The organism is Shinella sp. GW821-FHT10F02, assembly GCF_058809275.1.
Genome location: NZ_JBXASL010000001.1, coordinates 958,875 through 1,015,171, shown reverse-complemented (window position 1 = coordinate 1,015,171; position 56,297 = coordinate 958,875). Strand labels below are relative to the sequence as shown.

50 protein-coding genes (2 of these 50 cut by a window edge) are annotated in these 56,297 nt (G+C 64.0%); 24 read left to right on the top strand and 26 right to left on the bottom strand.

The features are described from left to right. Positions 1-407, bottom strand: partial view of a LysR family transcriptional regulator gene (locus tag AC1RWL_RS04695; protein WP_493093023.1) — the 5' portion only. Its footprint begins 499 nt before the window's first position; only the first 407 of its 906 coding nucleotides appear in the window; it begins with the start codon at positions 405-407; the stop codon falls past the left edge of the window. A 111-nt stretch (positions 408-518) separates the two neighbouring features. Between AC1RWL_RS04695 and AC1RWL_RS04690 the strand changes: the two genes are divergently transcribed. Further along, entirely contained in the window at positions 519-1,268 is a 750-nt protein-coding gene (locus tag AC1RWL_RS04690) for an SDR family oxidoreductase (RefSeq protein ID WP_493093024.1), read from the top strand. Position 1,269: 1 nt separating this feature from the next. On the opposite strand, the gene AC1RWL_RS04685 is transcribed toward AC1RWL_RS04690, so the two are convergent. Genes AC1RWL_RS04685 through AC1RWL_RS04675 form a run of 3 tightly spaced genes read right to left on the bottom strand, consistent with a single transcriptional unit; the run spans position 1,270 to position 6,128 of the window. Then, entirely contained in the window at positions 1,270-2,811 is a 1,542-nt protein-coding gene (locus tag AC1RWL_RS04685; protein ID WP_492647460.1) for a SpoVR family protein, read from the bottom strand. An 11-nt stretch (positions 2,812-2,822) separates the two neighbouring features. Then, positions 2,823-4,142 (bottom strand): YeaH/YhbH family protein, encoded by a 1,320-nt coding sequence (locus tag AC1RWL_RS04680; protein ID WP_493093025.1) that lies wholly within the window; start codon positions 4,140-4,142, stop codon positions 2,823-2,825. 36 nt (positions 4,143-4,178) lie between these two features. After that, complete coding sequence (locus AC1RWL_RS04675) at positions 4,179-6,128, bottom strand: PrkA family serine protein kinase (RefSeq protein ID WP_256114704.1); 1,950 nt, start codon at positions 6,126-6,128, stop codon at positions 4,179-4,181. A 496-nt stretch (positions 6,129-6,624) separates the two neighbouring features. Here AC1RWL_RS04675 and AC1RWL_RS04670 point away from each other — a divergent pair, with 496 nt between their 5' ends. Then, positions 6,625-8,385, top strand: coding sequence for a peptidoglycan D,D-transpeptidase FtsI family protein (locus tag AC1RWL_RS04670; RefSeq protein ID WP_493093026.1), 1,761 nt, complete (start codon positions 6,625-6,627; stop codon positions 8,383-8,385). A gap of 112 nt (positions 8,386-8,497) precedes the next feature. Next, entirely contained in the window at positions 8,498-8,875 is a 378-nt protein-coding gene (locus AC1RWL_RS04665) for a VOC family protein (protein ID WP_493093027.1), read from the top strand. Here AC1RWL_RS04665 and AC1RWL_RS04660 read toward each other — a convergent pair. The 4 genes from AC1RWL_RS04660 to capB all read right to left on the bottom strand — a co-directional run bounded on the left by AC1RWL_RS04660 (position 8,872) and on the right by capB (position 15,577). Beyond that, complete coding sequence (locus AC1RWL_RS04660; protein ID WP_493093028.1) at positions 8,872-10,233, bottom strand: amidase; 1,362 nt, start codon at positions 10,231-10,233, stop codon at positions 8,872-8,874. The genes AC1RWL_RS04665 and AC1RWL_RS04660 overlap by 4 nt on opposite strands. A gap of 101 nt (positions 10,234-10,334) precedes the next feature. Then, positions 10,335-11,690: a purine-cytosine permease family protein gene (locus AC1RWL_RS04655; RefSeq protein ID WP_493093029.1), complete on the bottom strand. Its 1,356-nt coding sequence runs from the start codon at positions 11,688-11,690 to the stop codon at positions 10,335-10,337. 32 nt (positions 11,691-11,722) lie between these two features. Next, on the bottom strand, positions 11,723-13,804 hold the full coding sequence (capA, locus tag AC1RWL_RS04650; protein WP_493093030.1) for a caprolactamase subunit alpha: 2,082 nt from the start codon (positions 13,802-13,804) through the stop codon (positions 11,723-11,725). Between the two features lie 12 nt (positions 13,805-13,816). Beyond that, positions 13,817-15,577 carry a caprolactamase subunit beta gene (gene capB / locus AC1RWL_RS04645; RefSeq protein WP_435264794.1) on the bottom strand — a complete coding sequence of 587 codons (1,761 nt, stop codon included), beginning with the start codon at positions 15,575-15,577 and terminating at the stop codon, positions 13,817-13,819. A gap of 241 nt (positions 15,578-15,818) precedes the next feature. Here capB and AC1RWL_RS04640 point away from each other — a divergent pair, with 241 nt between their 5' ends. Continuing rightward, positions 15,819-16,775 carry an AraC family transcriptional regulator gene (locus AC1RWL_RS04640; RefSeq protein ID WP_319313054.1) on the top strand — a complete coding sequence of 319 codons (957 nt, stop codon included), beginning with the start codon at positions 15,819-15,821 and terminating at the stop codon, positions 16,773-16,775. 27 nt (positions 16,776-16,802) lie between these two features. On the opposite strand, the gene AC1RWL_RS04635 is transcribed toward AC1RWL_RS04640, so the two are convergent. Continuing rightward, complete coding sequence (locus tag AC1RWL_RS04635; RefSeq protein WP_493093031.1) at positions 16,803-18,224, bottom strand: RtcB family protein; 1,422 nt, start codon at positions 18,222-18,224, stop codon at positions 16,803-16,805. Positions 18,225-18,611: 387 nt separating this feature from the next. Further along, positions 18,612-20,168, bottom strand: a complete 1,557-nt coding sequence (locus AC1RWL_RS04630; RefSeq protein ID WP_493093032.1) for an RNA-binding protein — start codon at positions 20,166-20,168, stop codon at positions 18,612-18,614. 210 nt (positions 20,169-20,378) lie between these two features. Here AC1RWL_RS04630 and rtcR point away from each other — a divergent pair, with 210 nt between their 5' ends. Further along, positions 20,379-21,986: an RNA repair transcriptional activator RtcR gene (gene rtcR, locus AC1RWL_RS04625; protein ID WP_493093033.1), complete on the top strand. Its 1,608-nt coding sequence runs from the start codon at positions 20,379-20,381 to the stop codon at positions 21,984-21,986. 49 nt (positions 21,987-22,035) lie between these two features. Here rtcR and AC1RWL_RS04620 read toward each other — a convergent pair whose 3' ends face one another. The 3 genes from AC1RWL_RS04620 to AC1RWL_RS04610 form a co-directional block, all read right to left on the bottom strand. Continuing rightward, positions 22,036-23,043, bottom strand: coding sequence for an iron ABC transporter substrate-binding protein (locus tag AC1RWL_RS04620; RefSeq protein ID WP_493093034.1), 1,008 nt, complete (start codon positions 23,041-23,043; stop codon positions 22,036-22,038). Between the two features lie 104 nt (positions 23,044-23,147). Further along, on the bottom strand, positions 23,148-23,810 hold the full coding sequence (locus AC1RWL_RS04615) for a response regulator (protein ID WP_493158236.1): 663 nt from the start codon (positions 23,808-23,810) through the stop codon (positions 23,148-23,150). After that, on the bottom strand, positions 23,791-25,179 hold the full coding sequence (locus AC1RWL_RS04610) for a sensor histidine kinase (RefSeq protein ID WP_493093036.1): 1,389 nt from the start codon (positions 25,177-25,179) through the stop codon (positions 23,791-23,793). Before AC1RWL_RS04610 ends, AC1RWL_RS04615 begins: the two co-directional genes overlap by 20 nt. Positions 25,180-25,298: 119 nt before the next feature. Here AC1RWL_RS04610 and AC1RWL_RS04605 point away from each other — a divergent pair, with 119 nt between their 5' ends. Both AC1RWL_RS04605 and AC1RWL_RS04600 read left to right on the top strand, forming a co-directional pair. Next, positions 25,299-26,894, top strand: coding sequence for an ABC transporter permease (locus AC1RWL_RS04605; RefSeq protein ID WP_493093037.1), 1,596 nt, complete (start codon positions 25,299-25,301; stop codon positions 26,892-26,894). Then, on the top strand, positions 26,891-27,925 hold the full coding sequence (locus tag AC1RWL_RS04600) for an ABC transporter ATP-binding protein (protein ID WP_493093038.1): 1,035 nt from the start codon (positions 26,891-26,893) through the stop codon (positions 27,923-27,925). Before AC1RWL_RS04605 ends, AC1RWL_RS04600 begins: the two co-directional genes overlap by 4 nt. Here AC1RWL_RS04600 and AC1RWL_RS04595 read toward each other — a convergent pair. Next, positions 27,922-28,806: a LysR substrate-binding domain-containing protein gene (locus AC1RWL_RS04595; protein WP_493093039.1), complete on the bottom strand. Its 885-nt coding sequence runs from the start codon at positions 28,804-28,806 to the stop codon at positions 27,922-27,924. The two genes, AC1RWL_RS04600 and AC1RWL_RS04595, sit on opposite strands and share 4 nt — an antisense overlap. A gap of 96 nt (positions 28,807-28,902) precedes the next feature. Between AC1RWL_RS04595 and AC1RWL_RS04590 the strand changes: the two genes are divergently transcribed. The 6 genes from AC1RWL_RS04590 (at position 28,903) to AC1RWL_RS04565 (ending at position 34,499) form a co-directional block, all read left to right on the top strand. Continuing rightward, on the top strand, positions 28,903-29,925 hold the full coding sequence (locus AC1RWL_RS04590) for an agmatine deiminase family protein (protein WP_493093040.1): 1,023 nt from the start codon (positions 28,903-28,905) through the stop codon (positions 29,923-29,925). An 89-nt stretch (positions 29,926-30,014) separates the two neighbouring features. Next, complete coding sequence (locus tag AC1RWL_RS04585) at positions 30,015-31,013, top strand: agmatine deiminase family protein (RefSeq protein ID WP_492647475.1); 999 nt, start codon at positions 30,015-30,017, stop codon at positions 31,011-31,013. A 9-nt stretch (positions 31,014-31,022) separates the two neighbouring features. Beyond that, positions 31,023-31,913 (top strand): N-carbamoylputrescine amidase, encoded by an 891-nt coding sequence (gene aguB / locus AC1RWL_RS04580; protein WP_493093041.1) that lies wholly within the window; start codon positions 31,023-31,025, stop codon positions 31,911-31,913. Positions 31,914-31,953: 40 nt separating this feature from the next. After that, entirely contained in the window at positions 31,954-33,036 is a 1,083-nt protein-coding gene (locus AC1RWL_RS04575) for an extracellular solute-binding protein (protein ID WP_493093042.1), read from the top strand. Between the two features lie 169 nt (positions 33,037-33,205). Beyond that, on the top strand, positions 33,206-34,111 hold the full coding sequence (yghU, locus tag AC1RWL_RS04570; protein ID WP_493093043.1) for a glutathione-dependent disulfide-bond oxidoreductase: 906 nt from the start codon (positions 33,206-33,208) through the stop codon (positions 34,109-34,111). A 10-nt stretch (positions 34,112-34,121) separates the two neighbouring features. Further along, a complete protein-coding gene (locus AC1RWL_RS04565) occupies positions 34,122-34,499 on the top strand; it encodes a hypothetical protein (RefSeq protein ID WP_256114725.1) in 378 nt (125 codons plus the stop codon). Between the two features lie 20 nt (positions 34,500-34,519). On the opposite strand, the gene AC1RWL_RS04560 is transcribed toward AC1RWL_RS04565, so the two are convergent. After that, complete coding sequence (locus tag AC1RWL_RS04560) at positions 34,520-34,957, bottom strand: Lrp/AsnC family transcriptional regulator (protein ID WP_256114726.1); 438 nt, start codon at positions 34,955-34,957, stop codon at positions 34,520-34,522. Positions 34,958-35,084: 127 nt separating this feature from the next. On the opposite strand from AC1RWL_RS04560, the gene ocd reads away from it, so the two are divergent. Together ocd and ctlX are read left to right on the top strand one after the other, a co-directional pair. Beyond that, complete coding sequence (ocd, locus tag AC1RWL_RS04555) at positions 35,085-36,134, top strand: ornithine cyclodeaminase (protein ID WP_493093044.1); 1,050 nt, start codon at positions 35,085-35,087, stop codon at positions 36,132-36,134. Positions 36,135-36,145: 11 nt separating this feature from the next. Continuing rightward, the gene (ctlX, locus tag AC1RWL_RS04550; RefSeq protein ID WP_493093045.1) at positions 36,146-37,075 is read left to right on the top strand and encodes a citrulline utilization hydrolase CtlX; all 930 of its coding nucleotides are present in this window, start codon (positions 36,146-36,148) and stop codon (positions 37,073-37,075) included. A gap of 6 nt (positions 37,076-37,081) precedes the next feature. Here ctlX and AC1RWL_RS04545 read toward each other — a convergent pair whose 3' ends face one another. The 3 genes from AC1RWL_RS04545 to AC1RWL_RS04535 all read right to left on the bottom strand — a co-directional run bounded on the left by AC1RWL_RS04545 (position 37,082) and on the right by AC1RWL_RS04535 (position 39,526). Further along, complete coding sequence (locus AC1RWL_RS04545; RefSeq protein ID WP_492647482.1) at positions 37,082-37,555, bottom strand: VOC family protein; 474 nt, start codon at positions 37,553-37,555, stop codon at positions 37,082-37,084. Positions 37,556-37,642: 87 nt separating this feature from the next. Beyond that, a complete protein-coding gene (locus AC1RWL_RS04540; protein ID WP_493093046.1) occupies positions 37,643-38,551 on the bottom strand; it encodes a DMT family transporter in 909 nt (302 codons plus the stop codon). Between the two features lie 84 nt (positions 38,552-38,635). Next, positions 38,636-39,526 carry a dihydrodipicolinate synthase family protein gene (locus tag AC1RWL_RS04535; protein ID WP_493093047.1) on the bottom strand — a complete coding sequence of 297 codons (891 nt, stop codon included), beginning with the start codon at positions 39,524-39,526 and terminating at the stop codon, positions 38,636-38,638. 247 nt (positions 39,527-39,773) lie between these two features. Here AC1RWL_RS04535 and ligD point away from each other — a divergent pair, with 247 nt between their 5' ends. Both ligD and AC1RWL_RS04525 read left to right on the top strand, forming a co-directional pair. Continuing rightward, on the top strand, positions 39,774-40,832 hold the full coding sequence (gene ligD / locus AC1RWL_RS04530; protein ID WP_493093048.1) for a non-homologous end-joining DNA ligase: 1,059 nt from the start codon (positions 39,774-39,776) through the stop codon (positions 40,830-40,832). Between the two features lie 288 nt (positions 40,833-41,120). After that, positions 41,121-41,321, top strand: a complete 201-nt coding sequence (locus AC1RWL_RS04525; protein ID WP_256114733.1) for a cold-shock protein — start codon at positions 41,121-41,123, stop codon at positions 41,319-41,321. A gap of 116 nt (positions 41,322-41,437) precedes the next feature. Here AC1RWL_RS04525 and AC1RWL_RS04520 read toward each other — a convergent pair whose 3' ends face one another. Then, positions 41,438-42,136 (bottom strand): class I SAM-dependent methyltransferase, encoded by a 699-nt coding sequence (locus tag AC1RWL_RS04520; RefSeq protein WP_493093049.1) that lies wholly within the window; start codon positions 42,134-42,136, stop codon positions 41,438-41,440. 172 nt (positions 42,137-42,308) lie between these two features. Here AC1RWL_RS04520 and AC1RWL_RS04515 point away from each other — a divergent pair, with 172 nt between their 5' ends. The 6 genes from AC1RWL_RS04515 (at position 42,309) to AC1RWL_RS04490 (ending at position 47,808) form a co-directional block, all read left to right on the top strand. Further along, entirely contained in the window at positions 42,309-43,355 is a 1,047-nt protein-coding gene (locus tag AC1RWL_RS04515; RefSeq protein ID WP_493093050.1) for a helix-turn-helix domain-containing protein, read from the top strand. A 46-nt stretch (positions 43,356-43,401) separates the two neighbouring features. Continuing rightward, positions 43,402-44,502: an efflux RND transporter periplasmic adaptor subunit gene (locus tag AC1RWL_RS04510; RefSeq protein WP_493093051.1), complete on the top strand. Its 1,101-nt coding sequence runs from the start codon at positions 43,402-43,404 to the stop codon at positions 44,500-44,502. Then, positions 44,499-45,200 (top strand): ABC transporter ATP-binding protein, encoded by a 702-nt coding sequence (locus tag AC1RWL_RS04505; RefSeq protein ID WP_493093052.1) that lies wholly within the window; start codon positions 44,499-44,501, stop codon positions 45,198-45,200. Before AC1RWL_RS04510 ends, AC1RWL_RS04505 begins: the two co-directional genes overlap by 4 nt. Next, positions 45,200-46,342, top strand: a complete 1,143-nt coding sequence (locus tag AC1RWL_RS04500) for an ABC transporter permease (RefSeq protein WP_493093053.1) — start codon at positions 45,200-45,202, stop codon at positions 46,340-46,342. Before AC1RWL_RS04505 ends, AC1RWL_RS04500 begins: the two co-directional genes overlap by 1 nt. Positions 46,343-46,346: 4 nt before the next feature. Beyond that, the gene (locus AC1RWL_RS04495; protein WP_493093054.1) at positions 46,347-47,528 is read left to right on the top strand and encodes an ABC transporter permease; all 1,182 of its coding nucleotides are present in this window, start codon (positions 46,347-46,349) and stop codon (positions 47,526-47,528) included. Positions 47,529-47,589: 61 nt separating this feature from the next. Then, positions 47,590-47,808 (top strand): hypothetical protein, encoded by a 219-nt coding sequence (locus AC1RWL_RS04490; protein ID WP_439615322.1) that lies wholly within the window; start codon positions 47,590-47,592, stop codon positions 47,806-47,808. Here the strand turns inward: AC1RWL_RS04490 and AC1RWL_RS04485 are convergent. Beyond that, the gene (locus AC1RWL_RS04485; protein ID WP_493093055.1) at positions 47,780-49,453 is read right to left on the bottom strand and encodes a GMC family oxidoreductase; all 1,674 of its coding nucleotides are present in this window, start codon (positions 49,451-49,453) and stop codon (positions 47,780-47,782) included. The two genes, AC1RWL_RS04490 and AC1RWL_RS04485, sit on opposite strands and share 29 nt — an antisense overlap. A gap of 143 nt (positions 49,454-49,596) precedes the next feature. Between AC1RWL_RS04485 and AC1RWL_RS04480 the strand changes: the two genes are divergently transcribed. After that, positions 49,597-50,523 carry a LysR family transcriptional regulator gene (locus tag AC1RWL_RS04480; RefSeq protein ID WP_493093056.1) on the top strand — a complete coding sequence of 309 codons (927 nt, stop codon included), beginning with the start codon at positions 49,597-49,599 and terminating at the stop codon, positions 50,521-50,523. On the opposite strand, the gene AC1RWL_RS04475 is transcribed toward AC1RWL_RS04480, so the two are convergent. The 6 genes from AC1RWL_RS04475 to AC1RWL_RS04450 all read right to left on the bottom strand — a co-directional run. Further along, positions 50,524-51,522, bottom strand: a complete 999-nt coding sequence (locus AC1RWL_RS04475; RefSeq protein WP_493093057.1) for a zinc-binding dehydrogenase — start codon at positions 51,520-51,522, stop codon at positions 50,524-50,526. It abuts the gene before it with no gap. A 17-nt stretch (positions 51,523-51,539) separates the two neighbouring features. Next, complete coding sequence (locus tag AC1RWL_RS04470; protein ID WP_493093058.1) at positions 51,540-52,619, bottom strand: ABC transporter ATP-binding protein; 1,080 nt, start codon at positions 52,617-52,619, stop codon at positions 51,540-51,542. Between the two features lie 51 nt (positions 52,620-52,670). Continuing rightward, complete coding sequence (locus AC1RWL_RS04465) at positions 52,671-53,495, bottom strand: carbohydrate ABC transporter permease (protein ID WP_493093059.1); 825 nt, start codon at positions 53,493-53,495, stop codon at positions 52,671-52,673. 11 nt (positions 53,496-53,506) lie between these two features. Next, positions 53,507-54,394 (bottom strand): carbohydrate ABC transporter permease, encoded by an 888-nt coding sequence (locus tag AC1RWL_RS04460; protein WP_256114751.1) that lies wholly within the window; start codon positions 54,392-54,394, stop codon positions 53,507-53,509. Positions 54,395-54,460: 66 nt separating this feature from the next. After that, a complete protein-coding gene (locus AC1RWL_RS04455) occupies positions 54,461-55,873 on the bottom strand; it encodes an ABC transporter substrate-binding protein (RefSeq protein WP_493093060.1) in 1,413 nt (470 codons plus the stop codon). Between the two features lie 127 nt (positions 55,874-56,000). Further along, positions 56,001-56,297, bottom strand: the 3' portion of a protein-coding gene (locus AC1RWL_RS04450; RefSeq protein ID WP_493093061.1) for a VOC family protein. 219 nt of this gene lie beyond the right edge of the window; the window shows 297 of its 516 coding nt (coding positions 220-516); its start codon lies off the right edge, out of view; it ends in the stop codon at positions 56,001-56,003.

Below are 56,297 nucleotides of genomic sequence, written 5' to 3'. Positions count from 1 at the left end.
CCCGAAGCGATGTCGACGCGGCGGTCGTCGAGGTCGAGCGACATTTCGATTTTCGGATTGGCCGCCAGGAACGGAAAGAGCGCCGGCCCGAGATGCAGCCGGCCGAAGGTGACGGGCGCCGAAATGCGCATCGGACCGGCAAGCGTGCCGCGACGTTCGGCAAGATCGGTCGCCGCTTCCGACACTTCCCTGAGGATGCGCGTGGCGCGTTCGAGGAAGGCGGCGCCATCCTCAGTGACCGACATCCGCCGCGTGGTGCGGTGGAGCAGCGTTGCGCCAAGGCTGCGCTCCAGCTCCGCCAGCCTTTCGCTGACCACCGATTTGGAAAGCCGCAGCGTGCGCGCCGCCTCGCTGATCGAGCCCGCTTCGGCGACCGCCACGAAACTTGTTATGCCGTCGAGCTTCATCGTTCGGTTTTTCCGGAAAATAGATCTGCCTTCGGCATTGTAGTGCGAACGCGCGGCCTGCGCCATATTCGCCTTCAGCAAACAGCAACATTCCTCGAAGGAACAACGATCATGGACAGGCTCAACGGCAAACGCGCTCTCATCACCGGCGGCACCAGCGGCATCGGGCTGGAAACGGCACGTCAATTCCTGGCGGAAGGCGCGCGCGTCGCCGTCACCGGCACCAATCCGGAAACGCTGGAGGCCGCACGCAAGGAACTCGGCGACGGCGCTCTGGTGATCCGGGCGGACGCCGCCGATGTCGACGGCCAGAAGCAGGTTGCGGCAACCATCAAGGAGGCCTTCGGCGGCCTCGACATCCTCTTCGTCAATGCCGGCGTCGCGCTGCTGAAGCCCGTCGGCGCCTGGGACGAGGCCGCTTTCGACCGCGTCTTCGACATCAATGTCAAAGGCCCGTATTTCCTGGTGCAGGCGCTGCTGCCGATCCTCGCCAATCCGGCTTCGATCGTGCTCAACACCTCGGTCAACGCCCATATCGGCATGCCGAATTCCAGCGTCTACGCCGCCTCGAAGGCTGCGCTGCAATCACTGATCCGCACGCTGTCCGGCGAGTTGATCGGCCGCGGCATCCGCGTCAACGCCGTCAGCCCCGGCCCCATCTCGACGCCGCTCTACGGCAAGCTCGGCTTCAACGAGGCCGACCTCAAGAATGTCGCCGAGAGCATCAAGGGCCTGGTCCCGGCCGGCCGCTTCGGCACGCCCTCGGAGATCGCCAAGGCCGTGGTCTTCCTCGCCTCTGATGAAGCCGCTTACACCATTGGCAGCGAGATCATGATCGACGGCGGCATGGGAACGCTGTGAGTCACGATACCTTCGAGGAGCACTCGTAGACGACCCGGTCGGTAGCATCGTCGACGCCGGCGAGGCTGACGTCATAGCCCCAGAGCCGGCGGATATGGGTCAGCGTCGCGTCGCGCCGGCCTTCGTCGAGCAGAATGCCGTTCTTGATGCGATGGCGCAGGCGAAGCTGCCGGTCGCCGAGCAGGTCGACATCGATGACCTGGATGTCCGGGCGGTTCGCGCCCGGATCATAGTTGCGCGCAAGGCCGGCGCGCACGGCGGAATAGCCCCGTTCGTCGTGGATGGAGGCGACTTCGCAAAACGTGTCGGCCGAGCGGTCGGAGAGCTGGAACAGGCGGAATTTCCGGATCAGCGCCGGGCTAAGATATTGCAGGATGAAGGATTCGTCACGGTGGTTCTCCCAGGCGTCCTTCAGCGTGCCCATGCAGTCGCCATTGCCGGCGATGTTGGGAAACCAGTCGCGATCCTCCGCCGTCGGCGCCGTGCAGATGCGCTCGATATCCTGCATCATGGCAAAACCCAGCGCATAGGGATTGATGCCGGAAAAGCGGGGATCGTCGAAGTTCGGCTGGAAGACGACATTGGCGTGACTTGCCAGCAGTTCCAGCATGGCACCCTCGCTCATCCGGCCCTGATCGAACAGCCGGTTGATGATGGTATAGTGCACATAGGTCGCGCACCCTTCGTTCATCACCTTGGTCTGGCCCTGCGGGTAGAAATACTGCGCGATGACGCGAACGATCCGGAGGATTTCCCTTTGCCAGGGCTCCAGGATGATGCTGTGCTTCTCCAGGAAATAGAGCAGGTTCTCCTCGGGAAGGTTCAACACCTTCTTGCGCTCACCGGCCTCGCGCTCTGCCTCCTCCACGCCGACGCTGCCGGTCGCCGTCGGCAGCGTGCGCCACAGGTCGCTATAGGTCTGCTCCTCGTATTCCAGCCGTTCGCGCGCCCGCTCCCTGACCTTTTCCGATGAAAGCCGCGGCGGACGGCGATAGTGGAAGACGCCCTGATCCATCAGGGCATGCGCCGAATCGAGGATTTCCTCCACGGCGGCAAGGCCGTGCCGCTCCTCGCATTTGGCGATGTATTTCTTGGCGAAGTCCATATAGCCGAGGATCGCGCCGGCATCCGTCCATTGGCGGAACAGGTAGTTGTTCTTGAAGAAATGGTTGTGCCCAAAAGAGGCATGCGCGGTCACCAGCGCCTGCATCGGCATGGTGTTTTCGTCCATCAGATAGGTGATGCAGGGATTGGAATTGATCACCAGCTCATAGGCGAGCCCGCGGCGGCCCTTGCGGTAGAGCTCGTTTTCGAAGACGAAGCGCTTACCGAACGACCAGTGCTGGTACATCAGCGGCATGCCGACCGACGAATAGGCATCGAGCATCTGTTCGGAGGAGATGACCTCGATCTGGTTGGGATAGACGTCGAGCCCCATCTCGCCGATGGCGATTTCCTTGATCGCCTCATAGGCGCGCGAAAGCGTCGTAAAGTTCCATTCGGAACCTTCGAACAGCAGGTTGGAAGCCGGCTCTTTTGCCATCCGTTCCTCCTTCACCGGCGCAGCTGGTCGGGCTGGTTCCGGGCAAAGAGTTTGCGGAAGACCGGATAGATATCCGACGGCCGCGCGATGCGCGTCATCTGGAAATTCCGCACCGCGCCGTCGACCGTCCGGTAGGCCCGCCACAGCGACGTGCCGTTGTCCGTCGTGCCAAAGATCTCGCTTTCGCGCTCGTCGATGATTTCGACATAGGCGTAATATTGGCAGAGCTTCATCAGCGTATCGCGCAGCAGCGTGGCACAGCGCTCGGAATCGCCGCTGGCATTGTCGCCGTCGGACGCCTGGGCCGCGTAGATGTTCCAGATATTCGAGGGATAGCGGTCCGTGATGACACGCACCATCTCCTCCAGCGCGGTGGAAACGACCGTGCCGCCGCTCTGCTTGCTGAAGAAGAAGGTCTCCTCGTCGACTTCCCGTGCCTCGTCCGTGTGGCGAATGAAGACGATTTCAATGCGCTCGTAGCGGCGCTTGAGAAACAGGTGCAACAGGACAAAGAAGCGCTTGGCGAGATCCTTTTCGCGCTCGCCCATCGAGGCGGAGACGTCCATCAGGCAGAACATCACTGCGCTCGCATTGGGCAGGGGCTGGCGTTCGAACCGGTTGAAGCGCACGTCGACGGGGTCGACATAGGCGATCCGCCGACGCCGCCGCTCCAAAAGGTCGAGGTCCTCACGCAGCTGTTTCAGACGCTGGCGCTGCTGGCGGGAAGGCTCCGTCTCGGCTTCGAGCGCGGCGATCTCCTCGCTAAGCGCCGCGATTTCCTTCTCGCCCGGCCGCCGCAGGGCGATACGCCGGCCGAAGCTGTTGCGCATCGTTCGCCCGACATTGATGTTGCTCGGCGTGCCCGATGTGGTGAAGCCAACGCGATGGGACTTGTAGGTGACGGTTTCCTTGAGGTTCAGCTTCACCATGTCCGGAAGCTCCAGATCCTCGAAGAAGAGGTCAAGCACCTCCTCGCGCGACAGCACGAAGAGGAAGTCGTCCGCATCCTCGCCACGCCCACGGCCACGCCCGCCTCCGCCGCCAGCGCCCGCCTCCGGCTTGCGGATGCGGTCTCCCGGCGAAAAGACTTCGTTTCCCGGCAGCACATAGTTGCGCTCGCCGCTGCCCCCGGAATGCTGGAAGCTTGGCTCATCCGCGCCCCGTTTAGGAATGGGAACGCCATGAGCGGCGTCGATATCGGCGATCTTCTCCGACTTGACCTTGTCGCGGATCGTGCGCTTCAGCTCGTCGTGCACCCGTTTCAGGAAACGCCGCCTGTTGCCGAGACTCCGGTCCTTCGGGTTAAGCCGGCGATCGATGAAATTCGGCATGCGCCATCCCCTACTCCAGCCCCAAATCCGATACTCTTAGCCGGCCTTGTTGACGCGCATGTACCAATCGACGAGCCGCCGGACCTGGCGCACGGTATAGCCCCGCTCGGTCATGCGCTGGACGAATTCGGCGTGCTGCTTTTCAGTCGCACCATCCTTCTTCGAGCCGAAGCTGATGACCGGCAGGAGGTCTTCGACCTGGCCGAACATACGCTTCTCGATCACCTCGCGAAGCTTCTCGTAGCTGGTCCAGGCGGGATTGCGCCCGCCGTTTCGGGCACGGGCGCGGAGCGTGAATTTCACGACCTCGTTGCGGAAGTCCTTCGGGTTGGCGATGCCGGCGGGTTTTTCGATCTGCGAGAGTTCGCTGTCGAGGATCTCGCGGTTGAGTATTTGGCCCGTATCGGCATCCTTGAAATCCTGGTCCTCGAGCCAGGCATCGGCATAGGAAATATAGCGGTCGAACAGGTTCTGGCCGTATTCGCTGTAGGATTCGAGATAGGCCTTCTGGATCTCGTGGCCGATGAATTCGGCATAGCGGCTGGCGATTTCGGAGCGGATGAAATCGAGATAGTTCGCCTCGACCTCCTTGGGATATTGCTCGCGCCGGATCGCCTGCTCGAGGATGTACATCAGGTGAACCGAGTCGGCCGCGACCTCCTTCGTGTCGTAGTTGAAGGTCTCCGACAGCACCTTGAAGGCGAAGCGCGTGCTGACGCCCGTCATGCCCTCGTCGACACCGGCGGCATCGCGATATTCCTGCAGGGATTTTGCCTTCGGATCGGTATCCTTCAGGTTCTCCCCGTCATAGACGCGCATCTTGGTGTAGGTCGGCGAGTTTTCATGCGGCGTAAGGCGCGTGGCGACGGTGAAGCGGCTCAGGTTCTCCAGCACTTCCGGCGCGCAGGGGCTGGCGGAAAGTTCGCTCTCGCGCAGCAGCTTTTCATAGATCAGCCGCTCCTCGGTAACGCGCAGGCAATAGGGCACCTTGACGACCAGGATACGGTCGAGAAACGCCTCATTGTTCTTGTTGTGCTTGAATTGCAGCCATTCCGACTCGTTGGAATGGGCGAGCACGATGCCCTGGAACGGGAAGGCGCCGAAATTCTCCGTGCCGTTATAGCTGCCTTCCTGCGTGGCGGTGAGCAGCGGGTGCAGCACCTTGATCGGCGCCTTGAACATTTCGACGAATTCGAGAAGCCCCTGCGTCGTGCGGTTGAGGCCGCCGCTATAGGAATAGGCGTCGGGATCGGCCTGGCTGTAGTTTTCGAGCTGGCGGATATCGACCTTGCCGACCAGCGTGGAAATGTCCTGGTTGTTCTCGTCGCCCGGTTCCGTCTTGGCGATGCCGATCTGGCGCAGCCGCGAGGGCATGAGCTTGACGACACTGAATTTCGAGATGTCGCCGTTGATCTCGTCCAGCCGCTTCGTCGCCCAGGGCGAAATGAGCCCGGTGAGCCGGCGTTGCGCGATGCCGTATTTGTCTTCCAGCAGCTCGCCCATGCGGTCGCGACTGAACAGGCCGAGTGGCGATTCGAAGACCGGGCTGATCTTGCCGTCGATGGCGAGCGTGTAGATCGGCTGCTGCTCCATCAGCTTCTTCAGCCGCTCGGCAAGCGAGGATTTGCCGCCGCCGACCGGGCCGAGCAGATAGAGGATCTGCTTGCGCTCCTCCAGCCCCTGCGCCGCATAGCGGAAATAACCGACGATCCGCTCGATCGTATCCTCCATGCCGTAGAAATCGGCGAAGGACGGATAGATCTTGATGGTGCGGTTGGCGAAGACGCGGCCGAGACGCTCGTCGGCGCTCGTATCGACCAGCTTCGGTTCACCGATCGCCGCCACCATGCGCTCCGGCGCCGTGGCATACATGCTCTTGTCATCACGGCAGGCTAGGAGATATTCCTGCAGGCTCAGCGCCTCTTGCGCTTCACTTGCGTAAGTCTCTGAAAAAAGGTCGAAAATATCGCTGCCACTGGTTCGCATAGAACCCTCCTGCGGTCGCCGGGCGATATCGCCGTCGTAGTCGCCCGCCATCTCAGTTATTAAACGGATCAGGAGCGGGTTTTGTTCCCCGACTCCGGCTGCAACACATGCCGAATCTTAAGCGCAAACAAAGGCGAAACGACGTTCTAACAGGCCACGTTCAATCAATTCCAAGACTGCGCCCATCCAAAGCCATGCAAGGAGAGGCGTCGACTCAGTATGATATATTGTTACGGGCAGAACGATAGTAACAGTGATTTGAGTTGCATGATTTTTCCCCCGCTCAGTGTCGCAAGGGACGAGTCGGAGACCGCGGCCGAAAAGTCCCCCGACAGGGCGGCTAACGGATCGTTAAGACGACCGGCACGACTTTAAATGTATATTAATGCAAATTTAATCGAGCACCGCCCTTCACCAACTCTTTCCTTGGTTTCTAGGCCTTGCGCATGCAGGGTCCTGCCATTCGATCGTAGTGGCGCTGGGGAATGGTGTTGGAATGATTTCGTTCGTCATCCGGCTCAAAAGCCGCGCCCATTTCGTTGTCAAACAGGGCCGCAATGCCGAGCGCGAGGCGTTCATCGGCACCAATGCGCGCCGCCGGAAACAGGCGCGGCTGCGCGTGGCGATCGTGATCGCCGCTTTCTGCGCGATCTATGTGGCGGTCGGCGTGCGCCTCCTCCAGTACGGCCTTTCCGAGCCGATCCTGTCCGCATCGATCGGCGGCAATGTCGATGCTGTCGCCTCCCGCCCCAACATCGTCGACCGCAATGGGGAACTGCTGGCGACCGACCTCAACATGGTGTCGCTCTATGCCGATCCGCGCCGCATCATCGATGCCGACGAAGTGGTGGAGAAGCTAGCACTCGTCGTTCCGAACATCGACTGGAGCGATACGCATAGGAAGCTGCGCTCCCAGACCGCGTTCCAGTGGCTGCGACGACAACTGACGCCGAAGCAACAGGCGGATATCCTGGCGCTCGGGCTTCCCGGCATCGGTTTCCGGCCGGAAAAACGGCGGTTCTACCCGGGCGGCGCAACCGCCTCCCATATCGTCGGCCACGTCAATGTCGACAACCAGGGCCTTGCGGGCATGGAGCGCTATCTGGACCAGCAGGGCCTTGCGGACCTGCGCGCGTCCGGTCTCACCGATGATACGCGGCTGGCGCCGGTAACATTGTCGATCGACCTTCGCGTCCAGAACATCGTGCGTGACGTCGTCGCAAGGGCGATGACCGACTACGAAGCCGAGGCCGCCGGAGCGGTGATCCTCGACGTGGAGACGGGCGAAGTGCTGGCAATGGCATCCGTACCCGATTACGACCCGAACGAGCCCTCCCGCATGCTGCCGGACGGCAGCGTCGACAAGGCCTATGAAAAGGGTTGGTTCAACCGCATCAGCAACGCGACCTTCGAGATGGGCTCGACCTTCAAGAGCTTCACGCTGGCGATGGGGCTGGACGAGGGCAAGATCTCGCTGAATTCCGTCGTCGATGCCTCCCGCCCGATCCGCATGGGCGGCTTCACCATCCGCGATTTCAAGGGCAAGAACCGCCCGCTCTCCATCCCCGAAGTGTTCCAGTATTCCTCCAACATCGGAACGGCGGCGGTCGCCGACATGGTCGGCATCGATGGGCACCGGGAGTTCCTCACGCGGCTCGGCCTCTTGTCCAAGCTGGACACGGAAATGCCCGGCGTCGCGACGCCGACGCAGCCGCAGACCTGGAAGAAGATCAACTCCGTCACGATCTCCTTCGGCCACGGCGTCGCCACCACCCCCTTGCAGACGGCAGTTGCGGCCGCGGCCCTGATGAACGGCGGCTACCTCCACCAGCCGACCTTCCTGCCCCGCTCCAAGGAAGAGGCGCAGGCGCTCGCCCGCCGCGTCATCAAGGAGAAGACGAGCGCGGAGATGCGCTTCCTTTATGACTGGAACGGGCAGAAGGGCTCCGGCCGGGGTGCGCAGGTGGAGGGTTTCCACGTCGGCGGCAAGACCGGCACGGCCGACAAGGTGATCAACGGGCGATATGCCAAGAACATCAACTTCAACGCCTTCGTCGCCGCCTTCCCGATGGACAAGCCGCGATACGTCGTGCTCTCCATCATCGATGCGCCGCGCACGGGCGAGCGCGGCGGGCGAACGGCAGCCTCCACGGCCGCCCCGATGATCCAGGCCATCATCCGCCGCGTCGCGCCGCTGCTCGGCGTCAAGCCGCGCTTTGGCGAACCGGATGCGGAAATGCTGCTGGTCGATTACTGAGCCTATGCGGAGCGAAGCGCCATTCGACGGTGAAACCGAATTCTGATTTCAGATGCCGCCCAATTATAAGAGCAATCCAGAGGCCGTATCTGATTGTCGAAAGGAATCGACCATGCAGATCGACCACGTCACCATCAGAACCCGCGATATCGCAGGCGCCCGGGAGTTCATGCGCACGGTCTTCGATCTGGAGGAAGGCGAGCGGCCGGCGGCGATCCGGCACATTCCGGGCTGCTGGCTCTACAGCGAAGGCAAGCCGATCGTTCACATCATCGGGTCGCATGGAATCGGCCAGGATCGTGCGGCCGAGGCGATCGATCATGTCGGCCTGCGCATGACGGACTATGCCGCCTTCCGCGCGAAGCTCGATCGCCTCGGCATCCGCTATTCGCCGATGGATCTCGCCGACATAGCCGAGCGCCGCCTGTTCCTGCAGATGCCGGGCGGCCCGCTGCTGGAAGCCGTCTTTTCCGAACCCGTGCCCGCCTAGCGCAACAGGCCTTCCACCGTGGCGGCGGCTGCAAGCACCCGCCCGTCGCTATCCTTCGGCCCCGATAGCAGAAGCCCGACGGGCATACCGGCAGCACCGGTGCCGCAGGGCAGCGACACGCCGCACCAGTCGAGAAAATTGCCGATCAACGTGTTGCGCAGGGTCTTGCCGTTCACCTGGAAGAATAGGTCCTCGTCGTCCAGCAGCGGCTGGATTTGCGGCGCGACATGGGGGAGCGTCGGGCTGATCAGGATGCCGTCCGGCCCAAGCCGCTCCTCGAAGGACGTAATCAGCCGCTCGCGCGCGGCCAGCGTTTCGAGATAATCGGCGAGCGTGATCTTCTCCCCGAGCAGCGTGCGCTTGACGACGCGAGGGTCCATCTCGGCGGCAGCCGGCCCCTGGATGCGCTCGCGGTGCAGCACGAAGGCCTCGGCCGTCACCAGAGCGCCGTGTTTGGCCATCAGGTCGAATATCGCGGAGAATTCGGGGAAGGCTTCGCGGCGGACACGGGCGCCCGCCTTCGTCAGCCGCGCGACGGCCGCCTCGAAGGTCGCGACGACCTCGGGCTCGGCGCCGTCGAAGAACACGGTCTCGGGAATGACGAAGGACAGGTCTGCGACGCTGGGACGTGGCAGCGCGTCGGCGGACGGCAGCCCGCGCATGGCCGCATCGATCCAGATCGCATCCTGAACGGTGCGGCAGAGCGGCCCCAGCGCATCGAGGCTTTTTGCCAGCGGGAACACGCCCTTCATGGAATAGCGCCCGCGCGTGGCCTTGTAGCCGACGATGCCGTTGAAGGCGGCCGGGATGCGCACCGAGCCGCCGGTATCCGTGCCGATGGACACGGGAACGAGGCCGGCGGCGACCGCAACACCCGAGCCGGACGAAGAGCCGCCCGGAATGCGATGTTCGCCCGCGGGCGAAGCCGGGTTGCGTGGCGTGCCGTAATGCGGGTTGATGCCGAGGCCGGAAAAGGCGAATTCGCTCATGTTCACGCGCCCGACGCTGACCATGCCGGCGCCCGCCAGCGCCTGCACCACGGCCGCATCCTCGCCTGCCGGTTCGCTACCCTTGAGTACGCGGGAGCCGGCGGTCGTCGGCAGGCCCTGAATGTCGAAAAGGTCCTTCCAGGCGATCGGCACGCCATCCAGCACGCCGAGCGAGCGCCCCTCGCGCATGCGGCGGCGGGAAGCCTCGGCCTCCGCCTTCGCCCTGTCCTTCAGCAGAACCGTGAAGAGAGCCGCATCCGGATAGGCCTCGATGGCGGCCAGCGTCTCCTCCGCAAGCGCCACGGGATCGAGCGCGCCCGCTTGCAGGAGTACGGAAAGCTGAGCGATCGACCGCGGCTCCATCGGCATGTCCTTTTCTGCTTTTGATGGACCGTTTCAACAGGTTCGCGTCGAGAGCGTCAACCATAAAGCACGGGAACCGTGCCTCCGGAGAGGCACGGTCCATATCGTCAGCCGGTCGCCAGGAACCAGGAGCGGCGCGCCTGCGTCAGGCCGGCGGCGTAGATGCCGAAGGCGATGACCGCCGTTGCCGGCGCTGAAAGCTCGGCGTAGCTGCCGCCCCAGACATGCAGCCAGATGCCGATGGCGGCCGCGATGAACCAGGCACCGATGCCGAGCGGATTGAAGGCCGGCACATGGCTGGAGCGGTATTCGATCGCCTGCCCGACAAGCGCGCTGTAGCGGTCGATTAGGATATGCGCCATCGCCACCGCCACCCAGGCGACGACGAAGATGCCCTGATAGGCGAGCGCCTGAAGCAGGTAGGAGAAGACGTCCGCGAGCATCAGCACATAGACCACGATGCCGACCGCAATCGCCCAGCCGACGCGACCAAACGGCAAGCGGCCGAAGAGCTGCACGAGCGCCTCCATGTTGACGGCGGCCAGATAATAGTTCGCCGTGTTGATGCGGGTCTGCGTGACCCAGACGAACAGCAGGCCCCAGATGCCCATGAGTTTCAGGAGCGCCAGCAGCACGCTGACCTCGGAAAGGGCGCCGAGATCCGGCACCGTGCCGATCATGAACATGCCGAAGAGGCCGCTCACCAGAAACGCCATGGCATAGAACGGCATGCCGAAGTTGAACCAGGCGTGATAACCGGCATCCTCCGCGCGCCCGAAGCGGGCATAGTCGAAGGTGAACATCATCAGCACCCAGACGCCCATATAATACACGAAGCAGGACCACCAGCCGCCGGCCGGCGCGCCCGTCTCCGGGCCAAGGTTCAGCCATTTGTCGCTGTAGCCGTATTCGCTGATGGCGAGCGCCACCGCGACGACGAGGCCGAGAATATAGAACGGCAGCAGCACGCCGTTGAACTTGTCGAGCCAGCTCTGCATGCTGCCGAAGATCAGCGGCACGCTGTAGAGCACGACGATCAGCGCCGCGACCGGATAGGAGATCGACGGCAGGATGGTGTTGATGCCGACCGCGATGACCGAACCTTCGAAGACGGCATAGTAGATCGCCGTGGCGCAGAAGATGAGGGTTGCCAGCCCCGACCCGACATTGCCGAACAGCACGCGGGAAAACAGCGCGACGGAAAGGCCGGTGCGGATGGCGAAGCGGCTGAGCACCGCATTGATGACGCCGTAGACCACGACGGACAGCACGATGCCGATGATGGCATTGCGCGTGCCGAAGTTGAGCGCCATCGCTGCCCCGACCACAATGTAGAAGACGGCGCTGCACACCGCCCACCAGGCCATGGTCAGCCCGCCTTTCTGCATGCGGGCGTTGGGTGGCACCGCCACGCCGGAAAAGTCCGAATTGTCGGCTTCGGTCGCCGATACATTGCCTGCCATTGCAATCCCCTCTTTTGTTTCAGGTAGATCCGTCAATTTGCTCGTGTCAGCAGATAGCTGCCGCTTTCGTGCAGCACGCTCGTCCAGCCGGGCTCGATGACGATGGTCGTCGTCACCTCCTCGATGATGGCGGGGCCGTGGATGCGAGTGCCCGCGCCGAGCTTCCCGCCATCGTAGATCGGCGTGGAGGTCGCCTTGCCGGACTGGTCGAAGATCGCCTCGCGAAAACCCTTCAGCGCCTGTTCCGCACCGCCGCCCTCGGCGAGCTTTGGCGGACGGACCTTTTCGATGCGGCCGTAGATGGTGGATTCGAGGTTGACCACTTCGACCGCGCTGTGGCGTTCGGCATAGGTGTAGAGTTCCTCGTGCCGGGCATGGAAGGCGTCCTTCACCTGGTCGATCGTGCTTTCATCGATGGCGAAGGCGCCGATATTGACGGTGCATTCGTGCACCTGGCCGACATAACGCATGTCGATCGATCGTTTGATATCGATCGCCTCCGGCGCAAAGCCGTCCGCTTCGAGATGGGCAACGCCCTTGGCCTCGATCTCCCGGAACAGGCTGTCGATGCGCTCATAGGCGGCCGCATTGTCGAGCCGCACCGGCGCGGGCGCCATGTAGTTATATTTCACGTCGGAGATGATCTGCCCGAAGGCGCAGAGCCCCGAGGCGAGTTTCGGCAGGATGATGGTGTCGATGCCCATCTCCCGGGCCAGCGCCGTAATATGCGCCGCCGTGGCGCCGCCTGCCCCCACCAGCACGAAATCCCGCGGATCATAGCCACGCTCGACCGAAACGCGGCGGATGCCGTTGACCATGCTGTTGTTGACGATCGCGAACATACCATAGGCCGCCTGCTCGACGGAGATGCCGAGTGGCTCCGCAACTCTTGCCACCGCCGTGCGCGCATTCTCGATATCGAGGGGCAGCTTGCCGCCGAGCAGACCGTCGGGATTGAGGTAGCCGAGCACGAGGTTCGCATCCGACGTGGTGGGCTCCACGCCGCCCTGGCCGTAGCAGGCCGGGCCGGGCTCGGAGCCTGCCGATTGCGGGCCGACCTGGAGCAGGCCGAGCGGATCGATCCAGCCGATCGAGCCACCGCCCGCCCCCAGCGTTTCGACCTGGATCATAGGCACGCCAATACGATAGCGCAGGAAGTCGATGTTCTTGTTGAGGTTGGTCTGGCCGTTGCGGGTCAGCGTGATATCGAACGATGTGCCGCCCATGTCGACGGTGATGACATTCTTCTGGTCGAAGGGCGCGCCGGCATAAAGCCCCGCCTGCGGCGCCGATGCCGGCCCGGAATTGATGGCGTAGACCGAGCGATCGGTCATCACCTGGCCGACCGCCAGCCCGCCATTCGACTGGAAGTAACGCACCGGCTGCTTGGCGCCGAGCTTGCGGAAATAGGCGTCGACGGCGGTGACGTAGCGGCGCATGACCGGCGCCAGATAGGCATTGGTCACCGCGGTCGATGTGCGCGTATATTCGCGCACCTGCGGATAGAGGTCGCTTCCGACCGTGAGGATCGCATCCGGCATCATCTCGCGCACGATTTCGGCCGCCCGCGCCTCATGCCGCGGGTCGAGCACCGACCAGACGAAGGAAATGGCGACGGTCTCGATGCCTTCCTTCAGGAAGAGCCGGCAGGCTTCGCGTACATCGTCCTCATGAAGCGGCGTGCGCACCGAACCGTCGGAGAGGATGCGTTCGCGCACGCCGCGGCGGAGATACCGCGGCACGAGCATGGTCGCCGCCGGATATTCGGGATCGTAGCGGAAGCCGTCCTCCTTGTGGCCGTTACGGATCTCGATGGAATCCTCGTGGCCCGCCGTGCAGATCAGCCCCGTCTTGCCGCCGCGATGCGTGATCAGCGCGTTGAGGCCGACGGTGGTGCCGTTGATGCAGAGGTCGCAGTTCGCAATGATTTCCTCGATCGGCCGGGCAAGATCGGCGGCGATCAGGCCGAGACCGTTCTCGATCGCCCGTGTGGGATCGGACGGCGTGGAGAGCGCCTTGAACAGCTTGACCTCTCCGCTGGCGCGATCAGCGATGACGAAATCGGTGAAGGTGCCGCCGGCGTCGATGCCGAGGCGGTAGGAATGCAGGGTCATGTGTCGTCTTCCTTACGCAGTGGCTCTGAGCCGTTCGGTTTCGGCACGGTCGACCTCAAGGGTCTCCCGGTCCGCGATCGCCACGCCGTAATCGGCGCGCGCACCCGCAATCGAGACGAGGCCGTTCAGCACGTCTGAGACCACCTTCTCCACGGGGCGCTCGAAGGGATTGCCGTAGCCGCCGCCGCCCGGATTGAGGTTGGTGATGGTCTGGCCGGGCTTGATGGTCTCGATGATGTTCTTGCGTTCCACCTGCACCGCGCCGTCGCGGCGCAACTCGACGCGGCCGACCTTGGTGTCGACCACCGCGGATTTCGCACCGGCAGCACCCATCGCCGGAATGCGGCGTCCCTCGCCAAAACCGATGCACAGCATGTCGCCGTTGAGCGGTTCCACTTCCCAGGCCGTGCCCGAGCCACCACGGAATTTGCCGGCACCCCCGGAATCGGTCATCAGCGAATAGCGGTGGATGATGATCGGATAGGAATATTCGAGCAGCTCGACATCGCCGGAGGTGAGCGCCCCGAAGCAGCATTCCGGGCCGACCGCATGCCAGCCGTCCTGCTTCGGCGTCGCACCGCCGCCGGAAATGATGGTGGCGAGCACCATGGTCACAAACTCTTCGTTGGTGCGGGCATCGCGGCCGGCGATGTTGAGGCCGTTGGCATGGCCCCACGAGGCAGAGACCTTGGAGGGCATCGCCTTTTCGAAGGCGAGGCGCACGGCGTCCGTCAACGTCTCCATCGGCGTCGTCGTGCAGTTCATATGCGGTGCCGGCTCCTGCGCATTGCACAGCGTGCCCTTTGGCCCGAAATCGACGCTGACGCAGCGATAGAGCCCCTCGTTGTAGGGCGGCGGCAGGGCGGCGAACATCATCAGTCCGAGATAGACACCGGAATGCGAATTGCCCTCGTAGGAGTTGATGAAATAGGGGATCTGCGGCGGGCTATCGATGGCGATATGGCAGCTGTCTCCCGTGATCGTGACCGTGGCCTTGATCTCGAAATCGCCAAACCCGTGGCCGGCATCTTCCAGAATGGCCGCCCCTTCATAGGTGCCGTCCGGCACGGTGGCGATCAGCGTGCGCATGTGCCGGTCGGCCATGTCGAGCAGCGTGTCGACGCAGGTGTCCACCTGCTCCTTGCCGTATTTGTCGAGCATGGCGATGAGGTTGCGCTCGCCGACCTGGCAGGCGCCGATGAGGGCACGGAAATCGCCCTCCTGGTCGCGCCGCGCGCGCATGTTGGTGAAGATCATGTTGAGCACGTCGTTGCGAGGTTTGCCGCGGTCCCAGATCTTGACCGGCGGAATGCGCAGGCACTCGGCGTAGATTTCGGTCGCATTGGGGTTGTAGCCGGCGGGCACCGGGCCACCGATATCGGTGAGATGGCCCTTGCAAACGGTCCAGTAGACCAGCTCGCCCTTGTAGAAGACCGGCTTGTACATGCAGGTATCGATGGCATGGCTGCCGCCGAAGGCCGGGTCGTTGTGGAGGATCAGGTCGCCCTCGTGGATATCGTCGCCGAAGAAGCCAGCGACCGCCTTCATGGCGGGAATGAGCGAACCGAGATGGATCGGGATGTCCTGGCCCTGCAGGATCATTTCCGGCCGCGCATTGAACAGCGCCGTCGAATAGTCGTGCGCCAGGTTGAAGACCGACGAGCGTGCGGTCTTTTCCAGCGCGAGCGTCATCTCGCGCTGGGTCGTCTCGAGCATGCCGCGCACGACCGAGAGCGTGATCGGGTCTACTTTCGAAGTCTGGGTATGAAGCATCGTGTTCACGCTGGTTGAGGGCGAGAACCGACGGTCTGGAAACCGCGTGGATAGGTCGAAATGTCTGTTCCCGGAGCCGCCGGTATCTGTCGCACCGTTGAAGCTGGTCCAATCTAGGCAGAGTTTTCCGCAGCGGTCTTTGCAGCGCGGGAACAACAAATTGCGTCAGAACGCACAGTCTGCCATTTTCATTGCCGGGCAGCGGCCATGTGCATACCTTTGTTGCAAGAGGGGAAGCCGCATGAAGACGAGCATCACCACAAGCGCGACACGCGCACCGGACCGCAGCCGCCACTGGCACGAGGCCATCGCCTCGGCCTATTTTCCGCTCGACCTTCGCTTTCGCGACGCCGACGGGTTTTCGGGCGACCTGACGACCTGGGACTTCGGCGATGTGTCGATCTCGCGCCTCACCTGCGACGCTCTGCAATATCTGCGCCTGCCGCATCACTTCCGCGCCGCGCGCGAGGAGGAATTCCTCGTCACCGTACCGGCGAAGGCGGAAGTGTTCTTTTCCCAGGGCGGCCGCGACGTCAAATGCCGGCCGGGTGGCTTTTTCCTGGAGCGCAGCAGCGAGCCCTACCAGTTCAGCCACGCGGAAGCCGCCGACATGTGGGTGCTGAAGGTCGAGGCCGATGCGCTTGGCGGGCGGATGCGCGCGCCCGACCGCTTCTGCACCTTGCAATTCGAGGCGAACAACGGCGCCGGAGGTCTCTTCACCGACATGCTGCACCTCCTGCCCGCCCGTTTCGACGGCATGACGCAGGAGGCGCGGGCGACGGTCGGCCGCCAGCTGGTGGACCTGTTGGTGCTGGCGATCAAGGCCGACGACCGGGTGCTCGCCTCCGGCAATTCGACCGTGCGCACCGCCCACCTCGCCCGCATCGAGGCCTATATCCGCGCCAATCTTCAGGATTTCCGCCTCGACCCGGACCGGATCGCGCGCGCCTGCGGCATCTCCACCCGCTACCTTCACGAGCTGTTCCGCGACACCAACGAGACGGTAAGGAGCTGGATCCGCGACCAGCGGCTGGCCGCCTGCCGCGAGGCGCTGGAAGATCCGGACAACGTCCAGACCGCCGCCGAGATCGCCTACCGCTGGGGTTTTGGCGACCAGACCCAGTTCTCCCGCGTCTTCAAGGCACAGTTCGGCGTGCCGCCGGGAGAGTTCCGGGCCGAACACCAGAAACGACGCTGAAAAGGGCGGATCTCTCCGCCCTTCCCGTTATTTGCGGCGCTTGTTGCGCCAGGGTGCGTTCTGCTGCCAGTCGCCGGCCATGATGCTGCCGTAGGGGATGACCTCGTCGACGACTTCGGCAAGGCCGTAGCTTTCGATCTGTGCACGCACATTGGCGGCGGACTTGTAGGCGCTCGGCAGTTCGGAGGCGTCGGCAAAGCCCGAGAAGAAGCGCACGTCGAGACCCGTCGTCTCCTTTTCCAGGATCGCCGCCAGGTTGTTCGGGCTCAAGCCCCGGGCATCCGCACCATATTCTTCCGCAAGGCGCCGCATATGCGCGCTGCGGGAGATGTCGCGGCCGGCGCCGTGCGGCGAGAAGCCGAGGCCATGGGCGGCATTCGAACCCCGAACGATCAGGATCGGCTCCGCCATGTTGAGCGGGATGATCGTCAGGTCCGTCGCATCCTCCGACCATTTGTCGAAGGCGGGCGTTGCGCCCTTTCCGTGGTAGAACAGCCCGTCCGATTTCCGGAAGACGAAGTTATGTTCGTTCCAGAAGCGGTCGGCGACCTTGGCCCCGAGCTTTTCTGCCGCCATGTCGTGCAGGGCATAGTGGTTTTCCTTCGTCCACTGGCGGATCGTCTGCAAGGCCGACCAGTAGAGGTCGCCCTCCTCGGTATCGGCGGGAATCCAGGCGTTCTCGCGATGCGTCTGCGGCGAAAGCTGCTCGCGGAAACGATTGGCGACCTTCATACCCGTGGCGTAGAGGCGAGCGCCCGGTGCGCGCGACCCGTGATGGGTGACGAGCGCCGTTTCGCCGGTCGACTTCATCGTTCCGACATAGGCGAAGTGGTTGCCGTCGCCCTGCGTCGCGAAATGTTCGATACCGGCGCTGAGCGCACCGTCCCTGAGATAGGCGTTCTGCTGGAAAGCCGAAAGCGTCGCCTCGGAGGGCTTGATCTGTGCCCCGCGCGGCCGGCCGCCCGGACCGAAATGCGTCACCGCATGCACGGCGTCGAGCAGCGCCTTCGGATCGGCATCCGGGAAGATGGAGATCGCCATCGAGCAGCAGATATCGGCCGAATGCATGCCGGGGTGGATGCCTTCGGACGCCACCACGCCGCCGACCGGGATCGTGCCGACGGGGCCTGCCGGGCAGGCATCGGGCATGATCGCCGCCGCGCGCACCACGGGCGTGCGCACCAAGGCCCGCATCGTCGCGTTGACCTTCTCGACATTGTCCTGCTCGAAGGCGTTTTCCGCGCGGATGTTGCTATAGATCTCGATGTCGTTCTCGCTGCGCAATGCAAGCGTCGGCCCCGGCTGGAAGGTGCGCGCCACTTCCAGCGCCCCGTCCATCGTGCCGCCGGCGCCCAAAACCTTGTTGGCCGCCTCCAGCGCATCGCGGAACCACTTGCCCTGGCTCATGCCCGCGTCGATCAGATCCTGTCCGCTCACTACCTGTGTCATCTTCGTTTCTGCTTTTGCAGTCCTTCTGGTCCGTTGTTTTCGTTCATGCGGCAAGTCCGGCAGTGGCGACGAGGATGGACGAAACCGGATGGCCCCGCTCGTGCCAGAGAGCGTGTGCCGGGGAGGAGTCGAACCTGCCAGACCATCCAACTTGGGAGGCTGTAGTTCCGTCCGGCATTCGCCACTGCTGGTCCTGCATTTCAAAAGTCCGTGACGACGAGATGTGGTGAAACAAACCCGCTCTATCCGCTGAGCTACGGGTCCATGGATTGGGGGACCCGGCGGGATTCGAACCCGCGACCTGGAGGTTAACAGCCTGTAGTTTCATCCGGCATTCGTCACGGTCCCCGCGCCGTTCACGGCGGCGCGGGGGTATTGCTTCGTGGGTCAGAGTTCGATCGCCTCGATCGTCTTCACCCAGCCATCGCCGACGTTGCCGCTGGCGGCAAAGGCGGCGATGACCCCATAGACGGCATCGGAGAAGCCCCCGATGTTGAGCACGTCGTCGCGCGTCGGCGCCTGCGTGGTGGCGTAGGGTTGGATGTCGAGGCAAACCAGCTTTGCAGCCGGGTTGATCCGCTTGATCCGCGCCCATTCCGTCATCACGGCGGTCGGCTCACCATGCTTGCCTGCATCCACCCAGGATTCGTTGTCCGAGATGAACACGACGAGATCGACCTTGGCCTTCTCGTTTGCAAGCTTCCTCAGCGGTGCGGAGCAGTTCGTTCCGCCGCCGCCGATGGCCGCAAGCTTGGCCGCATTGGTCATCACCGAATCCCGCCGGTTGAGCCGGATATCCACCACGGCGTTTTCGAACGGCAGCACCCGTGCATCCGGGTTACGCCGCAGGAACGCCGCGGTCATCAGGCCGGCGACATCGATGCAGCGGACCGCCGACGTCGCGCCCTTGCGGTATCCGGTCACGGGCGAACCCATGGAGCCGGAAACGTCCGGGCACAACACCACGCTTGCTCCGAACGACGGCACGTTGGCGATGGCGATATCCATCGCATCCTGCAACGCATCGCGCACGACCTCCGGAACCTCGCTACCGGCCATCTTCCACGCCATCATCAGCTGATAGGGGAAGACGCGGGCCTTGCGGATCGCGTTCGGATCGCGAAGCCGCGCGGCCAGCTTGCCGGCAAAACCTTCCACCTCGAACACGCCGTTGCGCGCAAAGGTGTTGAGGTTTTGCCGTACCATCTGCCAACCGCCCCTGGAGGCGATCTCCACCCAGTGCTCCCGCGTCAGCGGCAGCGAGGTGAGCATCTGGAACGGCACGTCCGGCACAGGCATCGTCTGGTCGCGCCGGAAGGCTTCCAGCGCCTTGACGAGATCCGGCAGCGCCGCATAGTCGTGCGGCTTGCCGATCGCCCAGGCATAGAGGGCCTTGCGCTCTTCGGACGCCGGCTTCGGATGCACCATGCGGATGACATCGGCCAGCGAGGGATCGTTGCCGACCATCGCAAACAGGACCTGCTCGGTGCTGGCCCGCTCAAGCCATGCCTGCACCAGCTTCTTCGGCCGCGTGCCGAGCGACTTGCGCCCAGCCGCTCCCGACCGCATCACCTGCACGAAGCCGCGCAGCATCTTGCCGCTCTTGACCACACGCGGGAAAGCACGGGCGAAAGCATCGCTCTGAAGGCTCGAAAGCATCGCCAGCAGCATGACCGGCATGTCCTTCATATGCCCCTTCTCGGCCGCGTGGATGGCGACCCTGGCGAGGAATTTCGGCTCGACCTGAAGGGCAAGCGCCTTCACGGCCTCCAGCTGCTCCGCGCCATCGGCGTAAAACGTGCCGTTGAACGTACCCGTCACGGCATATTGCGCCAGCGCCTCGCGCGGCGTCAGCTTGTAAGCCGGCGACACCTCGTGGTTTTTCGCATCCGTGCCCGGAAGCAGTTTTCCGAGGTAAGTCTTGAAGATTGCCTTGTTGACCATGACAGCCCCCTTGAATGGTTTCGTGCCAGATACCTTTCAAGAGACGTGCCAGTTTCGAAAAATCCGGCCTTTGCTCAGAAATTTCTTCTTATCTATATGTTTTAAAATGATAAATATTTTTGGAACGCAAACGCGACTGGAAATTGCGAAAATCTAGTATCGCCGATATTCTATTCATTCTTATAAGAACTTATAATTTTGGATAGAACCATGAAGCGCCGCGTCGTCATCAGCATCCTCGGGACCACGCTCGACGTGGGCAAATGGGACAATCGCTGGAATCGCTGGCGGCCGAATGTCGGGCTTTGCCAGCAGCCGGGCCTGTTCATCGACAGGCTGGAACTGATCCACGACAGACGGGCCGCAACGCTGGCAAAGCGCATCGTCGATGACATCGAGACGGTGTCTCCGGCGACGGAGGTGCGCTGCAACACCATCGATTTCAGGGATCCGTGGGATTTTTCCGAGGTCTATACGAACCTGCGCGACTTCGCCCGCGGCTATGCCTTCGATCCGGACGTGGAAGACTACCTCGTCAACATCACCACCGGCACGCATGTGGCGCAGATCTGCTGGTTCCTGCTCACCGAGGCGCGCATTATACCCGGCCGACTTCTCCAACTCTCGCCGCCCCGCGACCGGGAGGCGGAGCTGGACTACGCCGGCACGCACCGCATCATCGACCTCGACCTCTCGCGCTACGACGAGATCGCCAAACGCTTCGCCTCCGAGCGCGAGGACGCGACATCCTTCCTGAAATCCGGCATCTCGACCCGCAATGCGGCGTTCAACCGGATGATCGAGGAGATCGAGCGGGTGGCGATCCGCTCGACGGCCCCCGTGCTGCTGACCGGCCCGACGGGCGCCGGCAAATCCCAGCTCGCGCGAAAAATCTACGAGCTGAAGAAGAACCAGCGCAAGCTGAACGGCCCCTTCGTGGAGGTCAATTGCGCGACACTGCGCGGCGACCAGGCGATGTCGACCCTGTTCGGCCATGTGAAGGGCGCCTTCACAGGTGCCGCGGGCGAGCGGGCCGGACTGCTCAAATCCGCGGACAAGGGCGTGCTGTTCCTCGACGAGATCGGCGAACTCGGCCTCGACGAACAGGCGATGTGCCTGCGCGCGATCGAGGAGAAACGCTTCCTGCCGGTCGGCGCCGATCGCGAGACCTCCGCAGAGTTCCAGCTGCTCGCCGGCACCAATCGCGATCTCGGCGAGGATGTGCGCAAGGGCAAGTTCCGCGAGGACCTCTATGCCCGCCTCAACCTCTGGACCTTCCAGCTTCCGGCGCTCCGCGAGCGCAAGGAGGATATCGAACCCAATCTCGACTTCGAGCTGAAGCGCTTTCTGGAGCGCGAGGGGGAGAACGTCACGTTCAACAAGGAGGCCCGCGAGCGCTACCTCGCCTTCGCGACCGGCCCGCAGGCCATCTGGAGCGCCAACTTCCGTGACCTGTCGGCGTCCGTCACGCGCATGGCCACGCTCGCTCCGCACGGCCGCATCACCTCCGATGTCGTCGACAATGAAATCCGCCGGCTTAACGCCTTTTGGCGCCTGTCTTCCGGGGGAGACGCAAACGACACCCTCCTCGAAGAGATATTGGGCGCCGAAGCTGCCCAGCGCCTCGACCTGTTCGACACCGCCCAGCTCGCCGCTGTCATCCGCATCTGCCGACAGCAAACAACCGCAAGCGCGGTCGGCCGCGCGCTCTTCGCCAACTCCCGGCTGGAAAAGAAAAGCAGCAACGACGCCGATCGCCTGAGCAAATATCTCGCCCGCTTCGACCTCAAATTCGAGGATGTGCGGAAACACGACTGAGGGATCGGTAAAAGCGCCGCGCAGTTCGTCACCACGCGGCGCTCAGGTTTTAAAGCAGGCCGGCGGCCGTCATCAGTTCCACGACCTTCTTGCTGTCGAGCGTGGAGGCTTCGACCTTCGGTGCGTCCAGATCCTTCAGCGGCACGAGCTTGGGATTGGCGTCGCCCGCAATTGCATATTCGAAGGAATCGCCATCACGCAGGATCGACTGGCCGCCCTTGCCAGTGACCCATTTCAGGAAGGCCTGGGCTTCCTTCTGGTGCTTGCTTGTCTTCAGGATGCCGCCGCCGGAAATGCTGACGAAGGCGCCCGGATCCTGGTTCTTGAAATAGTGCAGGACGACGTTGTTGCTGTTTTCGCCGGTCTTCGCCTGATCGCCGAACCAGTAGTAGTGGTAGATCACCGCGCCTTCGATTTCGCCGGCATTGACCGCCTTCATGGCGGTGCTGTTGCCCTTGAAGGGGGTGGCGTTTTCCTTCATGGCCGTCAGCCAGGAGGCCGTCGCCTCTTCGCCCTTCAACTGCAGCAGCGCGCCGACGATCGCCTGGAAATCCGCGCCGGCGGGCGATGCGCCCCAGCGGCCCTTCCAGGCCGGATCGGCGAGATCGAGCATGGACTTCGGCAGCTTGTCCTCGGTGAGCTTCGTCTTGTCATAGGCAAAGACCGTCGAGCGCGCGGCAATGCCCGTCCACATGCCGTCGGCCGGGCGATATTCTGCCGGAACCTGGTCGAGCGTCTCCTTGTCGACCGGCGCGAAACGCCCCTGCTGGTCGAGCAGCGCCATGGCCGGCGAGTTTTCCGTGAGGAACACATCGGCCGGCGTCAGGTCGCCTTCCTGGAGGATCAGGTTGGCGAACTCCATGTCGCTGCCCTTGCGCACGACGACCTTGATGCCCGTCTCCTTCGTGAAGGCCTCGATCCAGGCCTTTCCGAGCCCTTCATGCTGGGCATTGTAGACGACGAGCTCCTGGAACTCCTCGGCGCGGGCACTAGAACCCAGCGCGGTGGCCGCAAGAAGCGACAGTGCTGCGAATGTTATCCGGATCGACTTCGTCATGTTGTTCTCCTTCGACGTGAAATTCATCGGCAGCCGCAGAAAACTGGGCAAACACACTCCACTTATAACCCCGATGCCGGCCCGTGCCATGCGGACTTAAGTCCCTATGGCCCATTGCGGGCATTGCGCAGGAACATCGCGGCCTCGGTGCGGTTGCGCGCCCGCAGCTTTTGCAGGATGCGCGTCATGTTGTGTTTGACAGTCTTTTCCTGAAGATTCAGGTGGCGAGCGATTTCCTTGTTGCTGTTTCCCGCTGCGACGAGGCTCAGCACCTGCTCCTCGCGCGGCGTGAGGCTGGCGAGCGTTGTCCCAGTGTCAATCGGCATCACCCCCTCGGAGGGCACCTTCATCTCGACGAGGATGCGCGCGGCAAGGCCGGAGGACACATAGCTCTCACCGGCGACGACGCGCCTGACGATATCGACGAGGGTCGGCGCATCGACGCCCTTCAGCACATAGCCCCGCGCACCGATCTTGATGGCGGCGAGCAGATCGTCGCGCTCTTCGGAGGCCGTTAGAACGATCACCGCGGCCGAGGGGTAACTTTGCAGAATGGAGGACAGCGCCAGATGACCGCCGCCGGGCATCGACAGGTCGACGAGGATCGCGTCCGGCTTCTTCTCGCTGTAGAGCGCAACGGCGTCCTCGGCGCTGGCGCCCTCCCCGACCACCACGATATCGGCCTCGTCCTCCAGGCTTCTCACAAGCCCGTTGCGATAGATCGGATGGTCGTCGGCGATCGCTATTCTAAGCATGGTCGGTGTCATGGGTTGGAATTTTCATGCGCACTATGGTTCCGGCGCTGCCAGAAGTAATTTCGAGCTGGCCACCGAGACCGGTGATCCTCTCTTCAAGGCCCGTCAGGCCAAGCCCCCGGTCGTCGGCGCGTCGAACGAAGCCGATGCCGTCATCCTCCACGCAGATCTCGACCATGCCGCCCGCTTCCGCGACGCCCACGGAGACCCGGCTTGCCTTGGCATGGCGCGCTGCATTGCTCAAGGTTTCCTGGATGAAGCGGTAAATGCAGATCTTGGCCGCCTGCGATGCGACATGCACCGGGGCGATGCGCGCCAGAACCGCGCCGCGGGAATGGGTCTCGTGCTCCCGGATCGCGCGAAGGGCGACGTCGTCGCCGCTGAGCATTTCCAGTTCGGGAAGAGTGAGGCCGCGGCAGATGTTGCGGATATCCTCGATTGCAGCGTTGATGGATTGCTGGACGCGCAACGCATCGTCATCGCGCGCGCGGCCCTTGCTGATCGCTTCGAGCCGAAGCGCCGCAAAGCCAAGCAACTGCGTCGGGCCGTCATGCAGTTCGGCGGAAATCCGCCGCAGATATTGTTCGTTCAGGGCGGCAGCGCGCTGGTTGGCCCTGTCCGCCCGCAGGCGCAGGGACCGGTTGACGGCGAGCATGCGCGACAGTTCCACGACCTGCTCGTCGAGCGAGCGCCGCTGCGTCTTGATCCGGTGGTTGCCGCGCGCGACGATGCCGAAGAGCAGCACCAGCATGCCGGCCGTCACGGCCGCGACGACAAGCCAGCTCTGCATGCGTACCGTGTTGAGATCGGCCCGCAGTTCGTCGGCCTTCTCATAAAATTCCGCGACGGCGACGACGTCGCCGGACCAGGCCTCCCGGATGGGGCTGTAGATTTCCAGCATCGCAATCCGGCTCTCCCGCTCGATGCGGTTTTCGTCGGAATGCAGATGGTCGAATTCGGCATGCACTGTTCCCGCCGAAGCGGAGGCGAGCTTTGGCGACACCTCGAAGCGCTTTCCGATCAGGCTCGGTTCGCTGCTGAAGATGATGGTGCCGTCCGTCCGCCAGAGCTTGAAGGAGAACAGCCGCGTGCTGAGCGCGCCCTGTTGCAGGGTCTCCGTCAGTGTCTTTCGCGCGCCCTCACTCAGCGTTTCGGCGGAGGTCAGTTCCGAGGTCAGCGGCGCGATGATGCTGTCGACGTAAAGCGCTGTCACCGACCCGGCATTGCGCACCGCCTCCCGCTCGATCCGGCTCGTCACCCAAAGGCCGATCAGCACCATGCCGACGACCAGCACGGCCGCACCGGCGACGGCGAACTGCCAGGCGAGGCTGAGGCGCGAAAACAGCGGGCCTTCGATTCTATCGGCGTGGAACAGGGTCATCCCCCGACGATAGAGTTTTGCCCCCCGGCCCTCAATTGCAAACCATTGCCTTTTTCTCAAGAAATCCTTACGGCAGGGTCGGGTGGCCGTTCCAGCGGCCGTCCGACCTTTCTCATGGCATGAAGGCATGGGCCTTGTTGCAGGATAGTACAGCAGAAGCATTCAACGGGGCGTGGCCGGCGCGGCAGCGGGCGACCGCCTTGCTTCCGCGTGTGCCGGTCGTCGCCCTTGCCACGCTCGTCGCGCTGTTCAGCCTGGTGCCGCTCGGCTTCATCGCCTGGGTGACCTACGATGTCGGCTGGGAAACGGTGAAGACCTTGGTTTTCCGCCCGCGCATCGGCGAGCTGATTCTGAGCACGGTCTATCTGGAAGCCATCACCATTCCGCTGTCGATCGCGCTCGCGGTCGGGCTCGCCTGGCTGACGGAACGCACCGACATTCCCGGCGCGCGGCTCTGGGCCTGGCTGGCGATCACGCCGCTCGCCGTGCCGGCCTTCGTGCACAGCTATGCCTGGGTCAGCCTCGTGCCGAGCATGCGCGGGCTTTCGGGCGGCGTCTTTGTCGCCGTTCTCGCCTATTACCCCTTTCTTTACCTGCCGGTGGCCGCAGCGCTCAGGCGGCTGGACCCGGCGGTGGAAGATGCCGCCGCCTCGCTCGGCCTCGCGCCCGTGGCCGTGTTCTTCCGCGTGGTGCTGCCGCAGCTGCGCCTCGCCATCTGCGGCGGTTCGTTGCTGATCGGCCTGCACCTGCTGTCGGAATACGGCCTCTTCGCGATGATCCGCTTCGACACGCTGGCCACCGCCATCGTCGATCAGTTCCAGTCCTCCTACAACAGCCCCGCCGCCAATATGATCGGCGGCGTGCTGGTCACCTGCTGCCTGTTCCTGCTGGCGCTGGAAGTGCTGGTGCGCGGTAACGAGCGTTATGCCCGCGTTGGCGCCGGTGCCGCACGGCCGGTCGACCGGCGCCGGCTCGGGCGCCTTGCGCTGCCCGCCCTTCTTGTGCCGGCGGGGCTCGCCCTCCTCACCCTCGGCGTGCCGCTGCTCACACTCGGCCGCTGGCTTTGGATCGGCGGTCTCAATATCTGGAACAACGAGGTGACGGGCGCGGTCGCGCAAACCATCGTGCTGGCGCTTGCCGGCGGCATCCTCGCGACCATCGCCGCCGTGCCGATGGCCTGGCTATCGGTGCGCGCGCCCGGTCGGCTGCAACGGCTGCTCGAAGCCTGCCACTATTATGTCGGCTCGCTGCCGGGCGTGGTGGTGGCGCTGGCGCTGGTGTCGATCACCGTGCGCTTCCTGCTGCCGCTCTACCAGACCTTTGCCATGCTGCTCGCCGGCTACGTGCTGATGTTCCTGCCGCGCGCCATGGTGGGCCTGCGCGCCAGCATCGCGCAGGCGCCGGTGGAACTGGAACGCGCGGCGATGGCGCTCGGGCGCACGCCCGGCCAGGCGCTGCGCCAGATCACCCTGCGGCTCGCCGCACCCGGTGCCGCCGCCGGCGTCGCGCTTGTCGCGCTCGGCATCACCAACGAACTGACAGCCACCCTGATGCTCGCACCGAACGGCGTCGACACACTCGCCACGCGCTTCTGGTCGCTGACAAGCGAGATCGACTATGTCGCCGCAGCACCTTACGCGGTGATGATGGTGGTCCTGTCGCTGCCGCTCACCCTTCTTCTCCATGCCCAATCGAAACGGACGGCCGGACAATGACGCTGCTTGACCTCGAAACCGTCAGCAAGCGCTATGGTCCCGTGCGCGCGCTCGATGCCGTCAGCCTTTCCGTCGCCCCCGGCAGCCGCACGGCGGTGGTCGGACCGTCCGGCTCGGGCAAGACGACGCTGCTGCGCATCATTGCCGGCTTCGAATTTCCCGATACGGGCCGGCTCAGCCTCGACGGCGCGCTGCTTGCCGACGGACCGGCGGGCGTGCCGGCGCACAAACGCGGCATTGGCATCGTCTCGCAGGACGGCGCGCTGTTTCCGCATCTGAGCGTCGCCGACAACATCGCCTTCGGCTTCGAACGCGGTGCCCCGGACCGGGCAAGCCGCATCGCCGAACTGATGGAAATGGTGGAACTCGACGGCGCCATGGCGACCCGCCGGCCGCACCAGCTCTCCGGCGGCCAGCAGCAGCGCGTGGCGCTGGCCCGCGCGCTCGGCCGCCGGCCGCGGCTGATGCTGCTCGACGAACCCTTTTCCGCGCTTGACACGGGCCTGCGTGAAAACATGCGCAAAGCGGTCGCGCGCGTGCTGCAAAATGCCGGCATCACCGCAATTCTCGTCACCCACGACCAGGCGGAGGCGCTTTCCTTTGCCGACCAAGTCGCGGTGCTGCGCGAGGGGCGGCTGGTTCAGGCGGGCTCGCCGCAGATGCTCTACCAGCATCCGCGCGATCGGGAAACGGCGCTGTTTCTTGGCGATGCCGTGCTGTTGCCGGCGATCGTGCGCAACGGCTTTGCCGACTGCGCGCTCGGGCGCGTGGCGGTCGAAAGCGACCATGCGGGCAAGGCGGAAATCATGCTGCGGCCGGAGCAGATCCGCGTCGTCGTCGATGCCGCAGCACCGCAGAATGGCGGGCGCGTGGTGGACGTGCAGTTCGGCGGCGCCATCTGCACCGTGGCCGTGGCGCTGGCAGACGTCGCCCTGCCGCCGATCCTCATCAAGACCTCCAGCGTCGCGCTGCCCGCAGCCGGCAATCTCGTGCGCCTCGACGTCACCGGCAAGGCCCACGTCTTCGGCTAAGCGGCCTCGGCCAGCCCTTCGAGCCAGCGCCAGGTGTCGCGCACATCGGCGTCCCCGAGCCGTCCTTCGCTGGAAAGCGCATACCAGGCGCGCGGCGATCCGATGGCGGCCGCGAAGGGCTGAACCAGCGTGCCAGCCGCAATGGCCGCTTCGGCAAGCAGGGCGCTGGCAAGCGCCACGCCCTGGCCAAGCTCCGCCGCCGCCAAGGCGATATCGCTGTCGCTGAAATTGGCACCCCTCCAGACCGCTGCCGTCTCGATGTCCATATGCCCCAGCCAGTCGGCCCAGCCGACGGGGCCTTCGTCATGGATGAGCGGCGCCCGCAGCAGGTCGGCGGGCTCTTTCAGCGTGGCCGCGAGCGCCGGTGCTGCGACCGGGAAAACACGATCGCGGGCGATCAGCAGGCTTTCGCAGCCGACGGGCGGCTCGTGGGCGTGGATGATGGCGATATCGACTTCCATCGTCTCGAAATCGACCGGCACCCCGCTGGTGTCGAGCCAGGGCTCGCAGGCGGGGGCCGCGGCCTTCAGCGCCGGCAGCCGCGGCAGGAGCCAGCGCCGCGAAAAATCCCGCGGTGCATAGATCACGACGCTGCCGGGCTTGCGATAAGGCTCCAGGCGCCGATAGCCCTCCTCCATCAGTTCCAGGCAGCGGCGCACGGTGCGGTAATAGTCGCGCCCGGCATCCGTGAGGCGCACCTCCCGGCCGATGCGCAGGAACAGCGGCTGCCCGATCTGGCCTTCGAGAAGGCGCATCTGATGGCTGATCGCCGACTGCGTCAGGCCGACCTCCTCCGCCGCACGACTGAAACTTTCCAGCCGCGCCGCCGCTTCAAAACCCTTCAGGAACTGCGTGGGCGGAATGTGCCGGAATTTCAGCATACATGAATTTCATTCATCATCAGCAGGAATCCTTCTCGTTTGTATCGGACCTCTGTCGCCCCGATAATGAGCGCCATAGATGAATAGGAGTCAATCATGGATACGAAAGCATGGCCGGACACGGCGGTGAAACTGCGCCGGCCGGGTGAGTTCGAGCCCCATGCCAAGACCTGGATGGCCTGGCCGCACCGGCAGGATCTCTATGGCGATCGCCTGCCGGCGATGCAGCAGGCCTATGCCGATGTCGCCCGCGCCATTGCGGGTTTCGAGCCCGTCAGCATGGTGGCCCACCCCAACCATGCCGATGGCGCCCGGGCCCATCTCGGCCATGGCATCGAGGTCGTCGCCCTGCCGATCGACGATTGCTGGATCCGCGATTCCGGCCCGACCTTCCTCAAGCGCGGCGATGGCGGCCTCGCCGGCGTGTCCTGGCGCTTCAACGCCTGGGGCCGTAAACACGAGCCCTTCGACGCCGACGATGCGCTGGCTGGCAATGTGCTGGCGCATGAAGGTGCGGAAATCCTGCGCTCCTTCCTGTTCTGCGAGGGCGGCTCGCTTGCCTGCGATGGCGAAGGCACGCTGATTGCGACCGAGACGAGCCTGCTGCATCCCAACCGCAATCCCGGCCTCTCAAAAGCCTGGGTGGAGCAGGAATTGCTGCGCATGCTCGGCCTGGAAAAGGTCGTCTGGCTGCCGGGCGATCCGCTCGACCTGGAGACGGACGGCCATGTCGACGGCATGTGCTGTTTCGTCAAACCCGGCGTCGTGATGTTCGAATACAATCCCGACCCGGCCGACCTGCACGGCCGCATCCTTGCCGACAACCTGGCGGCCCTCAACAGCCAGACGGATGCGCGCGGCCGCCGCTTCGAGGTGATCCCCATTCCGGAGGCCTATGACGTCGAGGCGACCAGCGAGGTTTTCGCCCGCTCCTACATCAATTTCGCGCTGACCAATGGCGGCGTCGTGATGCCGACCTTCGGCCGCCCCTCCGGCGAGGAAGCCAAGGCGGCCGTGGCCCGCGCCTTTCCGGAGCGGCGCATCGTGACCGTCGACGTCGGGGCCGTCGTGCCTGCCGGCGGGGCGATCCATTGCATCACGCAGGAGCAGCCGTTGTGACCGCGGCATTGACCCGGCGTCACTTCGTGCTCGCGGCGGGCCTGGCGCTTATGCCCGAAATGCCGGTCCGAGCCGCAGAGGAGAAAGCTTTGACCACAGTTCCCGCAGAATCCGAACGCCATGCACGGACCTGGATGGCCTGGCCGAGCACGCCGAAGCTCTACGGCGGTTCGGGTGCCTATTTCGAAAGCGTGCAGGAAACGCTGGGCCGGCTCGCAGCCGCGATTGCGGAGAACGAGCCCGTTACGATGGCCGCCGCGGCGGACCAGCACGATCTTGCCGCCCGCCTGTGCGGCCCAAGGGTCGAACTCGTCGACATCCCGACCGACGACATGTGGGCTCGCGACAGCGCGCCGGTCTTCGTGCGAAAGGCCGACGGCAGCCTCGCGGCCATCGATTTCCACTTCAACGGCTGGGGCGGCAAGCAGGTCCATGCCCGCGACGGCCAGCTCGCCGCCCGCATCGCGGAGCAAGCCGGCACCGAGCGGCTCGATGCTGGCCTCTGCGGCGAAGGCGGCGGCCTGGAATATGATGGCGACGGCACGCTGCTCCTCACCGAAAGCTGCTGGGTGAACGACAACCGCAATCCCGGGCTGGAGCGCGCCGAGATCGAACGGCGCCTGAAGACGGCGCTCGGTGTCCAAACGGTGCTTTGGGTGCCCGGCGTGCGCGGGCTGGATATCACGGACGGGCATATCGACGGATCGTTCCGCTTTGTCGAGCCGGGCCTCGTGATCGCCAGCAGCTATCCCGGCGACACGTCGGAATGGGGCCGCGCCCATGAGGAGGCGCTCGCGATCCTCGCCAAGGCGCGAGACGCCCGGGGCCGTCCGCTGGAGATCGTCTCCATTCCCGCCGCGACGGACGTCCGCTCGACGAGCGAGGATTTTTTGACCAGTTACGCGAACTACTATGTCGGCAACGGCGCGCTCTACACTCCGCGCTTCGGCGATCGCAAGGCGGATGCGCTTGCCGCGGACGTGCTCGGCCGGCTGCATCCGGGTCGCCGCATCGTCGAGCTTGAGGTCGATCGCATCTACGAAAACGGCGGTGGCATCCACTGCGTCACGCAACAACAACCCGAATGAGGTGAAGCCATGCGTTCCATGATTGCGGCTGCGGTGCAGATTGCGTGCACCGATGATATCGAGGCCAATCTCGAAAAGCTCGAAACCCATGTGCGCGAGGCGGCGCGAAGGGGTGCTCAACTTGTCGTGCTTCAGGAGCTGTTCGAAGGCGTCTATTTCTGCGTCGACGAGGATAAAATCCACAATGCCCGCGCCCGGCCGCTGCAGGGCCACCCGACCATCGCCCGCATGGCGGCGCTCGCCCGCGAGACGGGCGTCGTACTGCCCGTGTCCCTCTTCGAGCGCGATGGCGCCCGCCTGTTCAACACGCTGGTGATGATCGATGCCGATGGCAAGGTGCTCGGCCACTATCGCAAGAGCCATATCCCCGACAGCCCCGGCTATTCCGAAAAATTCTACTTCGCCGATGGCGATACGGGCTTTCGCGTGTTCGAGACGGCGGCCGGCAAGGTCGGCGCCGGTGTGTGCTGGGACCAGTGGTTTCCGGAGGCGGCGCGCGCCATGGTGCTGCTGGGCGCCGAGGTGCTGGTCTATCCGACGGCGATCGGCTCGGAACCCTCCTATCCTGGCTGGGATTCGCGCGACCACTGGCAGCGCGTCATGCAGGGCCATGCCGGCGCCAACCTCACGCCCGTCATCGCAGCCAACCGGATCGGCGTCGAAACGGGCAAGACATCGGCGGTCACCTTCTACGGTTCCTCCTTCATCGCCGACCACACCGGCGCCAAGCTTACCGAGGCCGACCGGGTCACGGAGGGCGTGATCACCGCGGCGCTCGACCTCGATGCCATCGCCGAGGCGCGCCGAAGCTGGGGCGTCTTCCGCGACCGGCGCACCGATCTCTACAGCCCCCTGCTCCAGCCGACGCCGGCGCGGCTGCTGGCGGACAAAGCAGCCTGACAATCCGGCAACAACCGAACCAACAGCACGGAGAAAGACGATGAAACGCTGGCTCACGCTTGCGGCATGCCTCGCGGCAACCTCGGTTTCGGCCGAAGAGAAGGTTCTCTACCTCTATTCCTGGGAGTCCTATTTCAGCACGGCATCGATCGCGGCCTTCGAGAAGGAGACGGGCATAAAGGTCTCCTACGACCTGTTCGATTCCAACGACATGGTCGAGACGAAGATGCTGACGGGAAAGTCGGGTTACGACCTCGTCACCGTCAACCTCTCGCCGCACTTCCTGCGCCAGTTGCCGGTCGGCGTCTGGGCGACGCTCGACCGCAGCAAGCTTGCCAATTTCGGCAATATCGACCCGGTCGTGCTGGAGCGCGCCACCGCCGTCGACCCCGGCAATGCCCATAACGTTCCCTGGATGTGGGGCACGACCGGCGTCGGCTACAATGTCGAGAAGGTACGGGAGATCATGCCGGACGCGCCGGTCGATTCGCTGCGCATGGTCTTCGATCCCGCGGTCGTCGAAAAATTCGCCTCCTGCGGCGTCGGCATGCTCGACGATGCCGAGCAGGTGCTCGGCCTCGCCCTGATCTATCTGGGGCTCAACCCCGATACGACCGACAAGGACGAACTGGAAAAGGCAGTAGAGGTCGTCTCCAAGGTTCGTCCCTATGTGCGAAAGTTCCATAGTTCCAGCTACGTCAACGACCTCGCCGATGGCGGCCTGTGCCTGGCGATCGGCTTTTCCGGCGACATGCTGATCGCCAGCAGCCGGGCGAAGGAGGCGGGCAAGCCCTTCACGATTACCTATAAATTGTCGAAGGAAGGCAACCTCGTCTGGGCCGACGTGCTTGCCATACCCGCCGACGCCTCGCATCCGGAAGCCGCCCACGCCTTCATCGACTTCGTGATGCGCCCCGAGATTGCTGCGACCGCTGCCACGGAAACCGGCTTCTCCACCGCCAACAAGGCGGCCCTCCCCCTGCTCGACGAGAAACTGCGCTCGAACCCCGACCTTTACCCTTCCGAAGAGGCGCAAAAGCGTTTCCACCTGCCGAAGGCGCTGAGCCAGAAGGCGCTCAAAATGTGGACGCAGGCCTGGGATCGCGCGAAGGGTGTTCGCTAGCCCATCCCTGCCCTCGAAATGCGACGGACGACTGGCCAGCGCACCTGGCCGGTTTGTTCGTTTGATGCGTCGAAAAATTCTTTCGAACCGATACGTGCCTTCCAGAAGGCGGCATAAGGGCGCTATAGAACGGTCAGGACATGCTGTTTCGACGACAAGGATCTATTTCATGACCGAGAAATCCCCCGCCGACAATTTCCCCGCCGGCTATGAAGTTCCGAAGGTCTGGACTTGGGACAAGGGCAATGGCGGCGCCTTCGCCAGCATCAACCGGCCCATCGCCGGCCCGACGCAGGACAAGGACCTGCCGGTCGGCAAACACCCGCTGCAGCTCTATTCGCTGGCCACGCCCAATGGCGTGAAGGTGACGATCCTGCTTGAGGAGCTTCTGGCCGCCGGCCATACCGAGGCTGAATACGACGCCTGGCCGATCCGCATCGGGGACGGCGAGCAGTTCGGCTCCGGCTTCGTCGCGGCCAATCCGAACTCCAAGATTCCGGCGCTGATGGACCATGCGCCGAAGGGGGGCGGCGCGCCGGTGCGCGTCTTCGAATCCGCCTCCATCCTTCTCTATCTCGCCGAAAAGTTCGGCGCCTTCCTGCCCGGCGAACTTCGCGCCCGCGCGGAAACCTTCAACTGGTTGTTCTGGCAGATGGGTTCCGCGCCCTTCCTCGGCGGCGGGTTCGGCCATTTTTATGCCTATGCGCCGGTGCACATCAAATATGCCATCGACCGCTACGCCATGGAGGTGAAGCGCCAGCTCGACGTGCTCGATCGCCACCTCGCGGAAAACCAGTTCATGGCCGGCGCCGATTACACGATCGCCGACATGGCCATCTGGCCCTGGTATGGCGGCCTCGCCCAAGGCAAACAATATGGCGATGCCGGCACCTTCCTCGACGTGCAGAGCTACGCGAACGTGCAGCGCTGGACGGCCGAAATCGCTGCCCGCGCGGCGGTCAAGCGCGGCCGCATGGTCAACCGGCTGAACGGCGATCCCTCCGAGCAGCTGCATGAGCGCCACGACGCCTCGGACTTCGACACGAAGACCCAGGACAAAATCGGCCAGGCGTAAGGAGGACCGGATGCCCACCCTTCCCGACATGACGAAACACCGCGGCTTTCCGTCCGGCATGCCGGGTACGGGCGTGCAGTTCACCATCCGGCGCGCCAATCCGAAAGGGGTGACGCCGATCAAGGCGTTGCCCCGTCGCGCCCGCCCCGGCACGGCCGAGCACCGCATCGACGCCGCCTTCCTGCACGCGCTCTGGCACCATTTCGGCGCAGAGCCCTTCGAGCGCGGCAATCTCGATGCCGCCCGCCTCAACCTGCTCTTCGGCCGCGAGGTCGTGGCGGCCGACAAGGATTTCGACCCGCTGTCCTACGAGGCCATGTTCGTCATCGACGAACGGGTGGCACGACAAAGCTTTCCGGAATCCTTCGAGGATGTCTTCGAGGTGTAGACGGGCCGGCGCGCGCCCGTTCAAACGCTGCTGAGAAGCAGGCTCGTCTCGCTGTTGGAAACGCCATCGACCATGCGGACCTCGCGCAGCACGCGGTCGAAATCCGAGAGGCTGGCGGCGCGGATGTTGGCGACGAGGTCCCAATTGCCGTTCGTCGTGTGCAGCGCCTGCATCTCCGGGAAGCCGCGCAGCTTGCGGATGACGTGCGTCGTCGACTTGCCCGACACTTCAATCATCATGACGGCGTGCACGCTGTGCGCGTCGTAATCGTCCCTGACCCGAACCGTGAAACCAAGCAGCGTGCCGGTCTCCATCAGCCGATCGAGCCGGCTCTGCACCGTGCCGCGGGCGACGCCGAGTGCATCGGCGAGCTTGGCGAGCGATGCCCGGCCGTCCGCGCGCAGGTGGCCGATGATCCGGCGATCAAGGTCGTCGGGCATGTATTTCGCGATCGTCATCTGACTATTTTCACACTTCTGCTGGGCATATCGATCAATCGACTGCCAGAAATGGCACAAGATTGCTCTTTCGGTCAACATTTCCGGTCGTTAGCCTTCCGGCACACAGCCAGCAGAGGAAACCGCCATGTCCGCACCGCTCCCCTCGGAGAAAGCCCTCGTTCCCTTCGTCAGCGTCGAGAACATGATGCGGCTTGTCCATCATATCGGCGTCGAGACCATGCTGGTCGAGCTCACGGACGTCATCGAAACCGATTTCCGGCGTTGGGAGCTGTTCGACAAGACGCCGCGCGTCGCCTCGCATTCGCGCGAAGGCGTGATCGAGTTGATGCCGACCTCGGACGGCGAGATTTACAGCTTCAAATATGTCAACGGCCATCCGAAGAACATGGGACAGGGCCTACAGACGGTGACGGCCTTTGGGCTGCTCGCGGAAGTCTCCACCGGCTATCCGGTTCTGCTCACCGAAATGACGCTGCTGACGGCGCTGCGCACCGCCGCAACCTCGGCCATGGCCGCCCGCCATCTCGCGCCGAAGGGTGCGCGCACCATGGCGATCATCGGCAACGGCGCCCAGGCGGAATTCCAGGCGCTGGCCATGAAGGCCGTTCTCGGCACGGATCATGTCCGCCTCTACGACATCGATCCGCTGGCGACCGAGAAGGCCGCCCGCAACCTCGCCGGTTTCGGTCTGACGGTGACCGCCTGCACCACGCCCGAGGCGGCCATCGAAGGCGCGCAGATCATCACCACCTGCACCGCCGACAAACAATATGCCACCATCCTCACCGACAACATGGTCGGCGGCGGCATCCACATCAACGCGATCGGCGGCGATTGCCCGGGCAAGACCGAGCTCCACCGCGATATCCTGCTTCGCGCCGATACCTTCGTGGAATATCCGCCGCAGACGCGCATCGAAGGCGAAATTCAGCAGATGGATGCGGACTATCCAGTAACGGAACTCTGGAAGGTGGTTTCCCGCGAGGCCCAGGGGCGGCGGGACGCGGGCCAGATCACGCTCTTCGACAGCGTCGGCTTCGCTACCGAAGATTTTTCCGCGCTGCGCTACGTTCGCGAGAAGCTGAAACAGAACCGCTTCTACCAGGAACTCGACATCATCGCGGACCCCGACGATCCGCGCGACCTCTTCGGCATGCTGCAACGCGCACGATAAAGGCGGGACCGATGAGACAGTCCCCCTACTCCACCCAGGCGCCGTCCGCCGTCGTCATGGTCCGGCCCCGCCATTTCACCGTCAACACGGAAACTGCGGCGGACAACAGCTTCCAGGTCCTGACGGATACCGGCGAAAACCTCGCTGCGGCCGCTTATGACGAGATCACACGCGCCGCGCAAACGCTCGAAAGCCAAGGCGTAGCGGTCCATCTGTTCGAGGACGAGGGCACGCAAACGCCGGACTCCGTCTTCCCGAACAACTGGTTTTCCACCCATGCCGGCGGCCATGTGGCGATCTACCCGATGAAGGCGGAAAGCCGCCGGCGCGAGCGGCGGAGCGACGTCATCGAGATGCTGAAGACCCGTTACCGGGTGCAGGACGTGATCGACTATTCGGGTCTGGAACCTGACGGCCTGTTCCTCGAAGGCACCGGCGCCATGGTGCTCGACCATATCGACCGCGTCGCCTATGCCGTGCGCTCCGATCGCACGGACCCGATCGCGCTGGAGCGCTTCTGCACGCATTTCAACTTCGAGCCCATGGTGTTCGACGCGCGTGACGGTAACGGCGTGCCGGTCTACCACACCAATGTGCTGATGTGCGTCGCCACCGGCTTCGCCATGATCGGCACCGGCATGATGAGCGATCTGAAACGCCGCGACGAGGTCATCGCGCGGCTGGAGCGCTCGGGCCGCAGCATCGTTACGCTCAGCAACGCGCAGATCGAGAACTTCGCCGGCAACGCCCTGGAATTGCAGGGTAAGGATGCGCGGATACTGGCGCTTTCGACGACGGCCCTTGCGGCTCTTGATGCGGATCAGCGGGCGACGATCGAGGAAAGCGCTCGAATCGTGGCGCTGGACATCCCGACCATCGAGCGCGCCGGCGGTTCCGTCCGCTGCACGCTGGCCGGCATTCACCTGACACCGCGAACCTAGAGGATATCAGCCGCGTCGTGCCGCCTCGATTGCGGCGACGTCGATCTTCTTCATGTCCATCATCGCATCGAAGGCCCGCTTCGCTTCGGGACCGCCGGCGGTGATCGCCTCCATCAGGACGCGCGGCGTGATCTGCCAGGAGACGCCCCATTTGTCCTTGCACCAGCCGCAGGCGCTTTCCTCGCCACCATTGTCGACGATGGCGTTCCAGTAGCGGTCGGTCTCTTCCTGGTCTTCGGTCGAGATCTGGAACGAGAAGGCTTCGTTGTGCTTGATCTGCGGCCCGCCGTTGAGGCCGATACAGGGTATGCCGGCCACGGTGAACTCGACGACCAGCACCGCGCCCTGCTTGCCATCCGGGTAATCCCCGGGGGCATGGTGCACCGCGCCGACGGCGCTGTTCGGGAAGGTCTCGGCGTAAAAGCGGGCGGCGGCCTCGGCATCCTTGTCGTACCACACGCAGATGGTGTTCTTTTCCATTGCATCGTCCTCTCGGTGAAGCGCGGTTCCTGTTCGCTGGCCTGCAAAATAGGTCGCCGGCTGGCTTTCTCCACCCCGCGGGTGTCATCAGGTTGCGGCGGCAATGGGCTTTCGCGTGGGCCAGGTCATGGCGATGACACCGGCGAGCACGCAGACCAGCCCCAGCCATGCCGTCGGCATCAGCGTCTCGCCCAGGAACAGCACGCCCAGCCCGACGCCGATCGGCACCCGGATATAGGCCTGCGCCGTCGTACCGACCGAGCCGAGCGTCTGGATCAGCCGAAAATAGATGACGAAGGCCAGCGCCGTCGAGAAGACGGAGAGCCCCAGGAGGGCCATTATGGATTCGCTGCTCGGGGCCAGCGTCCACGGGCGATCGACGATCAGGCTGGCGGGAATGAGGAGGACGGCGCCGCAGATCATCGAGCCCGCCGCCGGGATCATCGGATCGAGCCCCCGGAAATTCTTCCCGAAGATCGCAGCCCCCGCATAGCTCACGGTCGCTGCGACGATGGCGAGCTGCGCCCACGCCTCCTGCCCGAGCCCGCCGAGCGCCTCGAAGCCAACGATAAGGCCGACGCCGACCAGGCCTGCCGAAACGCCGAAGAGCTTGCGGCCCGTCACGACCTCATGGCGGGTGACGAGGGCGGTGAGCAGGAAGGTGAAGATCGGCGAGGTCGAATTCAGGATCGTCGCAAGGCCGGCATCGGTCGTCTGCTCCGCCCAGGCGATCAGGGTGAAGGGAATGACGCTGTTCAGGCAGGCCTGGAAGAGAAAGCGGCCCCAGCTTTTCCGGTCCCGGGGTAGCGACAGGCCGCGTGCCCAAACGATTGCGAGAAGAAGGCTGCCCGCGATAAGCGTTCTCGCGGCGATCAGGGTTATCGGCGGGATCGTTTCAACGCCGAGCTTGATAAAGGTGTAGGACGCACCCCAGAGGCTAGAAAGCAAAAACAGCAATGCGAGGTCGGTGGTCAGGCTTTTATTCTCGGCCGTCATTCCAGTCCCTTTTTCGGCTTCGCGATGATGCGACCCTATCCGACCAGCGCCGAAAATGGTTCGATGGTGAGAGAAGCGTGGGCGTCAGCCCTTTACGCGATCCAGCGCCGCCTCGACCCGTGCGATATCGGCCGGGCGCAGGGGCAGGATCGGCCGCGGCGGAGCGGCGTTGCTGAGGCCGAGAAGCCCGGCAATGGCATACATCACGCGAAAACTGCCGAATTCCTTGAACAGGTCCCAGAGCGGCTGGAAGGCCAGGTCGAGCCGCTCGGCCTCGGCCCGATTGCCGGCCATAGCGGCGCGCGTCAGCGCCAGCGCTTCGGCCGGCAGCAGGCCGGCGACGACACTGTACCAGGCGGCACCGCCCGAAAGCAGCGATTCCTTGGCACCCCAATCGCCGCTGTAGCCGATGGGGAAACCTGCAGGCGTACGGGCATGCAGCCTGGCGATTTCGCGGCGGAAATCACCATCGGCCGGCAGCGGCATCTTTATGGCGGCGATGTTCGGCACTTCCGCCAGCCGGGCGATCAGGTCGTCGCTGAAGACGAAGCGCGTCGTGCCGGGATTGTTGTAGATGCAGAGCGGCAGGTCGCCGGCCTTGGCGACCGCGGCCATGTGCTGGAAAACCTCCTCCTCCGTCAGCGGCGTATAGGACATGGGCGCCAGCAGCAGCCCGTCCGCACCGGCCGCCTTTGCATCGCGCGCCAGCGCCTCGGCCTCGTCCGTACGCAGCGCGCCCACACCGACGATGACGGGAATGCGGCCGCCGACGCTGGCGATCGCTGTCTCGACGGCGTGCCGACGCTCTTCGCGCGACAGGAAGGCGTAACCGCCCGTGCTGCCGAGCAGGCCGATCGAATCCGCGCCCGCACTGCGGATACGCTCGAGCAGGCGGGAGAGCGCCTCCCGGTCGACGCGGCCGGCGGCGTCCGTGGGCGTGATGGAAAAGGCCGAAAGGCCGGAAAATAGGGTCATGCGCTCCTCCTGTCGGCCGATCATAGACCGCCGGGCCATTTGAAGGCGACCAGCCACATTGTCACCGCGACAAATCCCTGATTGCATGTTGCAAAAGCAGTGCCCGGCTGCGGCCTTGAACAGGTCCGGCCTGTCACGCCATAGTGACGTCCGTTCGATACGGGGGGTGAAGTTCGCGGCGAACGTACCTATCTCCCGAACTGCGACGATGAAATTCCGGGCTCGATGCAGGAGATGGTGAATTCCCATGACGCCGAAGCGCAGATCGCCTCTTCCGCTGCTCGACGAATCCGGCGCGACGCTCCAGTCCCGCCCTATCCGCAAGCGGGATCCGCAGCAGCCCGGCCTGCCCTTCGATCCGATGCCCGATCGCATAGAACCCTGTCTCGCCTCGCGCAGGCCTGCCCCGCCGGAAGGTGCGGACTGGCTCTATGAGGTGAAATGGGATGGCTACCGGCTCGCCGTCCACATCGATCCGAAGGGCGTTCGTCTTGTCACACCGGGCGGTGAGGACTGGACGCACCGCTTTCCGGCCATCGCGGCCGCAGCCCGCAATCTCGGCGTCAACTCGGCCATTTTCGACGGCGAGGCGGTGATTCTCGATGAAGAAGGCCGGTCGGATTTCGCGGCACTGCAAAACGCGCTTGGCGGTAAAAGGGCTTTGCAGGAGGCCATCTTCCTTGCCTTCGATCTACTCTATCTCGATGGCCAGGACCTGACGGGCACGGAACTCTCCTTGAGGCGGCATCTGCTGGAAGATCTCGTCCCGGCCGGCGGGGACGGCGCGATCCGGCTGTCGGAAGAACTCGACATCGATGCAGACGACCTCCTAGCCGAAGCGCGCCGGTTCGGGCTGGAGGGCATCGTCGCCAAACATCGCAACCGCCCCTACCGATCCGGTCGCAGCGACGACTGGCTCCAGGTCGAATGCATAGAGGGCGGCAGCTTCATGATCGTCGGCTATGAGCCATCGGATTCCGCCCAAAGCGGCATCGCCAGCCTGCTTCTCGCCGCACGGCACGGACATGATTGGGTGCATGTCGGTTCCGTCTCGACCGGGCTAAGCGCCAAGGATGCGGACTATCTCCGCAAGACGCTCGACATGCTCAAGACGCGCAAACCGGTCTTGCCGATGAAGGGCAAAGGCTACGTCTTCACGCTGCCCACCCTCATTGCTGAAATCGAATTCCGCGGCTGGAGCGAAGACGGCAATCTCCGCCAAACGCTTTATAAGGGCTTGCGAAAAATCCAGGACAACGCCGCCGTGTATGACATGAAACAACACGTCGGCCTGGAAAAGAAATAGGGCGCTCGACCCTTTCGGGGAGCGCCCTATTAGACCCGGACGACACGCGCAGCAGTATGGTGCTGTTGCGGCAGGCATCATCAATACGGGTGGTGAACCCTAGATATGGATGGGCCTGGAGCAATTCAAGGGGCTCGAATCCGGTCTTCGCAACCCACGAAGTATCAAAAAATGACAATGGATCGTGGAGATTAAGGCTTACCAACCAGCAAGCGCATTGCAGACTGCGTCCAACCGCGATAGGTTTTGCCGCGCGGCAATCCGCTGTTCGAGCTTCGAGGATTAGAAATGGCCACTGGCACTGTTAAGTTTTTCAATGGGGAAAAGGGTTTTGGTTTCATCACGCCCGAAAATGGGGGCAGTGATGTCTTCGTACACGTTTCCGCTCTGCAGGGCGGCTCGCTGAGCGAAGGCCAGCGCGTCAGCTATGACGTTGGCCAGGACCGCAAGACCGGCAAATCCAAGGCAGAAAACGTCCGCGTTCTCTGATCTGTTTCGTTCGAGGATCGGCTGAGAAGCCTCGCCGGTCCTCGTTCGGCACTTTTGAGCCAAGGCGTCAAGACACGCCGAATGCCGGGCTTGGCTTCCAAGCAAACGGCGAGAGTTCAGGCGTAAGCCACCCACCCCCTGAATGTCAGGCCCGCATAAATCAGGCTGACATCCGAAAACCCCGCTTCCCGCAGCATCGATTCGTCCTCTTCGGGCGAGAGAATCGACAATCTCGTGGCAATAGCCTGCCGCGCGCTTTCCGCGTCCCCGGAAGCCCCTCCGAAGGCGACATGGCGGGCGATCCACATCGATCGCTCGGGTTCACCCTGCGGAAAACTGATATGGGCGACAAGGAACGGCGCGCCCGGCACCAGCCGGCGACGCAATTGCTGCAAGGTGTCGAGGCGTTGATCGCGCGCCACGAAATGCAGCGTGAGGAAACAAACGGCCGCATCGAACGGCCCCTCTTCAGCGGTGTCTATATATCCCTGGTGCAATTGCACACGCGGCAGATGAGGCCCTACCATCTCCTGCGCCAGCAAAAGCATGTCGGCCGAGGGATCGATTCCGTAAAAATCCCAGTGAGGATTTTCGTCGGCCAAAGCCTTGAGCTCCAGTCCACCGCCCGCGCCCAGCACCAGAACCCGGCCGGCCCCCGGCACCCGCTCTGCAATCAGCATCGACGCCATGCGGTGGAGCGAAGCGAGGCCCGGAACCTTTTTCAGCGTTCCTTCCACATAGGAACTGGCATGCGCCGCGGTAAAAGCCGGTTTGTCGACGCCGGGAGATCCAGATTTTTCATTGCTTGAAGTCATGTAACAATAATAGTTACAAATTCCGCATTCGGTCAAGCGGCGTGAAGACGGCACCGAGGGTGGAGTTACCCCGAAAAGAGACCTCAAACGTGATCGAGGTCGCGAAAACCTGCCCGATACGCCATGATAGCGTCGAACACTCCTCTTCTGCCCTCAAGCCCTTCCAGACATAATGCTATCCATTCCAGTTCCCTTCGTCGTTGCGACCCTGCTTGTCATTCTGCTGGTCACCGTCATTCGACGCGACGACGATGCGCCGCCGAACATGCCGTTTCTCGCCTTGATTCTGGTGGCCGCCCTTCAATCGATCCTGCTGGGGTTTCGCTGGGGCTACGCGGTGAATGGCGTCGGTCCGGTGCTGCCCATCGTGGCTTCGACGGTACCGCCGCTTGTCTATGCCGGCGTGGCCGGGATGGTGCGCAAGAGCGATGTGTCACCGATCCTGCGTGTGGGTCTGCATCTCATTCCGGTGATCGCAATTGTGCTGATGGTCCTGCTGTGGCGCGCTGCCATCGACTTCGCCATCGCATTGATCTTCAGCGGCTATGCGGTGGCGATCCTGCTTTTGATGCGGCCGGGCTCGGACGCGCTTCGCCTGACGCCTTTCGATAATGCCGGCCCCGCCTATCGCGCCATCCTCTTCGCAGCGACGGCCCTATTGTTGTCGGCGGCGATGGACATCGTGATCTTTCTCGACTTCGCCTGGACCCAGGGCGACCATGCGCCCCTTCTGGTCACCATCGCGAACCTTGCTGTATTGGCGGTGCTGTCCGGCGCCGTCGCGACAGCCGGGCGCCGAGGCAAGCCCGATCAGACGGCAGGTGCCGGCCCTGGCCCCAGATTGGAGATGGCGGAGGACAAGGAAACCCTCGCCGCGGTTCAGGCGGTGATGCAGGCGAAACGAGTCTATCGCGATGTCGATCTCAGCCTCGACCGGCTGGCGCGCAAGACGGGAATTCCGGCCCGGCAGATTTCCACGGCGATCAACCGGGCGACGGGCAAGAACGTCTCGCAATATGTCAACGAGCACCGGATCGCCGAGGCCTGCGCGCTGCTTGCCGAGACGGACAAGCCCGTGACCGAGATCATGTTCGAGGTGGGTTTCCAGACCAAGTCCAACTTCAACCGCGAATTCCGCCGCGTCACCGAAATGTCGCCGCTCGAATGGCGCGAGCGCAAGGCCGCGACGTCCCCGATCGCGATCAAGCACGACCCATAACGCGTTCCAGGTCGCGGTTTCGCCCTCGCCGGCCATGATGTCCGGCATGAACACACATTTCGACATCGCCACCGAACAGGGCCGAAAACTGGCCGAGACGCTCAAGTCGCTCTCGCTTGAGCCCGTCCCTCACGATATCCAGCCGCCGAAGCCGATGCTCCGGCGTCTCGTCCTTCCGATCTGCCTCGGCGTCTTGATGGTCGGAGCCGCCGTCGGCGCCCTCCTCTATCGGCAGGACGTAGTCCTTCATATTGAAGCCGCCCTCTCGGAGCCGGAGCGTGCGGTCGCCGACCCTGTCGCCGTGACGGAGGTCGAGGGCGAACGATCCGCTGGCCGCAATCCCATCCCGGCCGGACGCGAGGTCACCGGTTCCGGCTTCGTCGCCGCGCCGCGCATGACGACGGTCTTTGCCAAATATGAAGGCAGGATCACGCGGATCGCCGTGGCGCTGGGCGACGCCGTCGAGGCGGGCCAGGTTCTTGTCACGCTGGAGGATGCGGGCGCCCGCTTCGCGCTCGAACAGGCGCGCGCCGCGAAGGCTCACGCCGAGCTGGTCCTCGCCGCCCGCGCTATCGACCTCGCACAGGCCCGCACCCTGCTGGACCGCGCGGAGATTCTCGCCGCCCGCGACGCTACCTCCAGACAGTCGCTTGAAGACGCACGCGCGGCAGCCGAGCGCGCCGAGAATGCCGTGACGCAGGCCCGGCAATCCAAAGACAGCGCCGATATCGCTATCCGCATTGCTGAGGAACGGGTGGCGGAACTGACCGTTCGCGCGCCCTTCGCCGGCACCGTCACCCGTCTCGACGCCCGCGTCGGCGACACGGTGCTGGCGCGCATCGACAGCGTTCGCGAAAGCCAGAGCCTGCTGACGATCACCGACACGAAAACCCTCGTGATCGACGCCGACGTAGCGGAAACCACCATCGCGGCCCTCAAGCCCGGCCTTGCCGGCCAGGCGGTGCTCGACGGTTTTCCCGACAAACCCTTCGCCGTCACGGTCCTGCGGCTGGCGCCGGTCGCCTCCGCGGAAAAGGGCACTGTCACGCTGCGCCTGTCGCTCGACGATCCGCCCGACGGCATCCGCCCGAACATGGCAGCCCGCATCCGCATCGCCCTCGATGAAACAGGAGAAAACACGCAATGACCCAGCACCCAACCCCCTATATCGCGCTCAGCGGCGTCAGGAAGGCCTATCGCATTGGCGGAGAGATGATGCCCATCTTCGCCGGTCTCGACCTCGCCATCCCGCGCGGCGATTTCGTCGCCGTCATGGGGCCGTCCGGCTCGGGCAAATCGACGCTGCTCAACATGCTGGCCGGCATAGACCGGCCGGATGCCGGCACCTTGAGCATCGGCACCAGTCGCCTCGACCAGATGGGCGAGGCCGCGCGCTCGGCCTGGCGGGCGCATAACATGGGCATCGTCTTCCAGTTCTACAATCTGCTGCCCATGCTCACCGCCGCGGAAAATGTCGAGCTGCCGCTGCTGCTGAAACCGCTGTCGCGCAAGGAACGGCGCCTGCGTGTCGAAAAGGTCCTCGATCTCGTCGGTCTCGCCGGGCGCGAAAAACAATATCCCGCCATGATGTCCGGCGGCCAGCAGCAGCGCGTCGGCATCGCCCGCGCCATCGTCTCCGATCCGGGCCTGCTGCTCTGCGACGAGCCGACCGGCGACCTCGACCGCAAGTCTGCCGACGAGGTTCTGGACATGCTGCGCTTCCTCAACCGCGAGCTGGAAAAGACCATCGTCATGGTGACGCACGACCCGCAGGCAGCCCTTTATGCACGCCGCACGCTGCATCTCGACAAGGGCGATTTCGTCGAAGAGAAGAGGGCCGCCTGATGACCTTCTTCGATCTCGCCCGAAAGAATGCCTGGCGAAAGCCGCTGCGCACCGTGCTCCTCATGGTCTCGATCGCGGTCGCCTTCCTGATCTACGGCCTGACCGCAAGCTTCCTGAACGGAACGCAGGGTGCCGCTGGCGCCAGCGACGACCTTCTCGGCGTCACGAGTGCCGGCGGCCACACGCAACCGCTGCCGATGGCGGCAATGTCGCGCATCGCCGCCGATCCCGGCGTTGCGGCGGTCGGCTATGTCGCGCGGCTGCGCGGCTTCGCCGGCGTGGAGAAAAACGTCGTCGCCATCAGCGCCGCCGATCCAAACCTGCTGATGGCCGTCAACGGCAAGGGGCTCGGCCTGACGCCGGCCCTGGTCGGCGCGATCGGCCAGGCCCGCGACAGGGTGCTGGTCGGCCGCGCGCTCGCCGAGGCGCAAGGCTGGAGCGTCGGCCAACGCGCGACGTTCACCGCCTTCGACACGCCGAGAGAGGACGGCAGCCGCGACTGGCGTTTCGAGATCGCCGGCATCTTCGAGGGCGAAAGTGCTGCTACCGACACCTATTTCATGATCGCCCGCTACGACTATGTGAACGCCGCCCGCGCGCGCGGCAAGGACACCGTGGACGCCTTCGTCGTCCTGCCTCGCGCAGGCGTTTCGCCGGGGGAACTTGCCGCCGGCATCGATACTATGTTCGCCAACTCGGCGACGCCGACGCGCACCCAGTCGGAAAAGCAGTTCCTGGAAGCGTTTCTGCGCCAATATGCCGATGTCGGGCTGATCGTGAACCTCGTCATCGGCGCGGCCTTCGTCACCCTGTTGATGATCGTCGTAAACACCATGGTCTTCGCCGTGCGCGAACGCACCTTCGAGATCGGCGTGCTGAAGACGCTCGGTTTCTCCCGCCTCGGCATCATGGCGCTCGTCCTCGGCGAAACCCTCTTCGTCTTCGCAGTCGGCGGGGGCATCGGCCTCGCTTTGGCGAAGCTCGCCACCATTCTTGCCGGCCCGACGCTCGGGCTGGTCTTCTCCGCGCCGGTTCTCGCAAAGGCGCTGGTCATCATCGCCGCCCTCGGGCTTGCGACCGGCGCGCTGCCGGCCTTCAACGCCATGCGAACCCCCATCATCAAAGCTTTCAGAACGAGGTAACCCCATGTCCACCCATGCAAGACAAGCGCTCGTGATGATCCGCACCAACCTGTCCAGCCTGCCGCGCCGTTCCGCGATTTCCGCCTCCATGGCCCTGTCGGTCGCCCTCGTCGTCTGCGTGCTCGCCGGCTTCCTCTCCATGGCGAAAGGGTTCGAGACGGCGTTGACCGGCGCCGGTTCACGCGCCGTCGCCGTCGTTCTCGGCGGCGGCACCAATCAGGAGACGGGCTCGGATATTCCCGCAACCGTCATCCGCACGCTCGATGCCATGACCGGCGACCTGGGCGTCGTCCGCGCCGCCGGCGGCAAGCGCGTCTCGTCCCGCGAGATCGTCGTGTCCGTCGATCTGAGCCAGCGCACGATGGCGCTACGCGGCATGGACGCGGCCGGCCCGTCGATCCGCGACGGCATCACGCTTTCGGCCGGCCGCATCTTCACGCCGGGCGCCCGCGAGATCGTCGCCGGCGATCGTCTCGCCGAGGAATTCGGCCTCCAAGTGGGCGACACGGTGCGCCTCGGTGCGGTCGACTGGACGGTCGTGGGACATTTCTCCGCCGGCGGCAGCGCCTTCGAATCCGAACTGTGGGCAGACCTCGAAGCGGTGCGCGCCGCCTTCGACCGGCAGGGTCAGGTGCAAAGCCTGAAACTCCGCCTCGCCGATCCCGCATCGCTCGAACGCTTGCAAGGCGCGCTCGCCACGATCACCGAGACCCCGCTCGTCGCCGTCTCCGAAGCCGACCTTTACGCCGCGCAATCCGGGCGCACGGCGAGCCTCATCCGCCTGTTCGGCTGGCCGGTCGCGCTGCTGATGGCTGTGGGGGCGACGGCGGGCGCCCTCAACACGATGACAAGTTCCGTCTCGGATAGCACCGTCGAGATCGCCACCGTGCGCGCGCTCGGCTTCAGCCGCCTCTCGGCCTTTCTCGGCACATGGGTGGAAGCCGTGGTGCTGGCGGGCGCCGGCGTCGTCCTCGGCCTCCTTGCCTCCTGGCTGATCTTCAACGGCTGGCAGGCCAGCACGATCGGCGCGAACAATACCCGCATGGCCTTCCAGCTCGCCGTCACGCCAGACGTTCTGTTGACGGCGGGCCTGCTCGGCCTTGCCATCGGCATCCTCGGCGGCGCCCTTCCCGCGCTCGCCGCGACAAGGCTACCGCTGACCGCCGCCCTTCGGGCGCGCGGTTAAGCGGATGTTTGCATTGGCGGATTATGTTGCCGGCTTCAAACGTCAGGCAGCGGAGGATGACATGGCGATGGAAACCGGGACGACCGATCGCTACGAATGTCTCCTCGATCCGCTGGATCACTATGTGGTCTGGGACAATGCGACCGATTTGCCCGGCATGATGGGCGACGAGATTCTTGCCTTTTCCACGCGGCGGGAAGCCCTCGCCGCAATCGACCTGCTCAACCAGGAATCGCGGTCATCCCCGTCCGTCATCCGTGCTGCCGGGCATCGGCAATAATCCATCCCGCCGCCTTTTCCGCGATCATCAGCGTCGGCGCATTGGTGTTGCCGCTGGTGATCTTCGGCATGATTCCGGCATCGACGACGCGCAGGCCCGCGATGCCGCGCACCCGCAGGCGGCTGTCGACCACGGCCATCGGGTCGTCGGCGTGGCCCATCTTCGTCGTCCCGACGGGGTGGAAGATGGTGTTGGCGATGTCCCCGGCGAGCTTGGCGAGGTCCTCGTCGCACTGGAACTGGAGACCGGGTTTCCACTCCTCCGGTTGGTACTTTGCAAGCGCCGGCTGCGAGACGATCTTGCGCACCTGCCGGATGCTGTCGGCGGCGATGCGGCGATCCTCCTCCGTGCTCAGGTAGTTCGGCGCGATGGCCGGTGCATCGGCCGCCTTGCCGGAGCGGATGCGCACGGTTCCGGCACTGGTCGGGTTCAGGTTGCAGACGCTCGCGGTGAAGGCGGGGATGCTGTGCAACGGCTCGCCGAAGGCATCGAGGCTCAACGGCTGGACGTGATATTCCAGGTTGGCGTGGACCTGCGTCTCGTCCGAGCGGGTGAAGGCGCCGAGCTGCGAGGGCGACATGCTCATCGGGCCGCTGCGTTTGAACGCATATTCAAGGCCGATCATCGCCTTGCCGAACAGACTGTTGGCGAGCGTGTTCAGCGTCTTGGCATTGCCGACCTTGAAGACCGCGCGGATCTGCAAATGGTCCTGCAGGTTTTCGCCGACGCCCGGCAGATCGTGCGCCACCTCGACGCCGTGGCGCTTCAAAAGCTGCGCCGGTCCGATGCCCGACAATTGCAGGATCTGCGGCGAGCCGATCGCCCCGGCCGAAAGGATCACTTCCTTCTCGGCGCGGACCTCCATCCTGCGCCCCTGCCGCTGAAGCACGACGCCGGTGCAGCGCTTGCCTTCGAGCGTCAGCTTTTCGACATGGCATTCCGTCCAGACGGAGAGGTTGGGCCGGTTCCTCGCCGGGCGCAGGAAGGCCTTGGAGGTGTTCCAACGCCAGCCCGAACGCTGGTTGACTTCGAAATAGCCGACGCCCTCGTTGTCGCCGCTGTTGAAATCGTCGGAGCGCGGTACGCCGGCCTCGACGGCAGCCTCGGCGAAGGATTCGAGAATATCCCATTTCAGGCGCTGCTTCTCGATGCGCCACTCGCCGCCGTGGCCGTGCATGTCGGAGAATCGGCTGTTGCCGCCCGTCTGCGGGTCCGCACCGCTGTCCAGCCGGTAGTGGTCCTCATGGGCCTTGAAATCGGGCAGGGAATTCTGCCAGGACCAGGCGCTGTCCCCGGTCGCCGCCGCCCAGCCGTCATAGTCGCGAGCCTGGCCGCGCATGTAGATCATGCCGTTGATCGAGGAGCAGCCGCCGAGCGTCTTGCCGCGCGGATAGCGCAGCGACCGGCCGTTCAGCCCGGCATCCGGCTCGGTCTTGAACAGCCAGTCGGTGCGCGGATTGCCGATGCAGTAGAGATAACCGACCGGGATATGAATCCACGGATAGTTGTCCTTCCTGCCCGCTTCCAGCAGCAGCACGCGCGTCGCAGGATCGCGGCTGAGGCGATTGGCCAGCAGGCAGCCAGCGGAGCCTCCCCCGACGACGATGTAGTCGAAACGGTCAGATGGGATATTCGGACGCGTCATCGGGTTATGCCGCCGTCGCTGTTATAAAGTCCGACCGTTCTACCTGGCATCTGAGCGTCCTCCTCGTGTTTTTTCAGGAATACCTGCAGATGCGGCGGAAAATCCAATGACAAATGAAGCAGGCAATTATAATCAGAATTAATATGGCGAGCCCGACCGACCTCAGGACTTTGAAGGCCTTCGTGACCGTTGCGCGCGAGGGCAATGTCACGCGCGCGGCCGAACAGTTGCATCTCACCCAGCCGGCCGTGACCCTGCAGCTCAAGCGCCTTGCCGCGGATACCGGCATCACCCTGTTCCGCCGAACGTCGGTGGGCCTGGAATTGACCCTCGAAGGCGCCTTGCTGGCGGCGAAGGCGGAGCAGGTGCTGGCGGCGCTCACGGATTTCGGCCAAACGGCGGGGCACCTCGCGACGCGCCTGCTCGGAAAATTGCGGATCGGCACGATCATCGATCCGGAATTCACGCGGCTGGGGGCGTTTTTGAAGGCGCTGGTGGAAAGCGGTCCGGGCATCGAAACGGAACTGCGCCACGGCATGAGCGGCGACGTGCCGGAGGGTCTCCGGCGAAACGAGCTGGATGTCGGGTATTTTCTCGGCGACATCCGGGATTTCGACCCAGTGGCCGGCGCGGTGCCGGATGGGCAGGAAAACCTCTTCCACGCGAAGGAACTCGCGCGGCTGACCTATCTGGTCGTCGCGCCGCCATCGCTCGCCGGCGTCGTTCGCGGCCAGGACTGGCCGGCGCTCGCGGCCCTCCCCTGGATCGGCACGCCGCCGGCCTCCGTGCACAACCGGCTGCTGGGGCGCGTGTTCGGCGACCTCGGCGTGCGGCAGAACGTCGTCGCCTCGGTCGACCAGGAACCTTCCATGCTGGCGATGGTGCGAACCGGGCTGGGGCTCAGCCTCTGCCGCGAGTCGCTGGCGCTCCATGAACACCAGTCCAACGGACTGGTGATCGCCGATCGCGTCCAGATCGAAACCGCCCTGAGCTTCGTATGCCTGAAAGCGCGGGCGAACGACCCGACCATCCAGTTCGCCTTCGATGCCATTACCCGCATCTGGGGGTGATCATTCCGACTGCCAGTCGAGCACGACGAAGGGCTCGGTGATTTCGCGGGCCAGTAGCGCGGTGTAGAGCGCGGCCGGAGCCTTTGGCGATGCCTTGCGCAGGAGGCCGTCGAGCGGGATGCGGCCTTCGGAAAGCCATTTCAGAGCCTTGGCGAAGCCGCCGAAGACGCTTTGGCTGGTGTTGTTGTAGCCGTCCAGCAGCTCCACCCATTTGAAGCCTTTTGCCAGCAACGGGAACTCCCATTCCCAACCGCTCCTGAGCAGCACGAAATTGTTGAAGACCGCGTGCAGGATGTCGTGGGCGTAGAGTTCGGTATGGCGCTTCCATGGCACGCCGATCAGCACGACCTCGCCGTGCTGGCGCACGATGCGGCAGCCGCCGAGAACCGCGGCCTCGTGGCCGGAGCAGTCGACGACGAGCGCGACTTTGCCGGCGAAGTCGGGATCAGTAGCCGGCATCTCGGCAAAGACCGAGGCGATGCCGGAGGCAACCATCTGGCTGCGTCGGGTCGGGTCCGGCTCGACCACGGACACCTCGTAGCCGGAGAGCCTGAAGATATGTGCGGCGAGATAGCCGACGGGGCCGGCACCGCCGATAACCACGCGGTCGCCGGGCCTCGCCTTGGTCGTCATCAGCGTCGTCATTGACACGCCGATCAGCCGCGCGATGACGGCTTCTTCGGATGAAAGGCCTTCCGGCACCGGCAGCGTGAACCGATGCTCGACCTGCTGGAAGCTGCGATGCGGCCCCATGCAGAATAGCCGGGTGCCGACTTTCACATCGGGAACGGCCTCGCCGCATTCTTCCACCTCGAACACCGCGGCATAGCCAGGCCGGATGGGAAAGTCCTCGCCCGTCGCCCAGGCGAGTTCGGTGCCGGGACTGACGAGCGTCGCGAGCGTGCGGCCGCGCACCTCGCTCGCGCCAAGCGGCGGCGTTTCGCAATCCGCCAGAACGAAGCTGTTCTTCTGCGGGAAGATGATTTCCTTGCCGGACATGATGGTCTCCTTGCGGCTCAAAGCGCTTGGCCGCTTTCGCTGTCGAAAAGATGCAGGCCGGCCGGGTTGAAGACGACCTTCACGGCCTGATCGAGCGCGGGCCGCTCGCTTGCCGGGATCTGCGCGATGAATTCCTGGGTGCCGATCCGGAGATCGACCAGCGCTTCGACGCCGAGATATTCCACCACCTCGACCCGGGCCTCGATGGCCTCCGCGTCGTCGGCCTGCGCAAGGCGCACGTCGCTCGGGCGGACACCCAGCGCCACCGCCTGCCCCAGCTTCAATTTCGCGCCCAACTCTGCCGGCAGGCGGAGGGAGAAAGCTGGCGAGGACAGCACCGTTCCGGTGTCGCCGCGCTCCGCGGTCATGCGGAAGAGGTTCATCGACGGGCTGCCGATGAACGTGGCGACGAAGAGGTTTTTCGGGTGGGCAAAGACCTCTTCGGGCGCCCCGATCTGCTCGATATGGCCGTCCTTCATGATGACGATCTTGTCGGCGAGCGTCATCGCCTCGACCTGGTCGTGCGTGACGTAGATGACGGTGGTGCCGAGCTGCTTGTGCAGCTTGGCGATTTCCATGCGGACCTGGGTACGCAGCTTGGCATCGAGGTTCGATAAGGGCTCGTCGAACAGGAACACCTCTGGCGTTCGCACCATCGCCCGGCCCATCGCCACGCGCTGACGCTGGCCGCCGGAAAGCTGGGCGGGCTTGCGCTGAAGCAGCACGTCCAGCCCGAGCATGGCAGCGACGCCGGCGATCTTCGCATCGACCTCGGCCTTGGAGAGCCGCTGCGGTTTCAGCGCGAACTCCATGTTCTGCCGCACCGTCATATGCGGGTAGAGCGCGTAGTTCTGGAACACCATCGCGATCTTGCGGTCCTTCGGCGCCCGGTCGTTGATGACCTCGCCGGCGATGCGGATCTCGCCGCCGGTCACGTCCTCAAGGCCGGCGACCATGCGCAGCGTGGTGGTCTTGCCGCAGCCGGAGGGGCCGAGCAGCACGACGAACTCGCCGTCGGCGATGTCGAGATCGACGCCATGCACCACCTTGAAGGCGCCGAAGGCTTTCACGACGTTGGTAAGGGAAACAGATGCCAAGATTTTTCCTCCGCAATGCAGTCCAGATGCCGGGTGCTGGTGCTGCCGGGCCTATTTGACGGATCCGAGCGTCAGGCCCTTGACCAGCCATTTCTGGCAGGTGAGCACGAAGATGACGCCGGGGATGAGAATGATGAACGAGCCCGCCATGATGCGGCCCCACTGCACCGCGTCGCTGCTCCAGAACGACATGACGGCGACGGTGGCGGTCTGCGCGCTGGAGCCAGTCAGCATCAGCGCGAACAGGAACTCGTTCCACGAGAAGATGAAGCAGAACACGGCGCAGACGGCGAGGCCGGGCGCGGCGAGCGGCAGCGTGATGCGGTAGAAGATCTCGACGATTCCATAACCATCGACCTGCGCCGCCTCTTCCAGCGCCTCCGGCACCTCGTCGAAAAAGCCCTTCATCAGCCAGACGGTGAGCGGAATATTCGCCGTCGAATAGACGATGATCAACGCCAAGGGCGTGTCGAGCAGGCCGATCGACTTGAAGATGATGTAATAGGGCACGACGACGGCGATGGGCGGAAACATGCGCATCGACAGGATCCAGAACGCCGCGTCGTTGATGCGCGGGTGGCGGATGCGCGAGAGCGCGAAGGCGCCTAGGGCGCCGATGGTGACGGAGAAGACCGTCGAGCCGAGTGTGACGATCAGGCTGTTGATGATGTTCCAGTGGAACGGCCGCAGCGTGAAGAGATCGACATAGTGTTGCAGCGTCGGCGTGAAAAAGACCGTCGGCGGACGGGAGAACATATCCGCCGACGGTTTCAGGGAGGACGCCAGGATGAGGTAGATCGGGATCATGAAGATGATCAGGATGATGCCGGTTACGAGGTAGACGAGGGTCGCCTGTCTGGTGCTGAGCCTGTTCATGGTGGGTCTCCTCAACGCGCAGCGGCGCTCTTCTGCATGGATTTGAAGAACAGCGTGATCAGCACGGAAATGATGATCAGCGACACGAAGGAGGCGGCAGCACCGACCCCCATACGCCAGAAGGTGAAACTCTGGCGGTAGATGTAGAGGGCGATCGTCTCGGTGGCGTCGCCCGGCCCGCCCTTGGTGAGCACGAAGATGATGTCGTAGATCTTGAAGGCATCGATGGCGCGCAGGAACAACAGGCTGATCAGCACCGGCTTCAGCTGCGGCAGCGTGACGTGCAGGAAGACGTCGATGTTGGAATTGCCGTCGATGCGCGCCGCCTCGTAGGGCTCGGGCGACAGACTTTGCAGGGCGGCGGCCGTCCCCATCATCACGAAGGGCGTCCATTGCCAGATGTCGGCAATGGCGATCGCCGTCAGCGCCCATTGCGTGCTGGTGATCCACGGGATCGGATTGATGCCGATCAGGCCGATGAAATAGTTGAAATAGCCGAGCTCCGGAAAATAGATGAAGAGCCAGACGAGGCCGACGATGACCGGCGAGATCATCATGGGAATGAGCAGCAGCGTGCGGATCGCCGCCATGCCGGGCAGGCGCTGCGTTACCAGCAAGGCCAGGCCCACGCCGATGACGAACTGGAAGAACAGCGTGACCCCCATCAGCTTGAAGGTGATCAGCATACTGTGCAGGAATGGCCCGGAGGTCAGCACTTCCTGGAAATTGGCAAGGCCGACGAAGATGCGCGGAATAAACGGTTTCGCAAGGTCGTAATTGCGAAAGCTCAGATAGAGCGCATAGAGCATCGGATAGATGGTCGTCAGGAAAAGCACCGCCGCCGTCGGCAGCAGGAATACCCCCGCGATCGTCCTGTTGCGTCTGTTGACATAGCCCATGGCACCCTCCCGCATGTCATTTCATTCCGCGCTCCGGCCAAGGCGGCCGGAGCGCGGGGTTGGCGCTTACTTCTGCAACACGGTGACCGGTGCGTCATTGATCCAGCGAAGTCGCTGTTCGAGCGGGAACATCGACAGGCGCGAATTGACCGCGGTGCAGGCGTTGTTCAGCGCTTCCTGTGCGGTCGCCGTCTCGCCGGCCATGTACTTGGAGAGTTCGACGCCGAAGTTTTCCTCCACATCCGCGTAGAACGGATGGAAGATGCGGCGGCGCGCGTTCGTCTGGGTGTCGAGCAGCACCTTGTAATAGGGGTACTTCTCTTGAAGGGCGGGATCGGCAAGGATCGACTTGCGGAACTGGCTGATGCCCCAGCCTTCATCGGCAAGGCGGCGCATGATTTTCTCGCCGGTGCCCCACTTGATGAAGGCCCAAGCGGCTTCTTTTTCCTGGTCGGAGACCTTGGCGTTGATGGCGAAGGACAGCGAGCCGGTATAGGTCGGCTGCGGCTTGCCGTCTTCCGTCGGCCCGCCGGAGAAGCCGGCCTTGCCAAGCGTCGGCAACTTCGCTTCTTCCGGGTTCGTCAGGCGCACGGTGCGCACACTCCAGTAACCGGAAAGCGCCGTCTCGCCGCGTTCCATGTAGCCGGACTGGATGTCCCACATCAGGCCGAGATAATCCGGCGGATTGAACGGAACCAGCGACTTCATGAATTCCGCCGCCTTGACATGCGGCTCGCCGGTCATCGCGCAAAGGCCGGTCGCCGGATCCCAATAGTCGCCGCCGAAGCCGCGCATGATCGGGAAATAGTCATGCGTGATCGCGCCCTGCACGCGGCTGTAGGACTCGGCATTGCCGTAAAAATCCTGTTCCAGCACCTTGCCGGCAAGCTTGTCGCCCTTCTTGCGGGTGAAGAACTCGGCAATGTCGTGGAACTGCTGCCAGGTGGCGGGCGGCGCGAGATCGTAGTTGTACTTGGCCTTGAAGGCCTCCTTCTCGCCAGCATCGTCGAACAGGTCCTGGCGATAGTTGACGTGCCAGATCATGCCGGAGGCCGGGAAGGCGAGCAGCTGGCCCTGCCAGCTATTTTCCTGCAACTGCACGGGAATGATGTCGTCGAGGCCGATTTCGGCGGCGTCGCGCTTGGCGTATTCGGTGAGATCCTGCAACGCGCCGGCCTCGCCGAGCATGCCGACCCAGGGGCTATCGACCCACAGGAGCTGGTAGGTCGGGTTGTCCGAGCTCGCCTCGATGATGATCTTGTCGATCAGCCCCGGATAGGGGAGCATATCGATCTGCACCTTGGCGCCGGTCTGTTCCTCAAACTCGCTGGTGATTTTTGCCAGGCGCGTCACCGACGTATCGCCGATGCCGAGCATCTTCAGCTGCACGCCTTCGAACGGCTTGTCCTGCGACAGCGCGCTGCCGCACATCAGCGCCACGAAACCAGCGGCCAATACGGATTTCTTCCAAATTCCCATCGAAATGCTCCTCCTCATTCAATGAAACGATTGCAGGGCCGCCCCCGGTTTTCCGGGCACGGTGGTTCAGTCCCGCGAGCCGTGTCGGCAGGCGGATTGCGCATCCCTCAAAGGGATGGAATGGGGTTTAGGCGTTGCTCACCGGCGACCAGAGTTTCGGCCCGCCATCGGCCTCGTAGCCGAGCGGCCCGGTCATGCTGACGATTTCGAGGAACTGGCCCCAGGGCGCGCGAAGATAGAGCCAGGTCAGCCCCTTCATCGCGCCGGCATCGACATAGGTCGGCCCCTCCAGCACATCGACGCCCTTTTCCCGCAGCCGTTCGGCCGCGGCAACCGCGTCATCCACTTGAAAGGCGACATGGAAACCGCCCGGCTGGCTGTTGCGCTTCAGCGCCTCTTCCGTGGTTTCGCCGGAATACTGGAA

What these genes read in the sequence shown, in the direction of transcription:
- AC1RWL_RS04690 (WP_493093024.1), top strand. Translation starts at nt 519, where the DNA reads ATGGACAGGCTCAACGGCAAACGCGCTCTCATCACCGGCGGCACCAGC.
- AC1RWL_RS04685 (WP_492647460.1), bottom strand. Translation starts at nt 2,811, where the DNA reads ATGGCAAAAGAGCCGGCTTCCAACCTGCTGTTCGAAGGTTCCGAATGG.
- AC1RWL_RS04680 (WP_493093025.1), bottom strand. Translation starts at nt 4,142, where the DNA reads ATGCCGAATTTCATCGATCGCCGGCTTAACCCGAAGGACCGGAGTCTC.
- AC1RWL_RS04675 (WP_256114704.1), bottom strand. Translation starts at nt 6,128, where the DNA reads ATGCGAACCAGTGGCAGCGATATTTTCGACCTTTTTTCAGAGACTTAC.
- AC1RWL_RS04670 (WP_493093026.1), top strand. Translation starts at nt 6,625, where the DNA reads ATGATTTCGTTCGTCATCCGGCTCAAAAGCCGCGCCCATTTCGTTGTC.
- AC1RWL_RS04665 (WP_493093027.1), top strand. Translation starts at nt 8,498, where the DNA reads ATGCAGATCGACCACGTCACCATCAGAACCCGCGATATCGCAGGCGCC.
- AC1RWL_RS04660 (WP_493093028.1), bottom strand. Translation starts at nt 10,233, where the DNA reads ATGCCGATGGAGCCGCGGTCGATCGCTCAGCTTTCCGTACTCCTGCAA.
- AC1RWL_RS04655 (WP_493093029.1), bottom strand. Translation starts at nt 11,690, where the DNA reads ATGGCAGGCAATGTATCGGCGACCGAAGCCGACAATTCGGACTTTTCC.
- capA (WP_493093030.1), bottom strand. Translation starts at nt 13,804, where the DNA reads ATGACCCTGCATTCCTACCGCCTCGGCATCGACGCCGGCGGCACCTTC.
- capB (WP_435264794.1), bottom strand. Translation starts at nt 15,577, where the DNA reads ATGCTTCATACCCAGACTTCGAAAGTAGACCCGATCACGCTCTCGGTC.
- AC1RWL_RS04640 (WP_319313054.1), top strand. Translation starts at nt 15,819, where the DNA reads ATGAAGACGAGCATCACCACAAGCGCGACACGCGCACCGGACCGCAGC.
- AC1RWL_RS04635 (WP_493093031.1), bottom strand. Translation starts at nt 18,224, where the DNA reads ATGACACAGGTAGTGAGCGGACAGGATCTGATCGACGCGGGCATGAGC.
- AC1RWL_RS04630 (WP_493093032.1), bottom strand. Translation starts at nt 20,168, where the DNA reads ATGGTCAACAAGGCAATCTTCAAGACTTACCTCGGAAAACTGCTTCCG.
- rtcR (WP_493093033.1), top strand. Translation starts at nt 20,379, where the DNA reads ATGAAGCGCCGCGTCGTCATCAGCATCCTCGGGACCACGCTCGACGTG.
- AC1RWL_RS04620 (WP_493093034.1), bottom strand. Translation starts at nt 23,043, where the DNA reads ATGACGAAGTCGATCCGGATAACATTCGCAGCACTGTCGCTTCTTGCG.
- AC1RWL_RS04615 (WP_493158236.1), bottom strand. Translation starts at nt 23,810, where the DNA reads ATGACACCGACCATGCTTAGAATAGCGATCGCCGACGACCATCCGATC.
- AC1RWL_RS04610 (WP_493093036.1), bottom strand. Translation starts at nt 25,179, where the DNA reads ATGACCCTGTTCCACGCCGATAGAATCGAAGGCCCGCTGTTTTCGCGC.
- AC1RWL_RS04605 (WP_493093037.1), top strand. Translation starts at nt 25,299, where the DNA reads ATGAAGGCATGGGCCTTGTTGCAGGATAGTACAGCAGAAGCATTCAAC.
- AC1RWL_RS04600 (WP_493093038.1), top strand. Translation starts at nt 26,891, where the DNA reads ATGACGCTGCTTGACCTCGAAACCGTCAGCAAGCGCTATGGTCCCGTG.
- AC1RWL_RS04595 (WP_493093039.1), bottom strand. Translation starts at nt 28,806, where the DNA reads ATGCTGAAATTCCGGCACATTCCGCCCACGCAGTTCCTGAAGGGTTTT.
- AC1RWL_RS04590 (WP_493093040.1), top strand. Translation starts at nt 28,903, where the DNA reads ATGGATACGAAAGCATGGCCGGACACGGCGGTGAAACTGCGCCGGCCG.
- aguB (WP_493093041.1), top strand. Translation starts at nt 31,023, where the DNA reads ATGCGTTCCATGATTGCGGCTGCGGTGCAGATTGCGTGCACCGATGAT.
- AC1RWL_RS04575 (WP_493093042.1), top strand. Translation starts at nt 31,954, where the DNA reads ATGAAACGCTGGCTCACGCTTGCGGCATGCCTCGCGGCAACCTCGGTT.
- yghU (WP_493093043.1), top strand. Translation starts at nt 33,206, where the DNA reads ATGACCGAGAAATCCCCCGCCGACAATTTCCCCGCCGGCTATGAAGTT.
- AC1RWL_RS04565 (WP_256114725.1), top strand. Translation starts at nt 34,122, where the DNA reads ATGCCCACCCTTCCCGACATGACGAAACACCGCGGCTTTCCGTCCGGC.
- AC1RWL_RS04560 (WP_256114726.1), bottom strand. Translation starts at nt 34,957, where the DNA reads ATGACGATCGCGAAATACATGCCCGACGACCTTGATCGCCGGATCATC.
- ocd (WP_493093044.1), top strand. Translation starts at nt 35,085, where the DNA reads ATGTCCGCACCGCTCCCCTCGGAGAAAGCCCTCGTTCCCTTCGTCAGC.
- ctlX (WP_493093045.1), top strand. Translation starts at nt 36,146, where the DNA reads ATGAGACAGTCCCCCTACTCCACCCAGGCGCCGTCCGCCGTCGTCATG.
- AC1RWL_RS04545 (WP_492647482.1), bottom strand. Translation starts at nt 37,555, where the DNA reads ATGGAAAAGAACACCATCTGCGTGTGGTACGACAAGGATGCCGAGGCC.
- AC1RWL_RS04540 (WP_493093046.1), bottom strand. Translation starts at nt 38,551, where the DNA reads ATGACGGCCGAGAATAAAAGCCTGACCACCGACCTCGCATTGCTGTTT.
- AC1RWL_RS04535 (WP_493093047.1), bottom strand. Translation starts at nt 39,526, where the DNA reads ATGACCCTATTTTCCGGCCTTTCGGCCTTTTCCATCACGCCCACGGAC.
- ligD (WP_493093048.1), top strand. Translation starts at nt 39,774, where the DNA reads ATGACGCCGAAGCGCAGATCGCCTCTTCCGCTGCTCGACGAATCCGGC.
- AC1RWL_RS04525 (WP_256114733.1), top strand. Translation starts at nt 41,121, where the DNA reads ATGGCCACTGGCACTGTTAAGTTTTTCAATGGGGAAAAGGGTTTTGGT.
- AC1RWL_RS04520 (WP_493093049.1), bottom strand. Translation starts at nt 42,136, where the DNA reads ATGACTTCAAGCAATGAAAAATCTGGATCTCCCGGCGTCGACAAACCG.
- AC1RWL_RS04515 (WP_493093050.1), top strand. Translation starts at nt 42,309, where the DNA reads ATGCTATCCATTCCAGTTCCCTTCGTCGTTGCGACCCTGCTTGTCATT.
- AC1RWL_RS04510 (WP_493093051.1), top strand. Translation starts at nt 43,402, where the DNA reads ATGAACACACATTTCGACATCGCCACCGAACAGGGCCGAAAACTGGCC.
- AC1RWL_RS04505 (WP_493093052.1), top strand. Translation starts at nt 44,499, where the DNA reads ATGACCCAGCACCCAACCCCCTATATCGCGCTCAGCGGCGTCAGGAAG.
- AC1RWL_RS04500 (WP_493093053.1), top strand. Translation starts at nt 45,200, where the DNA reads ATGACCTTCTTCGATCTCGCCCGAAAGAATGCCTGGCGAAAGCCGCTG.
- AC1RWL_RS04495 (WP_493093054.1), top strand. Translation starts at nt 46,347, where the DNA reads ATGTCCACCCATGCAAGACAAGCGCTCGTGATGATCCGCACCAACCTG.
- AC1RWL_RS04490 (WP_439615322.1), top strand. Translation starts at nt 47,590, where the DNA reads ATGGCGATGGAAACCGGGACGACCGATCGCTACGAATGTCTCCTCGAT.
- AC1RWL_RS04485 (WP_493093055.1), bottom strand. Translation starts at nt 49,453, where the DNA reads ATGACGCGTCCGAATATCCCATCTGACCGTTTCGACTACATCGTCGTC.
- AC1RWL_RS04480 (WP_493093056.1), top strand. Translation starts at nt 49,597, where the DNA reads ATGGCGAGCCCGACCGACCTCAGGACTTTGAAGGCCTTCGTGACCGTT.
- AC1RWL_RS04475 (WP_493093057.1), bottom strand. Translation starts at nt 51,522, where the DNA reads ATGTCCGGCAAGGAAATCATCTTCCCGCAGAAGAACAGCTTCGTTCTG.
- AC1RWL_RS04465 (WP_493093059.1), bottom strand. Translation starts at nt 53,495, where the DNA reads ATGAACAGGCTCAGCACCAGACAGGCGACCCTCGTCTACCTCGTAACC.
- AC1RWL_RS04460 (WP_256114751.1), bottom strand. Translation starts at nt 54,394, where the DNA reads ATGGGCTATGTCAACAGACGCAACAGGACGATCGCGGGGGTATTCCTG.
- AC1RWL_RS04455 (WP_493093060.1), bottom strand. Translation starts at nt 55,873, where the DNA reads ATGGGAATTTGGAAGAAATCCGTATTGGCCGCTGGTTTCGTGGCGCTG.